Source organism: Streptomyces sp. CC224B (assembly GCF_030010595.1).
GTDB lineage: Bacteria > Actinomycetota > Actinomycetes > Streptomycetales > Streptomycetaceae > Streptomyces > Streptomyces longispororuber.
Genome location: NZ_JASCXL010000070.1, coordinates 1 through 50,574 on the forward strand (window position 1 = coordinate 1; position 50,574 = coordinate 50,574).

The window sequence follows — 50,574 nt, forward strand, 5'->3', positions numbered from 1 at the left end:
CGCCCGCGCCGGCGGCGGCGCGGGCGGCGAGGACGGCGGGGACGGCGGGGACGGCGTCACACCTGGCAGCGTAGGACCGTCCCCCCACCCCCGCGACCGGGGCCGGGGCGGGCCTACGGCACGTGGCGGACCTCGGGGAAGCGGGGCGACGGGCCGTCCAGGAGGTGGTCGTCCCGGTCGCGCAGCCAGCGGTCGAAGAACGACGCCACGTACGCGCGCCGGACGGCGGTGGCCCGTGCCGGGTCGACCGTGCCGATGTTCCTCTCCACGACGTCGCGCGGCTGCCCGGCCCGCGGCAGCACGGCGGTGAGGTCGGTGTACGTCTGGTGGCGCGAGCCGCGCAGCGTGAAGTCGGCCTTCCAGCCCGGCGTACGGGACCAGAAGGCGCCCCAGGACGGCTCGGTGGTGTGGTCGACGCCGTCGCGGCCCATGAGGAGCAGCGGCCGGTCCACGCCGTGCCGGGCGATGTCGGTGAGGTGGGTGCCCTTCGGCTCGCCGTTGTACTCCAGCGAGCCGTCCAGGTCGACGGCGGCCTTCACGCGCTTGTCCGCGTACATCGTCCCGGCGGCGGCGATGCCGCCCGCGGAGTGCCCGACCGCGCCGACACGGTTGCGGTCGACCACCCGGGACAGGCCGCCGGGCAGGTCACCGAGCCGGTCCAGGACGAACCGGTCGTCGGCGACCCGGACGTCCATGACCTTCTTCAGGAGACGGGAGAGCGACTCGTCGTCCGTGACCCCGGCGAGCGCGTCCTTGAGGGGCTTGTCGTCCGCGACCGAGCCGTCGGGGAACTGCACGCCCGGCGACTCGTAGGTGTGGTCGACGGTGACGACGACGTAGCCGCGGCTCGCCAGGTCCTCGACGAGCGAGGTGTTCCACGTCCGCGGGTCGTTGGCGCCCGCCGAGTACAGCAGCACCGGCCGCCGCCCGCCCCGGCCGTCGACGGGCGCGCCCTGCCGGGCGTGGACGCGCATGCCCGCCCAGTCGACGGCGCCCGCCGGGACGCCGTGCCGCGGCTCCGCGCCCCAGCGTTCGGCGGCGCCCGGCGCCATGTAGGGGGCGCGCCCGGACCCGCCGGTCTTCCGCGCCGGGTACCAGACGCTCACCATCAGCTCGCGGTACGGCCGCGAGGTGACCCAGGGGTCGTGGCGCGCGTGGTCGACGAGGCGGGCCGTCACCGTGCCCACCGGGTGCGGGCCGGTGGGGGCGGGCAGCTCCGGGCGCACGGGTGCGGCGGGCCGCTCGGGCGCGGTGTGCGCGGCGGCCGGGGCCGCGGCCCCGGCGCCCAGGGCTCCGGCGGCGAGCGCGAGAGCGGTCACGCCCCTGGTCAGACGGGTCGGGTGCGGGGTGCGAAGCGCGGCGGAAGTCATGCGTCCATGCTGGTCCGCGGCCCCGCCCGCGACCATGGGGCAAGCCGGAGAGTCCGTCCCGGGGGATAACCCCCAGGGCCCCTTCGGCCGTTACCGCTCCCGTCGCCGGATCTTGTTCCCCAGCCACACCAGCGGGTCGTACTTGCGGTCGACGGCCCGCTCCTTCAGGGGGATCAGCGCGTTGTCCGTGATGCGGATGTTCTCGGGGCACACCTCCGTGCAGCACTTGGTGATGTTGCAGTAGCCGAGGCCGTGCTCCTCCTGGGCGGCGGTCTTGCGGTCCAGGCCCGCGTCGGCCGCCGCGTCCAGCGGGTGCATGTCCAGCTCGGCGACGCGCATCAGGAAGCGCGGCCCCGCGAACGACGTCTTGTTCTCCTCGTGGTCCCGCACCACGTGACAGGTGTCCTGGCACAGGAAGCACTCGATGCACTTGCGGAACTCCTGGGGGCGGTCCACGTCCTCCTGCGCCATGCGGTACGCGCCCGGCTCCACGCCGGGCGGCGGCACGAACGCGGGCACCTCCCGCGCCTTGGCGTAGTTGTAGCCGACGTCGGTCACCAGGTCGCGGACCACGGGGAAGGCCCGCAGCGGGGTGACGGTGATCGTCTCGTCACGCGTGAACACCGACATGCGGGTCATGCACAGCAGCCGCGGCCGCCCGTTGATCTCCGCCGAGCAGGAGCCGCACTTGCCCGCCTTGCAGTTCCAGCGCACCGCGAGGTCCGGCGCCTGGGTCGCCTGGAGCCGGTGGATGATGTCGAGGACCACCTCGCCCTCGTTGACCTCGACCGTGAAGTCCTCCAGGCCACCGCCGCCGGTGTCGCCCCGCCACACCCGGAAGTGCGCGTCGTACGCCGTGGACGCCGCTGCTGTGCTCACTCGTAGAGCTCCTCTTCGGCCAGGTACTTGACCAGCTCCTCCTTGTCGAAGAGAGCGAGCAGGTCGGGACGGACGGGGTCGGTCGTGACGCGTTCGAGGTCGATCTGGCCGCGCACCGGGTCGGTGGCCGCGAGGCCGCCGGTCGGGTCGGCGAGCCGGCACAGCAGGTTCACGCGGCGCCAGGCGCGGTTCATACCGGGGTGGTCCTCGCGGGTGTGCCCGCCGCGGCTCTCCGTGCGCTCCAGGGCCGCCCGCGCCACGCACTCGCTGACCAGCAGCATGTTCCTGAGGTCGAGCGCCAGGTGCCAGCCCGGGTTGAACTGCCGGTGCCCCTCGACCCCGGCCCGCCGCGCCCGCGTCCGCAGCTCCGCGAGCTTGTCCAGGGCCCGCTCCATCTCGGCCTCGCGCCGGATGATGCCGACCAGGTCGTTCATGGTCTGCTGGAGCTCCTGGTGCAGCGTGTACGGGTTCTCGGGCGCCGCCCCGGCCTCGGGGCCCTCCGCGCTGAACGGGCGCAGCGCCTCGGCCGCCGCGGTGGCCACCTGCGGCTCGTCCACCACCGGCCGGACGGCGAGGTCGGCGGCGTACCGGGCCGCGTACAGACCGGCGCGGCGGCCGAACACCAGCAGGTCGGAGAGCGAGTTGCCGCCGAGCCGGTTCGAGCCGTGCATGCCGCCCGCGACCTCGCCGGCCGCGAACAGGCCGGGCACGCCGCGCGCCGCCGCCGTGTCGGAGTCGACCGCGACGCCGCCCATCACGTAGTGGCAGGTCGGCCCGACCTCCATGGGCTCGGCGGTGATGTCGACGTCGGCCAGCTCCTTGAACTGGTGGTACATGGACGGCAGCCGGCGCTTGACGACCTCGGCGGGCATCCGCGTCGACACGTCCAGGAAGACCCCGCCGTGCGGGGAGCCGCGCCCGGCCTTCACCTCGGCGTTGATGGCCCGCGCCACCTCGTCGCGGGGCAGCAGCTCGGGCGGGCGCCGGTGGTGGTCCGGGTCCTCGTACCAGCCGTCGCCCTCCTCCTCGGACTCCGCGTACTTCTCCTTGAAGACGTCGGGAATGTAGTCGAACATGAACCGCTTGCCGTCGGAGTTCCGCAGCACGCCCCCGTCACCGCGCACGGACTCGGTGACGAGAATGCCTTTCACGGACGGCGGCCAGACCATTCCCGTCGGGTGGAACTGCACGAATTCCATGTTGAGCAGCGGCGCCCCCGCGAGCAGCGCGAGCGCGTGGCCGTCGCCGGTGTACTCCCACGAATTCGACGTCACCTTGAAGGACTTGCCGATGCCGCCGGTGGCCAGGACGACACCGGGCGCCTCGATGACGAAGAACCGCCCGCTCTCCCGCTCGTAGCAGAAGGTCCCGCTGACCCGCCCGCCCTCTTTCAGGACCCGGGTCACGGTGCACTCCTGGAAGACCTTCAGGCGGGCCTCGTAGTCCCCGAACTCCTTCTTGTCCTCCTGCTGCAGCGCCACGATCTTCTGCTGCAGCGTGCGGATCAGCTCAAGGCCCGTACGGTCGCCGACGTGTGCGAGCCGGGGGTATTCGTGCCCGCCGAAGTTCCGCTGCGAGATCCGCCCGTCCTTCGTGCGGTCGAAGAGGGCTCCCCAGGTCTCCAGCTCCCACACCCGGTCGGGCGCCTCACGGGCGTGCAGCTCCGCCATCCGCCACTGGTTGAGGAACTTCCCGCCGCGCATGGTGTCGCGGAAGTGGACCTGCCAGTTGTCGCCGGAGTTCACGTTCGCCATGGCCGCGGCGATGCCGCCCTCGGCCATCACCGTGTGCGCCTTGCCGAAGAGCGACTTGCAGATCACGGCCGTACGGGCGCCCTGTTCCCGCGCCTCGATCGCGGCCCTGAGCCCGGCCCCGCCGGCGCCCACGACGACGACATCCCACTGCTGCCGCTCCACTTGAGCCATCAGAACAACCTCGGATCGTCGAACGCCCCGGAGGCGATCAGATACACGTAGAAGTCGGCGAGCGCGACGCTGACCAACGACGCCCAGGCGAGCAGCATGTGGCGGCCGTTCAGCCACCCCACCCACCGCCACATCCGATAGCGCACCGGGTGCTTGGAGAAGTGCTTGAGCTTTCCGCCGACGATGTGCCGGCAGGAGTGGCAGGAGAAGGTGTACGCCCAGATGAGGACGATGTTCACGAGGAACACCAGGGTGCCGAGCCCGGCGTGCCCCCACGCGTAGTGCTCGTCGCGGAAGGTGAGCACGGTGTCGTACGTGAGGATTCCGGCGACCGGCACCGCGGCGTAGAAGAAATACCGGTGGAGGTTCTGCAGGATCAGCGGGAAACGCGTCTCACCGGTGTACGTGGCGTGCGGTTCCGCCACCGCGCAGGCGGGCGGGGACGCCCAGAAACCGCGGTAGTAGGCCTTGCGGTAGTAGTAGCACGTGAGCCGGAACCCGAGCGGGAAGATGAGGACCAGCAGCGCGGGGGAGAGCCCCCACCAGCTCCCGAAGATCTCCCAGTTGGGCCCGTCCCGCATCGGCGCGCAGTTCTCGGCGAGGCACGGCGAGTAGAACGGCGAGACGTACGGCGCCTCGTAGTAGTCGGAGTCCGCGAACGCCCGCCACGTCGAGTACACGACGAAGGCGAGCAGCCCGGCGGCGGTCGCGGCGGGCTGCACCCACCAGCGGTCCGTCCGCAGATGGGCAGCGCCGATCGCGGCGCGCGTGCCGTGCCGTACGCCGCCGGGGTCCGTGCCCTTCTTCAGATGGGGTTCGGTGCCAGTGGCCAACGAGGCTCCACTCCTTCGTCGACGGGTGGGGGGAGGGGATGCGGCGGGGGGGGTGCGGCCGGGTCAGGGCGCGCGGCGGTCGCGGGCGCCCAGGCCCTCGTCGTCCGAGTCCGTCCACAGGGAACGGTCGTACGGGGTGTCCGGCACGGGGACCATCGGGGGCCGCGGCGGGGGCGGCGGCACCGCGGCGGCGGGACCGGCCGGGGGCGCGCCCGCCGGGTCCGGCGCGGCCGAGGTCGCGGCCCGCAGCAGCGCGAGGCTCTCGCGCAGGTGGTCGGTGTCCATGCGGACGCGGCGGAAGTCGACGCCCGCCAGTTCGGGACCGGTCCGCTGCCCGATCCGGTCCACGGCGTGCACCAGATCGTCGACACAGCGCTGAATGGCCGTCAAGTCGTCCTGCAGAGCCATGACTTGCCCTCACTTCACGGGTGCGGTGGCAACGCTCACGCAAACGCTCATGCGCCTGCGAGTGTCGCGCGTCACATCCCGGCTTGGGAAGGGATCCGCCCGGATTCACCCGGGCGCACCCGTCCCCGCCGAAGCACCCCACCCCGCCGAGCGCCCCCACCCGGCCCCGCACCCGCCCCGCGCCCCGGGCGGGCCCGCCCGCGCGGCCTGCCGGGTCCATTCGCTCGCGACGTCGTCGTCCTCGGCCTCGGCGATCCAGAGGCCACCGAGGTGTGCGTCGGCCGGGCCAGGCCCCGTTGCGCCACCCGAGTGGCATCCGCCACCGCCCCGCCGTGTCGGCTCCACCCTCCCCTCCCCGTCCCGTTCAGTGGGGGCGATACCGCAATACATGTGATCAACTCCATAATCCCGGCGAAGCGCCGCAAAGCCTCAGCGAACGCGCGCGAAGCCGCCCCACCCTCACCCGCGCCCGCCCGGGCACAGCCCCACCCGCACGGCAGCGCCCCAGCAAGGCGGCCGGACAGCACGCCCCGGAGGTACCCGTCATGCCCCACGACCGCGCCAGGCCGCGACCGGCCCGCCCGACGGCCACGGTCCGCTCCGCCGTGTTCCTCGTCGCCGGCGTCCTCGCGCTGCCCGCCCTCGCGGGGTGCGGCGCGGACGACGACGGGACGGGCGCCGCGGCGGCCGCGCAGGACATCGCGCCCGCCGCCCGCTCCCAGGTGGCCGACGGCGGCACCGTGAAGTGGGCGGTGGACGACCTGCCGGACACCTTCAACGCGTTCCAGGCGGACGCCGACGCCACCACCTCCCGCATCGCGAGCGCCGTACTGCCGTCGCTGTACCGGCTCGACCAGCGGGGCCGCGTCCAGCGCAACCCCGACTTCCTGGAGTCGGCGGAGGTCGTGGAGCGCGAGCCCCGGCAGGTCGTGCTCTACAAGCTCAACCAGCAGGCGGTGTGGAGCGACGGCCGCGAGGTCGGCGCCGACGACTTCGCCGCCCAGTGGCGCGCCCTGTCCGGCAAGGACAGCGCGTACTGGACGGCCCGCAACGCGGGCTACGAGCGCATCGAGAAGATCGAGCGCGGCGCCAACAACCTGGAGGTGCGCGTCACCTTCGCCCAGCCGTACGCCGACTGGCGCTCGCTGTTCTCACCGCTGTACCCGAAGCAGGTCATGGGCAGCCCCGACGCCTTCAACGACGGCGCGCGCGGCAGGCTGAAGGTCACCGCGGGCCCCTTCGCCTTCAAGAAGGTCGACCGCGACGCCGGCGAGGTCACGCTGCGGCGCAACCCGCGCTGGTGGGGCGACCCCACCAAGCTCGACAAGCTGGTCCTGCGCGAGGTGCCCCGCGAGCGCCGCGCCGCCGCCCTCGCCCGGGGCAGGGTCGACCTCGCCGAGGTCGACGCCGACGAGGCGGGCCGCATCGCCCTGGCCGCCCGCGAGAAGGGCCGGCAGGGCGCGCTCACGCACGGCCCCGCCGCCCGGCTGACGCCCGCCGGGGCCCTGCGCTCCTGGGCGGTCGCCCACGGCTCCGACGAGGAGGCCGCGGAGGCCGAGCTGGAGGCGCGCGAGCGGACCGACAGGGCCGTGCGGCGGTACGCCGGCGAGCAGGCGGGCCTGCGCCGCTACGTGGTCCGCAAGGCCCTCGAACCCGCCTACACCCAGCTCGCCCTCAACGGCTCCGAGGGCCCGCTCGCGGACGACCGGGTCCGCCGCGCCGTGGCCCGGGCGCTGGACCGCGAGGAGCTTGCGGAAACGGTTCTGAAGCCGCTCGGCCTGCCCGCGCGCCCGGTCGGCAGCCACCTGGCCCTCGCCGGACAGGACGCCTACGCCGACAACAGCGGCGCGCTCGGCGACCAGGACACCGCCGAGGCACGGGCCCTGCTCGCCGACGCGGGCTGGGTCCGCGGCGGCCCGCTCTCGGACAAGTACAAGGACCGGGCCGGCGGCAGGACCGGCGACGCGGGGGAGGAGAGGGGCAGCGAGGGCGCGGCGGGCAGCGACGCGGCCGACGACGACGGCACGTACATCGTCGGCGAGGACGACGAGAAGCCCGGTGACCCCGGCACCTCGGTCCTCGCCCCCGGCCCCGCCGCCGCCATCCAGCAGGCCGCCCTGGTGACCCGGCAGGCCCACGCCCTCGCCACGCGCCGGGAGGCCGACAAGGAGCAGCGCAAGGACCCGGGGGGCCCGGCCCGGCAGCACAAGGAGAAGCACGCGAAGGGCGGTGCCCCCGGCGCCTACGCCCCCAAGGGCACCGCCGCCCCCGAGGCGGGCAAGGGCGCGGCGGCCACGGGCCCCCTCGCCAAGGACGGCAAGCCGCTCACCCTCCGCTTCGTCCTGCCCTCCGGCGACGGCTCGCAGGCGCTGCGCTCGGTCGCGGACCGGATCACGCGGATGCTGGGGCGGATCGGGGTCCGCACGGAGATCTCGAAGGTCGCCGACGAGAGCTACTTCAAGGACCACGTGGCGTCCGGCCAGTACGACATGGCGCTGTACTCCTGGCCCGCGTCCGCCTTCCCCGCCACCGACGCCCGGCCGATCTTCGCCAAGCCCGTGCCCGCCGCGGACGGTTCGCTGAACGTCGAGCAGAACTACACGCGCGTCGGCACCGACCACATCGACCAGCTCTTCGACCAGGCCCTCGCCGAGCTCGACGAGGGCGAGAACCGCGAGCTGGTGCAGAAGGCGGACGCCCGCATCTGGGCCGCCGCGGGCTCCATCCCCCTCTATCAGCGCCCCCAGCTCGTGGCGGCCCGCCCCACCCTGGCCAACGCGGGCGCCTTCGGCTTCGAGACCCCGCGCTACGAGGACATGGGCTACCTCAAGCACGGCGTCCGGCCCGCCCAGGGCCCCTCCCGCCGCTGACGGCACGGCAGGCCGCGGGCCCCCGGGACGGGGGCCCGCCGAGCCGTACTCGGCGGCGGCACGTAGGATGGTGTAAGGCCGAGGCGTGTTTCCTGCCCGGCAGGGCCGCGTACCAGCAGAGAAAAGTACGCGCAGCCGTCCACTCACTTCCGGGAGAAGCCCAGCTCGTATGCCCACGCGCCACGACATCCGTAACGTAGCCATCGTCGCCCACGTCGACCACGGCAAGACGACCATCGTCGACGCCATGCTCAAGCAGGCCGGCGCCTTCGCCGCCCACCAGCTCGACTCCGTCGACGACCGCATGATGGACTCGAACGACCTGGAGCGTGAGAAGGGCATCACGATCCTGGCGAAGAACACCGCCGTCAAGTACCACCCGAAGGACGGCGGCGACCCGATCACGATCAACATCATCGACACCCCCGGCCACGCCGACTTCGGCGGCGAGGTCGAGCGCGGTCTGTCGATGGTGGACGCGGTCGTCCTGCTCGTCGACGCCTCCGAGGGTCCGCTGCCGCAGACCCGCTTCGTGCTGCGCAAGGCCCTCCAGCAGCGCCTGCCCGTCATCCTGTGCATCAACAAGACGGACCGGCCGGACTCGCGCATCGACGAGGTCGTCAACGAGACCTACGACCTCTTCCTCGACCTGGACGCCGACGAGGACCAGATCGAGTTCCCGATCGTGTACGCCTGCGGCCGCGACGGCATCGCCTCGCTGACCAAGCCGGAGGACGGCACGGTCCCGCAGGACAGCGACAGCCTGGAGCCGTTCTTCACCACGCTCCTCCAGCACGTCCCGGCGCCGGAGTACGACGAGGACGCCCCGCTCCAGGCCCACGTCACCAACCTGGACGCCGACAACTTCCTCGGCCGCATCGCGCTGCTCCGCGTCGAGCAGGGCGAGCTGAAGAAGGGCCAGACCGTCGCGTGGATCAAGCGCGACGGCTCCATCGCCAACGTCCGCATCACCGAGCTGATGATGACGGAGGCCCTGACCCGCAAGCCCGCCGAGAAGGCCGGCCCCGGTGACATCTGCGCCGTCGCGGGCATCCCCGACATCATGATCGGCGAGACCCTCGCCGACCCGGAGAACCCGGTCGCGCTGCCGCTGATCACGGTCGACGAGCCCGCGATCTCCATGACGATCGGTACGAACACCTCGCCGCTGGTCGGCCGGGGCGGCACCGGCAAGGGCGCCGACGCCAAGGCCGCCGTCAAGGACCGCAAGGTCACCGCCCGGCAGGTCAAGGACCGGCTCGACCGCGAGCTGATCGGCAACGTCTCCCTGCGTGTCCTGGAGACAGGACGCCCGGACGCCTGGGAAGTCCAGGGCCGCGGCGAGCTCGCCCTGGCGATCCTCGTCGAGACCATGCGCCGCGAGGGCTACGAGATGACCGTCGGCAAGCCCCAGGTGGTCACCAAGGAGGTCGACGGCAAGACGTACGAGCCCGTCGAGCGCATGACCATCGACGTGCCCGAGGAGCACATGGGCGCCGTCACGCAGCTCATGGGCATCCGCAAGGGCCGCATGGACAACATGTCCAACCACGGCTCCGGCTGGGTGCGCATGGAGTTCGTCGTCCCGTCCCGCGGCCTCATCGGCTTCCGTACGGAGTTCCTGACGAACACCCGTGGCACGGGCATCGCCCACTCCATCCACGAGGGCCACGAGCCCTGGTTCGGCACGCTCCAGACGCGCAACAACGGCTCGCTGGTGGCCGACCGCTCCGGCACGGTCACGGCGTTCGCGATGACGAACCTCCAGGAGCGCGGCGTGCTCTTCGTGGAGCCCGGCACCGAGGTGTACGAGGGCATGATCGTCGGTGAGAACTCGCGCTCCGACGACATGGACGTGAACATCACCAAGGAGAAGAAGCTCACGAACATGCGGTCGTCGACCGCTGACGTGACCGAGTCCATCGTGCCGCCGCGCAAGCTCTCGCTCGAGCAGTCGCTGGAGTTCTGCCGCGACGACGAGTGCGTCGAGGTGACCCCGGAGGCCGTTCGCATCCGCAAGGTGAACCTGGACGCGCGCGAGCGCGCCCGCGCGGCGTCGCGCGCCAAGCACGGCTGAGCCGCCCGGTTCGGTACCGAGGCCGGTTTCCCCCACACCGGTGGTGTGGGGGAAACCGGCCTCGGCCGTATCCGCGGGGCGGTAGCGTGACGCAGCGGTACAGGCACCCCTCGGGCCGGCCGACGCCCCTCCGGCAACCGATTTTCGTCTCAGAGGTGTCCGCTATGCGGACTGCTCTGACCGTTAGATGGGTAACACGTCCGTTTCGCAACCATCTATCTAGGATCGGTTTGTCCGGATTTTGGAAGTTGTACGGCGCAGGTGTGATTGAACCGAGACCAAAAGGGTGTGGTCGGGCCGTATCTCATGGCTAATAGTTGACCGCGTATAGCTCGGGTCAATGGGTCACGCGCTGTGGGGAGCGCCGACTCACGAGCACACTGGGGTACTCGATCCACGTCGGCAGGGGTGTCGACGCTGCTTCTCGTACCCCCTCTTGTAGTGAACAAGTGGACTCATGAGGAGGAACCCCATGCGTGGTGCCAAGAGCGCCAAGTGGGTCGCGATAGCCGGTGTTGTGGCCCTGACCGCCACTGCCTGTGGCGGTGGCGACGACAAGGAGAACAGCGGCAAGGTCGACCCCAAGGGGATCGTCAGCTACGCCAACGGTGAGCCGCAGAACCTGCTGCAGCCCTCGAACACCATGGAGGCGTACGGCAGCGTCGTCATCGACGCCCTCTTCACCGGGCTTGTTCACTACGACAAGCAGGGCAACATCACCTACGAGAACGCCGAGTCGGTGAAGCCGTCCCAGGGCAACAAGCTCTGGACGGTCAAGCTGAAGCCGGGCTGGAAGTTCCACAACGGTGAGCCCGTCACGGCGAAGTCCTACGTGGACGCCTGGAACTGGGCCGCCGACCCGGCCAACGGCCAGCAGAACAGCGCCTGGTACCGCGACATCGTCGGCTACGACGAGGTCCACCCGGCCAAGGGCAAGGCCAAGAAGAAGGCCATGTCCGGCCTGAAGGTCGTCGACGAGAACACCTTCACCATCACGCTGAAGAACGGCATCCCGTACTACGCGTACAAGCTGGTCTACAAGCCCTTCTTCCCGCTGCCCTCGGCCGCCCTGAAGGACCCGAAGAAGTACGGCGAGGCCCCCGTCGGCAACGGCCCGTACAAGTTCCAGAAGTGGGACCGCAAGAAGCTGATCTCGGTCCGCGCCTGGGACGGCTACAAGGGTGCCGACAAGCCGAAGAACGGCGGCATCGACTTCAAGGCGTACACCAAGGACACCGCGGCCTACGCCGACCTGAAGTCCGACAACGTCGACACGATGCCGATCGTCCCGAACAGCGAGCTCGCGAACTTCAAGCGGGACTTCGGCGACCGCGCCATCGAGATGGACTTCTCGGCGCTCAACACGGTCAACTTCGCCTTCTACAAGCCGCAGTGGAAGGACATCGACGTCAAGGTCCTCCAGGGCCTGTCGATGGCCATCGACCGCGACACCATCGCCAAGACGGTGTTCTACGGCACCCGCGAGTCGGCCACCGGCTGGGTCGCCAAGGGCGTGAAGGGCTACCAGGACGACGCCTGCGGCAAGTTCTGCAAGTACGACCCGAAGGCCGCCAAGGACGCCATCAAGGCCGGCGGCGGTGTCCCTGGCAACAAGATCTCCATCCAGTACAACGCCGACCAGCCCCACAAGGACTGGGTCGTCGCGGTCTGCAACTCCATCACCAAGGCGACCGGTGTGAAGTGCACCGGCGACGCGGTGACGGACTTCGCGGCCGACACGGAGATCCGTGACCAGAAGAAGGTCAAGTCGATGTACCGCTCCGGCTGGGTGCTCGACTACCCGTTCAACGGCAACTTCCTCGCCGACCTCTACGGCACCGGCGTCGACGGCAACAAGGGCGGCTTCTCGGACAAGAAGTTCGACGACCTGACCGCCAGGGCCGACAAGGCGAAGACCATCGACGAGTCCGCCGAGCTGTACCAGCAGGCCGAGAAGGAGCTGGTCAACAGCTTCCCGGGCATCCCGCTCTGGTACAACAAGACGCTCTCCGCCTACTCGAACAACGTCAAGAAGATCGAGTTCGACCAGGCCGGTGACCCGATCCTCCACGAGGTCGAGGTCTTCGAGAAGTAGCAGTCGTCGGAGTCCGCAGCCGCGAAGCGACGCCCGGTGATCCCGGGCGTCGCTTCCGGGCGGCTCCGCAATGGACGGAGGCACCACTATGGGGCGCTACGTCGCGAGGCGACTGCTCCAGATGATCCCGGTGTTCATCGGGACAACCCTGCTGATCTTCCTGATGGTCAACGCCCTTCCGGGCGACCCGGTCAAGGCGCTCTGGGGCGACAAGCCGCCGGACCCGGCGCAGGTCGCGCAGATCAAGCACGACCGCGGCCTCGACCTGCCCCTCTGGGAGCAGTACCTGCACTACATGAAGGGCCTGGTGCAGGGGGACTTCGGCAAGACCATCGCCGGCAACCGGCCCATCCTCGACGAGATCACCCAGGCGTTCCCGGTGTCCATGCGGCTCGCCGCCATGGCCTGGACGTTCGAACTCGTCGTCGGCATCACCCTGGGCGTGATCGCCGGTGTGCGGCGGGGCCGGATCATCGACACCACCGTGACGTTCTTCACGCTCCTCGTGATTTCCGTCCCGATCTTCGTGTTCGGCCTGGGCTTCCAGCTCATCTTCGGCAACGAACTCGGCTGGGTGAAGCCCACGGTGCAGGACTCGGAGGACTTCCAGCAGCTCATGCTGCCGGCGCTCGTCCTGGGCCTGGTCGGTCTCGCCTACGTGGCACGCCTGACCCGTACCTCCATCAAGGAGAACCGGTCGGCGGACTACATGCGCACCGCGGTCGCCAAGGGCCTGCCGCGCCGGCGCATCGTCACCCGCCACCTGCTGCGCAACTCCCTGATCCCCGTGGTCACCTACCTCGGCACGGACATCGGCGCCCTCATGGGCGGCGCGGTCATCACCGAGGGCATCTTCAACGTGACGGGCGTGGGCAACCTGCTCTTCCAGGGCATCGCCCGGCGTGAGGGCGCGATCATCGTCGGTGTCGTCACCGTCCTCGTCATCGTGTACCTCCTCGCCAGCCTGCTCGTCGACCTGCTCTACGCGGTCCTGGACCCGAGGATCCGTTATGCCTGACGTCACCAAGACCACGCCCGCCGAGGCGGCGGCCGAGACGCCGGTCGTCACCATGAAGCCGGCCGAGGGCCGCGAGGCGGGCGGCGCCCGCAGCCTGTGGAGCGACGCCTGGCGCGACCTGCGCCGCCGTCCGCTGTTCGTGATCTCCGCCCTGCTGATCCTGCTCGTTCTGCTGGTGTCGGCCTTCCCGGGCCTGTTCACCAGCACCGACCCCGGCAGCGGCGACCTGCAGAAGCACTTCCTCGGCTCGCCCAACCTCGGCCACTTCTTCCAGGAGGACTGGTTCGGCTACGACCGCCAGGGCCGCAGCATCTACGCCCGCGTGGTGTACGGCGCGCGCAACTCCGTGATGGTGGGCGTCGGCGTGACCCTCCTCGTCACCTTCTTCGGCGGCCTGGTCGGCATGCTCGCGGGCTACTTCGGCGGCTTCTGGGACAGCCTGCTGTCCCGGATCACCGACGTGTTCTTCGGCATCCCGTTCCTGCTCGGCGCGATGGTCGTGCTCAACGCCTTCACCGACCGCAACGTGTGGGTGATCACCGGCGCCCTGGCCTTCCTCGGCTGGACGCAGATCGCCCGCGTCATGCGCGGCGCGGTCATCACGACCAAGCACGCGGACTACGTGATGGCGGCGAAGGCGCTCGGCGCGGGCACCAAGCGGATCCTGTTCCGGCACGTCCTGCCGAACGCCGTCGCGCCGGTCATCGTCGTGGCGACCATCGCGCTCGGCACGTACATCGTCGCCGAGTCGACCCTGTCGTACCTGGGCCTCGGCTTCGGCAGCGACGCGGTCTCGTGGGGCGCCGACATCTCCGACGCGACGCAGGACATCCGCAACAACCCGCACACGCTGATCTTCCCCGCCGGGATGCTCAGCATCACCGTCCTGGCGTTCATCATGCTCGGCGACGCGGTACGCGAAGCCCTCGACCCCAAGCTGCGCTGAGGGAGGCGTACGTGACGATCACAGAGAAGACCGCGGACGTCCCCGCCCCCCGCTCGGGCGAGGAGAAGAGCGGCAGGCTGCTCGACGTGAAGGACCTGCACGTCGAGTTCCACACCCGCGACGGTGTGGTCAAGGCCGTCAACGGCGTCAACTACAGCGTGGACGCGGGCGAGACGCTCGCCGTGCTCGGCGAGTCCGGCTCCGGCAAGTCCGTGACGGCGCAGGCCATCATGGGCATCCTCGACATGCCGCCCGGGAAGATCCCGCAGGGCGAGATCCTCTTCCGCGGCCAGGACATGCTGAAGATGTCGGGCGAGGAGCGCCGGCAGATCCGCGGCCGCAAGATCGCGATGATCTTCCAGGACGCGCTCAGCTCCCTCAACCCGGTGCTCAGCGTGGGCTACCAGCTCGGCGAGATGTTCCGGGTGCACGAGGGCCTGGGCCGCAAGGAGGCCAAGGCCAAGGCGATCGAGCTCATGGACCGGGTGAAGATCCCCGCGGCCAAGGAGCGCGTGAGCGACTACCCGCACCAGTTCTCGGGCGGTATGCGCCAGCGCATCATGATCGCCATGGCGCTCGCCCTGGAGCCGGACCTGATCATCGCCGACGAGCCCACCACGGCGCTCGACGTGACGGTCCAGGCCCAGGTCATGGACCTGCTCGCGGAGCTCCAGCGCGAGTACAACATGGGCCTGATCCTGATCACCCACGACCTCGGCGTGGTCGCGGACGTGGCGGACAAGATCGCGGTGATGTACGCGGGCCGGATCGTGGAGACGGCCCCCGTCCACGAGCTGTACAAGCGCCCCGCGCACCCGTACACGCGGGGTCTGCTCGACTCGATCCCGCGGCTCGACCAGAAGGGCTCCGAGCTCTACGCGATCAAGGGCCTGCCGCCCAACCTGCTCAAGATCCCTTCGGGGTGCGCGTTCAACCCGCGCTGCCCGAAGGCGCAGGACATCTGCCGCACCGAGGTCCCGCCGCTCGTCCAGGTGACGGAGCGCGACGGCGCGGAGCTCGCGGGCCGCGGCAGCGCGTGCCACTTCTGGAAGGAGACGATCCATGGCTGACCTGAAGAAGGACGCCGAGGCGCCTGAGCCGGCGGATGTCACGCCGAACGTCTCCGAGGTGGAAACGGTCGACGCGGAGACGCCCGAGGAGGCGGTGGCCGCGATCGAGGCCCCCGTCGAGCGCGGCGAGCCGATCCTCCAGGTGCGCAACCTGGTGAAGCACTTCCCGCTCACGCAGGGCGTCATCGTCAAGCGCCAGGTCGGCGCGGTGAAGGCGGTCGACGGGATCTCCTTCGACCTCTACCAGGGCGAGACGCTCGGCATCGTGGGCGAGTCGGGCTGCGGCAAGTCGACGGTGGCCAAGCTGCTCATGACCCTGGAGCAGGCGACGGCCGGCGAGGTCTTCTACAAGGGCCAGGACATCACCAAGCTGTCCGGGCGCGCGCTGAAGGCGGTCCGCCGGAACATCCAGATGGTGTTCCAGGACCCCTACACCTCGCTCAACCCGCGTATGACGGTGGGCGACATCATCGGGGAGCCCTTCGAGATCCACCCCGAGGTGGCCCCGAAGGGCGACCGGCGCCGCAAGGTCCAGGAGCTCCTGGACGTGGTGGGCCTCAACCCCGAGTACATCAACCGCTACCCGCACCAGTTCTCGGGCGGTCAGCGCCAGCGCATCGGCATCGCCCGCGGCCTGGCCCTCAACCCCGAGATCATCATCTGCGACGAGCCGGTCTCGGCCTTGGACGTGTCCGTCCAGGCCCAGGTCATCAACCTGATGGAGAAGCTCCAGGACGAGTTCAACCTGTCCTACCTCTTCATCGCGCACGACCTGTCGATCGTCCGGCACATCTCGGACCGCGTGGGCGTGATGTACCTCGGCAAGATGGCCGAGATCGGCACGGACGAGCAGATCTACGACCACCCGACGCACCCGTACACGCAGGCGCTGCTGTCCGCGGTCCCCGTCCCGGACCCGGAGGCCCGCGAGGGCCGCGAGCGGATCATCCTCACCGGCGACGTCCCGTCCCCGGCGAACCCGCCGTCCGGCTGCCGCTTCCGCACCCGCTGCTGGAAGGCGCAGGACAAGTGCGCGCAGGAGGTCCCGCTGCTTGCGATCCCCGAGCGGTTCGCGGGCGAGGACACCCCGGCGGCCCACGAGTCGGCGTGCCACTTCGCCGAGGAGAAGGACGTCGTGCACGCGGCGTGACGCGCGCCGGGACACCGGTACGTCATCGGGGGCGCCCCGAGCCGTCGGTCGGCTCGGGGCGCCCCCGTTCCGCGTACCCGGCGTACGGCGCCGCGCCAGGGCCGCCTCAGACGGGCTCGGCCTCCACCAGGGCCGGGAAGCCGGGGGTGTCGATCACCCGGGTCAGGCGGAAGCCGCCGCGCTCGAAGAGCGACGCGAACTCGTCCCTGGTCCGCTCCCTGCCCTTGAGCACCGCCAGCATGGCGACGTCGAGGGTCTTGCTCAGGTCCGGGGCGTCGCCCTCGGGCATGACGGTGTCCACGGCGACGAGGCGGCCGTCCGGCGGGACGACGGCGCGCACGGCGCGCAGGATGCGCAGGCACTCCTCGTCGTCCCAGTCGTGGAGGATGTGCTTCAGGAAGTAGCGGTCGCCGCCGGCCGGCACGGCGGTGAAGAAGTCGCCGCTCTCCACCCGCCACCGGCCCGCCAGCTCCTCGCTGTCCAGCCGGTGCCCGGCCACGGTCCGCTCCTGGTCGAAGAGGACCCCGGTCAGCCCCGGGTGGCGCCGCAGCACGGCCGCGAGCAGGCTGCCCTGCCCGCCGCCCACGTCCACGACGGTGCCGCTGTCGGGGAACGGGTACGTGGCCGCGATGACGTCGTCGAGCGGCCCCGACAGGGACGCCATGCCGTTGTCGAACCGGGCCTGCGCGTCCGGATGCGCCGCCAGGTAGTCGAAGAACGGCGCGCCGTGCACCTCGTCGAAGGCCGGGCGGCCCGTCCGCACGGCCTCGTCCAGCCGCGCGCACGCGCGCACCATCATGTCGCTGGTGCCGAACAGGACCATGTCGCGCAGGGAGCCGGGCGCGTCCTGGAGCAGCGCCGCGGTCGCGGTGAGCGTGTAGACGCCGGGCTCGGTCTCGCGGAAGATGCCCCGGCTCGCGAGCAGCCGCAGCACCCGGCGCAGCGGGTCGGCCCGGACGCCCGCGCGCCGGGCCAGCTCGTCGACGGCCAGCGGGCCCCGCGTGAGGTGGTCCGGGATCCGGTGCACCGCGGCGGTGCGCAGCGCGGACGCGTACAGCGTCCCGAAGTGGAGGTCGAGGACGACGAGGGCGTCCTCGGGGGTGGGGTGGGGATCGGCGGTGTGCTCCGCGGCGGGGTCGTCCGTAGCGCTCAACGTGCGTCTCCCGTTCCTGTCCCGGCACCGACACGCATCTGCCCCGCCAGCGTGGCAGCACCCCCCACCCCTGTCACGCCCCGCCCCTCCCACCCCGACGAAGACCGGCCACCCCCGCTCACACCGGCCGGGACCGCGCGGCGCCCCCGCCAGGGGAGGCCTCCCTCGTACGGCCGGGCTCGATGTGCCGCTTGTCCCCTGTGGCGCGATATTGGGCGGTATCACGCGCACCAGGCGCGCCGAGCAGGTGAGGAGGCACCCCATGCGTGGAGCCACGCACGCCAGGTGGGCCGTGGGCGCGGTGGCTGTCGCTGTCGCGGCAGCGGGCTGCGGCGGGGGGAGCGGCGGCGGTGACGGCTCCGGGGTGGTGCGGTCCTCCTGGGGGGACCCGCAGAATCCGCTGGAGCCGGCCAACACCAACGAGGTGCAGGGCGGCAAGGTCCTCGACATGATCTTCCGGGGGCTGAAGCGGTACGACCCGAAGACCGGCGAGGCCAAGGACATGCTCGCGGAGTCGATCGAGTCGAAGGACTCGCGGAACTTCTCCGTGAAGATCAAGGACGGGTGGACGTTCGGCAACGGCGAGCCCGTCACCGCGAAGTCGTTCGTGGACGCGTGGAACTACGGGGCGCACCTCAGGAACAACCAGAAGAACGCCTACTTCTTCGCCTACATCGAGGGCTACGACAAGGTCCACCCGGAGCAGGGCGACGCCACCGCCGACACCCTGTCGGGGCTGAAGGTCGTCGACGCGCGGACCTTCACCGTCAGGCTCACGCAGAAGTTCTCCACCTGGCCCGAGACCCTCGGCTACCCGGCCTTCGCGCCGCTGCCCAAGGCCTTCTTCGACGACCGCGCGGGCTGGCTGGCCAAGCCCGTCGGCAACGGCCCGTACGCCGTGCGGTCGTACCGCAAGGGCTCCACGATGGAGCTGCGGAAGTGGGACGGGTACAAGGGGGAGGACAAGGCGCAGAACGGCGGCGTGGACCTGAACGTCTACACGGACAACAACACCGCCTACACCGACCTCATGGCCGGCAACCTCGACCTCGTCGACGACGTGCCCGCCGCCCAGCTCAAGAACGTCGAGAGCGACCTCGGCGACCGCTACATCAACACCCCCGCCGGCATCATCCAGACGCTCGCCTTCCCCTTCTACGACCGCGCGTGGACCAGGCCGGGCGCCGAGAAGGTCCGCCGGGGCCTCGCCATGGCCATCGACCGGGAGCAGATCACCAACACGATCTTCCGGAAGACGCGGACGCCCGCCAAGGACTGGACCTCGCCCGTGCTCGGCGAGGACGGCGGCTACAGCGACAGCGTCTGCGGCGACGCCTGCGGCTACGACCCGCAGCAGGCCAGGAAGCTCGTCCGGGAGGGCGGCGGCATCCCCGGGGGCACCCTGAAGATCTCGTACAACGCCGACACCGGCTCCCACAAGGAGTGGGTGGACGCCGTCTGCAACTCCATCAACCGGGCCCTCGGCAACGACCGGTCCTGCACCGGCAACCCCATCGGCACCTTCGCCGACTTCCGCAGCCGGGCCTCCCAGCAGAAGCTGGACGGCCCCTGGCGCGCGGGCTGGCAGATGGACTACCCGCTGATCCAGAACTTCCTGGAGCCGAACTACTTCACCGACGCCCCGTCCAACGACGGCAAGTACTCCGACGAGCGGTTCGACAGGCTCGTCAACGAGGCCAACGGCGAGACGGACACCGCGAAGGCCGTCCGGAAGTTCCAGGACGCCGAGAAGATCCTCGCCGAGGACATGCCCGCCATCCCGCTCTGGTACCAGAACGGCAGCGCCGGCTACTCGGACCGGGTCTCGGACGTCGCGCTCAACCAGTTCAGCGTGCCCGTCTACGAGCAGATCAAGGTCAACTGAGCCACGCGGGGCGGCCCCCGGCCCGGACGAGCGCCCGGGCGGCCGCTTCCCTACCCTCCGGAGCCAGCCCATGGGGCGTTATGTGATCCGGCGTCTGCTGCAGATGATCCCGGTCTTCTTCGGCGCCACGCTGCTGATCTTCCTGATGGTGCACGTGATGGGCGACCCCGTCGCGGGCCTGTGCGGCGACCGCAGGTGCGACCCCGCGACGGCTGCCCGCCTGAAGCGGGAGTTCGGCCTCGACAAGCCCGTGTGGCAGCAGTACGCGACGTACATGGGGAACGTCTTCACCGGCGACTTCGGGACGGCGTTCAACGGGCAGAAGGTCACCGAGCTGATGGCGAGCGCGTTCCCCGTCACCATCCGGCTCACGCTCGTCGCCGTCGCCTTCGAGATCGTCATCGGGATCACCCTCGGCGTGCTGACGGGCCTGCGCCGCGGCAGGCCCGTCGACACGACGGTGCTGCTGCTCACCCTCGTCGTCATCTCCGTCCCGACGTTCGTCACCGGCCTGCTGCTCCAACTGCTGCTCGGCGTCGAGTGGAACGTCATCAAGCCCTCCGTCTCCCCGCGGGCCACCGTGGACGAGCTGATCGTGCCCGGGCTCGTGCTCGCCTCCGTCTCCCTCGCCTACGTCACCCGGCTCACCCGCACCTCCATCGCCGAGAACCGCCGCGCCGACTACGTCCGCACCGCCGTCGCCAAGGGCCTGCCCCGGCGCCGCGTGATCACCCGGCACCTGCTGCGCAACTCCCTCATCCCCGTCGTCACCTTCATCGGCACCGACGTGGGCGCGCTCATGGGCGGGGCGATCGTCACCGAGCGGATCTTCAACATCCACGGCGTCGGCTACCAGCTCTACCAGGGCATCCTGCGCCAGAGCACCCAGACCGTCGTCGGCTTCGTGACCGTGCTCGTCCTGGTCTTCCTGGCCGCCAATCTCGTCGTCGACCTCCTGTACGCCGTACTCGACCCGAGGATCCGCTATGCCTGACCCGCACGAGCAGGACGGGGCCGTCGCCGGGACCGGCGCGGGCGGGGCGATGGACCTCGCCGCCGACGAGGCGGCCGCGGTCACCGCCGGCGGCCCCGCCGGCCCGGACGGCTCCGCCGCGCCCGCCCGCAGCCTGTGGTCCGACGCCTGGCACGACCTGCGCCGCAACCCGGTCTTCATCGTCTCGGCGCTGATCATCCTCTTCCTGGTCGTCATCTCCCTGTGGCCCTCCGCGATCGCCACCGGCGACCCGCACGACTGCGACCTCGCCCGCGCCCAGGACGGCTCCTCGCCCGGCCACCCCTTCGGCTTCGACGGCCAGGGCTGCGACGTCTACACCCGCACCGTGTACGGCGCCCGCGCCTCCGTCACCGTCGGGGTCTGCGCCACCCTCGGCGTCGGCGTCCTCGGCAGCGTCCTCGGCGGGCTCGCCGGGTTCTTCGGCGGCGCCTGGGACGCGATCCTGTCCCGGGTCACGGACGTCTTCTTCGCCATCCCGGTCGTCCTCGGCGGCCTGGTGCTCCTGTCCGTCGTCACGTCCGACACCGTCTGGCCCGTCATCGGCTTCATGGTGCTGCTCGGCTGGCCGCAGATCTCCCGGATCGCCCGCGGCTCGGTCATCACGGCCAAGCAGAACGACTACGTCCAGGCGGCCCGCGCGCTCGGCGCGTCCTCCCCGCGGATCCTGCTGCGCCACATCGCGCCCAACGCCGTCGCGCCCGTCATCGTCGTCGCCACCATCGCGCTCGGCACGTACATCGCCCTGGAGGCCACGCTGTCCTACCTCGGCGTCGGGCTGAAGCCGCCCACCGTGAGCTGGGGCATCGACCTGTCCGCCGCGTCCCCGTACATCCGCAACGCCCCGCACATGCTGCTGTGGCCCGCGGGGGCCCTCGCGGTCACCGTGCTCGCGTTCATCATGCTCGGCGACGCGGTGCGCGACGCCCTCGACCCCAAGCTGAGGTAGGCGCCATGGCAACCCCGCTGTCCCCGGCATCCCCGGCCCCGGCGCCCGCCCCGGCGGCCCCGCTGCTCGACGTGCGCGACCTGCACGTGGAGTTCCGCACCCGGGACGGCGTCGCCCGGGCCGTCAACGGCGTCGACTACAGCGTCACGGCGGGCGAGACGCTCGCCGTGCTCGGCGAGTCGGGCTCCGGCAAGTCGGTCACCGCCCAGGCGATCATGGGCATCCTGGAGACGCCGCCGGGCCGCGTCACCCGCGGCGAGATCCTCTTCCAGGGCCGGGACCTGCTGAAGCTCAAGGAGGAGGAGCGGCGCAAGGTCCGCGGCGCGGGCCTCGCCATGATCTTCCAGGACGCGCTCAGCTCGCTGAACCCGGTGCTCAGCGTCGGCGACCAGCTCGGCGAGATGTTCGTCGTGCACCGGGGCATGTCGCGCAAGGACGCCCGCGCCCGGGCCGTGGAGCTGATGGACCGGGTCCGCATCCCCGCCGCCCGGGAGCGCGCCGGGCAGTACCCGCACCAGTTCAGCGGCGGGATGCGCCAGCGCATCATGATCGCGATGGCGATGGCGCTGGAACCGGCGCTGATCATCGCGGACGAGCCGACGACCGCGCTCGACGTCACCGTCCAGGCCCAGGTCATGGAGCTGCTCGCCGAACTGCAGCGGGAACTGCGGATGGGCCTGATCCTCATCACCCACGACCTCGGCGTCGTCGCGGACGTCGCCGACACCATCGCCGTCATGTACGCGGGCCGCATCGTGGAGAAGGCCCCCGTCCACGAGCTGTACCGGGCCCCCGCCCACCCCTACACCCGCGGCCTCCTCGCCTCCATCCCGCGGCTCGACCAGAGGGGCAAGGACCTGTACGCCATCAAGGGCCTGCCGCCCAGCCTCCTGCGCGTCCCGCCCGGCTGCGCCTTCCACCCGCGCTGCCCGATGGCCCGCGACGTGTGCCGCACGGAGGTGCCGCCGCTCGACCGCGTCACGTACGAGGGGCTCGCGGGGGAGCGGCGCAGCGCCTGCCACTTCTGGAAGGAGTGCCTCCGTGGCTGAGCCCATCCTGGAGGTGCGGGGCCTCGTCAAGCACTACCCGCTCACGCGGGGCGTCGTGCTGAAGAAGCAGGTCGGTGCCGTCAGGGCCGTCGACGGCGTGGACTTCGACCTCGGCCGCGGCGAGACCCTCGGCATCGTCGGGGAGTCCGGCTGCGGCAAGTCCACCGTCGCCAAGCTCCTGGTGAACCTGGAGCGGCCCACGGCGGGCGTGATCCGCTTCAAGGGCGAGGACGTCACGAAGCTGTCCGGCCGCGCCCTGCGGGCGGTCCGCCGCAACATCCAGATGGTCTTCCAGGACCCGTACACGTCCCTCAACCCCCGGATGACCGTCGGCGACATCGTCGGCGAGCCCTACGAGATCCACCCCGAGGTCGCGCCGAAGGGCTCCCGGCGCCAGAAGGTCCAGGAGCTCCTCGACGTGGTCGGCCTGAACCCCGAGTACGTCAACCGCTACCCGCACCAGTTCTCCGGCGGGCAGCGGCAGCGCATCGGCATCGCCCGCGGGCTCGCGCTGCGGCCGGAGGTCATCGTCGCCGACGAACCCGTCTCGGCCCTCGACGTCTCCGTCCAGGCGCAGGTCGTGAACCTCCTGGAGCGGCTGCAGAGCGAGTTCGACCTGTCGTACGTGTTCATCGCCCACGACCTGTCGATCGTGCGGCACATCTCCGACCGGGTCGGGGTCATGTACCTCGGCCGGATCGTCGAGACCGGCACGGAGGAGGAGATCTACGAGCACCCCACGCACCCCTACACCCAGGCCCTGCTCTCCGCCGTGCCCGTGCCGGACCCCGGGGCGCGGGAGCGCCGGGAGCGCATCGTCCTCAGCGGGGACGTGCCCTCTCCGGCGAACCCGCCCTCGGGGTGCCGGTTCCGTACGCGGTGCTGGAAGGCTCGGGAGCGGTGTGCGCTGGAGGTGCCCGCGCTGGCCGTTCCGGCGGAGTTCCGGCTGATGTCGGGGCCGGTGGCGCATGACTCGGCCTGCCACTTCGCCGAGGAGCGACACGTGGTGCCTTGACCCGCGCGGGTCAAGGCACCGGCTGCACCGGGGGCCGGGCGTCCCCGGGCCCCACCCGTCTCGTCTGGGGCTCCGCCCCTTTCCCCCGTATCGGCGCTCCGCGCCTCGTCCTCAATCGCCGGACGGGCTGATACCTCTCTTCTCGCCGTCGTCGGGTGCCCGCCAGCCGACGACGGCGCGCGGCGGACGCTTCCAGCCCGTCCGGCGTTTGAGGACGAGGCCGCAAGGCCGATGGAAGGGCGGGTGGGTGGGGAACGCACCGATAGGTGACGACGGCGGGACGTGGGACGCATCCAGCCCGTCCGGCGATTGAGGACGAGGCCGGAGGCCGATTGAGGGTGGGTGGGGGGCGGGGTTACAGGTTCAGGGCGCGGTTGAGGAAGTCGACCTGGAGCAGGAGGAGGTTTTCCGCCACCTGTTCCTGAGGGGTCATGTGGGTGACGCCGGAGAGGGGCAGCACCTCGTGCGGGCGGCCCGCCGCGAGGAGGGCGGAGGACAGGCGCAGGGAGTGCGCGACGACCACGTTGTCGTCGGCGAGGCCGTGGATGACGAGCATCGGCCGGTGCGGCTCGGCCGGGTCGACGAGCCCGTCGTCGGCGACGAGGGAGCTGGTGCGGTAGGCCTCGGGCGCGGTGCGCGGGTCGCCCAGGTACCGCTCCTGGTAGTGGGTGTCGTACAGCCGCAGGTCCGTCACCGGCGCCCCGACCACCGCCGCGTGGAACACGTCGGGGCGGCGCAGCACCGCCATCGCCGAGAGGTAGCCGCCGAACGACCAGCCGCGGATGGCCACGCGGTCCAGGTCGAGCGGGAAGCGCTCGGCGAGGGCGCCCAGCGCCTCCACCTGGTCGTCGAGGGTCCGCGTCAGATCGCCCTTGATCGCCTTCTCCCAGGCGGGGGAGCGGCCCGGCGTGCCGCGCCCGTCGGCGACGACGACCGCGAAGCCCTGGTCGGCGAACCACTGGGAGGTGAGGAAGGCGTTCCGCGAGGCGAGGACGCGCTGGGCGTGCGGGCCGCCGTACGGGTCGAGGAGGACGGGGAGGCGAACCCCGGAGGCCGGGTCGTACCCGGTGGGAAGCAGCACGGCGCACGGGATGCGCCGTGCGCCCCCTTCGGTGAGCGTCACGCGCGGGGTGAGCCCCGGCTGCTCGGCGTGGGAGGCGACGGTCGCCGTCTGCTTGCCGTCGCGCAGGACCCGGACACGGGAACCGGCGCGGTCGAGCGTGGCCGAAACCAGCACCGTCACCTCACCGGCCCGCACCGCCGAGTGCACCCCAGGCTCCTGCGACACCCGTTCCACGCCGAGCTCGTTGACGCGGTAGACGTGCACCTCGCCCAGCGCCGGGTCGGCGGCCTCCGCGCCCGCGGACGCCGAGATCAGGACCGAGTCGTCGGTCACGTCGAGCACGGCCCGGACGTGCAGGTGCGGCCCCGTGAGCGGGCGTTCGCCGACCGCGAGGACCCGCGCGCCGCCCTCGTCCGCGATCCGCACGAGCTGTCCGCTGGGCGACCAGCACGGCACACCGGGGAACAGTTCCAGCCAGTCCTCGTCCTCGTCGGCGTGCACCATCCGGGTCGTGCCGGCGTCCGGGTCCACGGCCAGGTACAGCGCGCCGCGCTGGTCCCGGGACTGCACGAGCAGCAGCGGCGCCCCGCTCGCCGTCCAGTGCACACGGGCCAGGTACGGGTAGCGCTCGCGGTCCCAGACGACCTCGGTGCGCGTCCCGTCCAGGCCGAGGACGAAGAGCCGCACCTCCGCGTTGGGCGTGCCCGCCGCCGGGTACGCGACCTGCTCCGGCTCCCGCTCCGGGTGCGCGGGGTCGGCGATCCACCAGCGCCGCACGGGCGCGTCGTCGACCCGCGCCACCAGCAGGCGGTCGGACTCCGGCGACCACCAGAAGCCCCGGGAGCGGGACATCTCCTCGGCCGCGATGAACTCCGCGAGCCCGTACGTCACGGTCCCCGCCTCGGGCTCGGCCAGGGCCCGGTCGCCCTCGCCCTCGGCCCCCACGACGCGCAGCGCGCCCCCGGAGACGTACGCGATGTGGCGGCCGTCCGGCGACGGGCGCGGGTCGATCACCGGCGCGGGCACCGGCAGCTCACGGGCCGTGCCCGCGCGCAGCTCCGCGGCGAACAGCCGGCCCGAGAGCGCGAAGGCCGCCAGCTCCACCGCCGCGTCGGTGGCGTAGCCGACGACCCCGGCGCCGCCCTCGCGGCTGCGCTCGCGCCGGGCCCGCTCGGCGGCGGAGAGCCGCTCCTCGCCCTCGCCCAGCAGCGCCCGCGGGTCGGCGGCGACGCGCTCCACGGCTGTCCCGTCCGCCGGGATGTCGAGGACCCACAACTGGTGCGTACGGTCCGTACCGGACGCGGAGCGGACGAAGACGACACGGGAGCCGTCGGGCGCGACGGTGAACGCGCGCGGCGTGCCCAGGGTGAAGCGCTGCGTACGGGCGTGGAGGCGGGGGAAGGACGGCCGCCGCGCCGCGCCGTCCGAGGGGTCCGCGGGGGCCGGCTGCTCGCCGTTGCCGGTGATTTCGGTGGTCATCCTTTGAGCCTAGGCGGGATGCGCCCCCTGTGTTTCGGTGCTTCGACTCATGCCATTCCACGGATAGTTATGATCCGTAGCGCGTGGTGGGTATGACCTTGGCGGCACGGGTGGGTAGGACACCGCCGGCAAGGCATGGGGTGCGGCTCGGAAGTGGGAGGTGAACCGGCGTGGTGCTCTCGGTCTCGGTGGTGCTGCTGCTGGCCATCATCGTGGTCATGCTGGTGCGGAAGCAGGGGCTCAAGACGATCCACGCGATCGTCTGCGTCCTGCTCGGGTTCTACCTGGCCGGCTCGTCGATGGCTCCGACCATCGACGAGTTGTCGACGAACCTGGCGGGAGTCATCGAGGACATCAGGTTCTAGGCGCCCCGCTGCCCGCCCCCGTGCCACCGGCCCCGGCCGGCGCCACGGGGGCGGGCGCGCGGTACGCGCGCGGAGCGGGTGCGCCGGGCTCGTAGGCTGTTCCCATGACGGAACCGCCCGCCCGGCGCCTGCTGCTCGTGCACGCGCACCCCGACGACGAGTCGATCAACAACGGCGCCACCATGGCCGCGTACGCGGCCGACGGCGCCGCCGTCACGCTGGTGACCTGCACGCTCGGCGAGGAGGGCGAGGTCATCCCGGCGGAGCTCGCGCACCTCGCCGCCGACCGCGAGGACGCGCTCGGCGCGCACCGCATCGGCGAACTGGCCGCCGCCATGAAGGAGCTGGGCGTCGCCGACCACCGCTTCCTGGGCGGCACCGGGCGCTACCGCGACTCCGGGATGATGGGCGCCGAGCAGAACCACCGGCCCGGCGCCTTCTGGGCCGCCGACGTGGACGGCGCCGCCGCGCACCTCGTCGAGGTGATCCGCGAGGTGCGCCCGCAGGTGCTCGTCACCTACGACCCCGACGGCGGCTACGGCCACCCCGACCACATCCAGGCCCACCGCGTCGCCATGCGCGCCGTCGACCTCGCCGGCGAAGCCGCCTTCCGCGCCGACCTGGGCGAGCCGCACGCGGTCGCCAAGGTCTACTGGAACCGCGTGCCGCGCTCGGTCGCCGAGGAGCGCTTCCGCGACCTCGCCGGCGCCCTGCCCGGCTCGCCGTGGACGGCGACCGCGACCGTGGCCGACGTACCGGGCGTCGTCGACGACGCGCGCGTCACCACGGAGATCGACGGGCGCGCCCGCGCGGGCGCCAAGGCCGCGGCCATGCGGGCCCACGCCACCCAGATCGAGGTGCGCGAGCCGCTGTTCGCGCTGTCCAACGGGCTGGCCCAGCCGATCCTCGACGTCGAGTACTACGAGCTGGTGCGCGGCGCGTCGGGCGCCGCGCCCGGAGCGCGCGAGACCGACCTGTTCGCGGGCCTCGGCCTGGAAGGGACGCACCAGTGAGCACGCGATCCAGAGCCTCGTCGTCCGCGGAGTCCCCCGAGCCCGCGAAGGCCGCGAAGGCCGAGAAGTCCGCGGGGTCTTCGAAGTCTGCGGGGTCCCCGAAGGCTGCGAAGTCGCCGAAGGCCGCCGCGTCGGCCACGTCCGCGAAGGCCGCGACGTCCGCGTCGCCCGCCGCCTCGGCGAAGGGGGCCGGTTCCGCCAAGGCCGCCGCCGGCGCCGCCGTGCCCGGGGGCTGGCTCGCGCAGCCGTTCCGCCCCGGCCGCCTGGTGGCGTACGTCGGGCTGTTCCTGGTCGGCGCGGTCGTCGGCGTCGCGGGCGCCCTCGTCCAGGGCGGCTGGTTCCCGGGCGGCCTGCTGCTCGCCCTGGCCGGGGCGGCCGGTGCCTTCCACGGCGGTTCCAGAGCCACCGGCAACCGGGCCGGGGCCGTCGCGCCCGCCGCCGGATGGCTCGTCGCCGTCATGCTGCTGACGGCGACCCGCCCGGAGGGCGACTTCGTGTTCGGGGCCGGACTCGGCTCGTACGCCTACCTGCTCGGTGGTATGGGCGTGGCTGTGATGTGTGCCACGCTCTGGCAGCAGTCGCAACCAGGTGGGTACAACGCCCGACTTGGCAAGTGACGTACCACTTGGGCCCGTGTCCCGCCGGGGTTTGACACCGGTCAGGGGATACCCGCCGACGGCGGCCAGTATGGTGGTGCGCGCCGCCGAGCCGCCCGAGTGGTCGAGACGGGCGGCGGAGCCAACCAGGAGAACCTGCCTTGAGTCGTGAAACTGACAGTTCGTCCTCCGGTCCTCACGGGCGCGCGGGAGCCGCGTACCCGTCGGGGACGCCGCCGTACGGTTCGCCCGCGCAGGGCGCCGGTCCCGGCGGAGCGGACGGCGCCGGGCTCGGGTCCGGCGACCGACGGCCCGACGAACCGAAGACCGAGACCACGCTGACCACCCGTATCCGGATCAACATCCCCGGATCGCGGCCCATCCCGCCCGTCGTGATGCGCACGCCGGTCGGGGACGGCGACGGGGACAGAGGCACGGAACCGCAGGGGCAGGACGACACGGGGGCCGGTACGGGCGGCCTCCTGGGCAAGGCCTCGCCCCTGCCCACGCGCACGCCCTCGGCCCCGGCCCCCGGCGCCCCGACGGCCGGTGGGTCCGCGCCCGCCGACGGGCCGCGCGCGGCGGCGAACGGCGCCCAGGGCCCGGCCTCCGGCGACGACGGCAAGGAGCCGGCGAGCGACTGGTTCGCGCCGCGCAGGAGCCCGGCCAAGGGCCCGTCCACTCCTTCCGCCCCGGCTCCCTCTTCGGGCACCGGTTCGGGCGACTCCGGTTCGGGCGCCTTCGACGTGTCCGCCGCCGTGGCCTCCGGGCCGCTCGGCTCCGGCGACGAGCCGCGCCACGACGACCTGCCGTACTACGGCCAGGGCGGCGACCAGCCCGCCGGGCCCACCGGCGGTCCGGTGACCGGCGACGGGCCGATGATGACGCCCGCACCGCAGGACGGGCCCGGCCCGTTCGCGGGTGGCCCCGGCGGTCCCGGCGGCGCGGGCGCCCCCGGCGGATTCGGTGGCCCGGGCGGCCCGGGTGGCCCCGGTGATCCGGCGGGTCCCGGCGGTCCCGGTGGCCCCGGGCGTCTCAGCGACGACACCGCCATCCTCACGCCGCAGAACCGCCCCGGCCCCGGCGGCACCCGCCCGCCCGCCCCCGGCGGTCCCGGCGGCCCCGGTGCCAACGTCTCGGGTGACACCCTGACCAGCGGCATCCCGGTCGTGCCGCCCGCGCAGAACACCCCGTTCGCGCCGGGTGCCTCCCGGGACGAGCCGGCGGCGCCCAAGCCGCCCGAGCCCGCGAAGCCGGCCGCCAAGCCGGCCCCGGCGCCCAAGAAGAAGGGCCGCAACAAGCTGGTCCTGCTCGCCGGCGTGGCCGTGGTCCTCGGCTGCGGCGCGTACGGCGCGGGCCTGCTGATGAACCACGCCGACGTACCGAAGGGCACCACCGTCCTCGGCGTCGACATCGGCGGCGGCACCCGCGACGAGGCCGTCAAGAAGCTCGACGCGGCGCTCGGCGAGCGCGTCAACAAGCCGCTCAAGCTCACGGTCGGCGGTGACACGGTCACCCTCAAGCCGGACCAGGCGGGCCTCACCCTGGACAGCCAGGCCACGGTCCGCGCCGCCGCGGGCAGCGACTACAACCCCGTGTCGGTGATCGGCGGCCTGTTCGGCGGCGAACGCGTCGTCGAGCCGGAGATGCCCGTCGACGAGGAGAAGCTGGCGGCCGCCCTGGAGCGCGCCGCGGGCGGCTCCGGCTCGGCCAAGGAGGGCTCGGTCAAGTTCGTGCCCGGCAAGGCCGTCCCCGTGTACGGCAGGGCGGGCAAGGGCATCGACGCCGAGAAGGCCACGGACGCGGTCGCGAAGGCGTACGAGAAGCAGGTCGAGACCGGCAGCGCGGGCAGCGTCGCCGTGCCCGTCACGAACCGCAGCCCGAAGGTCTCCAACGCCGAGGTCGACCGGTTCATGAAGGAGTTCGCCAAGCCCGCCATGTCCGCCAACGTCGTCGTCAAGGCGGGCGGCCGGTCGATCCCGCTCGGCCCGGCCAGGTCGCTGCCGCAGATCCTCGGCGTGAAGGTCGTCAGCGGCGGCAAGCTCGTCGAGACGTACGACCTCGAAGCGCTCAAGCAGCTCTACGGCAACATCTTCGACGGCGTCCTGATCCAGCGCGGCAACGGCGACAAGACGCCGGTCCAGCCGACGGACGTGGCCCAGGCCATGGGCAAGGCGCTGCGCGGCAAGACGACCGCCGAGCGCACCGCCGTGATCGAGACGAACGCCGACTGACGCGGTCCGTCCCCGGCACGGGCGCCGGGCGGTTCCGGGATCACCCGGACCCGCCCGGCGCCTTCGTCCGCGCCCCGGCGGTGCCGCCGAGGCCGTCCCCGGGTGGTCCGTCACCCCGCCGCCATGACATCTGTCATGCGGATGTCACCACACCCGACACTGTCGTCACACCGCCCTGACCAGCAACGATGGTGCACATGACGACGACAGAGACCACCACGGCGGACGCCGTGCGGTTCGACGCGGTGACCAAGGCCTACGGGAACGTACGGGCCGTCGACGGCCTCAGCCTGACCCTGCGGCCCGGTGAGACGGTGGCCCTGCTCGGCCCGAACGGCGCGGGCAAGTCGACCACCCTCGACCTGCTGCTCGGCCTCAAGCGACCCGACAGCGGCACGGTCGGCGTGTTCGGCGCGAGCCCGCGCGAGGCGATCGCCGCGGGCCGCGTCGGGGCGATGCTGCAGAGCGGCGGCCTCATGGACGAGGTCTCCGTACGCGAACTGGTGCGCCTGGCCTGCGCGCTGCACCCGCGCCCGTACCGCGTGCACGACGTCCTCGCCCACGCGGGCATCACGCAGCTCGCCGACCGCCGGGTCAACAAGCTCTCCGGCGGCCAGGAGCAGCGCGTCCGGTTCGCGCTCGCCACCGCCGGGGCCAACGACCTCATCGTCCTGGACGAGCCCACGACCGGCATGGACGTCAGCGCCCGCCAGGCCTTCTGGGCGACCATGCGGGAGCAGGCGGACCAGGGCCGCGCGGTGCTGTTCGCTACGCACTACCTGGAGGAGGCCGACGCGATCGCCGACCGCGTCCTGGTGCTGCACCGCGGCCGCCTCCTCGCCGACGGCACCGCCGCCGAGATCAAGGCCCGGGCGGGCGCCCGCAAGGTCAGCTTCGACCTGGACCACCTGCGGACCGGGGACGAAGTCGTCGCCGGGCTGCGCCGGCTGCCGTGCGTCACCGCGCTGGACGTGTCCGGCCACACCGTCCGGCTCCAGTCCACCGACGCCGACGCCACCGTCCACGCGCTGTACGGGCTCGGCCTCTACCCCCGCAACCTGGAGGTCGCGGGCCTCGGCCTGGAGCAGGCCTTCGTCGCGATCACCGCGGCCGAGGAGGCGAAGGCGGCATGACCACCACCCCCGCCCACGAAGACACGACCGGGATCACGGCCACGACGACGATGACGAGGCACACGAGCATGACGCCGCACACGAGCATGACGCCGCAGACGGACACGATGCCGCACACGACCACGACCACAGTGCCGGGCGCGCGGCCCGCCGGGCGGGGCGCCGCGGCGGGCCTGCCCTCCCTCGCCCTCGTCACGCTGGAGATCAGGCGCACCCTGCGCAACCGGAAGTTCCTGTTCTTCTCGGTGCTGTTCCCGGCGCTGCTGTTCCTGATCACCGCGGGCGGGGAGGGCAACGACGTCACGGTGCCGGGCAGCGGTCTGAGCGTGCCCGCGTTCATGATGGTGTCGATGGCGTCGTTCGGCGCGCTCACCGCCGTCCTGATGGGCAACAGCGAGCGCATCGCCAAGGAGCGCGAGAGCGGCTGGGTCCGCCAGCTCCGCCTGACCAGCCTGCCGGGCCGCGGCTACGTCCTCGCCAAGACGGCGAGCGCGGCCGTGATCAGCCTGCCGTCGATCCTCGTGGTCCTCGCCATCGGCGGCCTCGTCAAGGGCGTCCGCCTCGACGCCTGGCAGTGGCTCGCGCTGACCGGCGCGATCTGGGCCGGCAGCCTGTGCTTCGCCGCGCTCGGCGTGGCCGTCGGCTACCTCGCGAACGGCGACACGGCCCGGCCCCTCGCGATGATCCTGTACTTCACCCTGTCGGTCCTGGGCGGCCTGTGGATGCCCGCCACGACCTTCCCGCACTGGCTCCAGACCCTCGGCGAGTGGCTGCCCACCCACGCCTACGCCGGGCTCGGCCGCGCCATCGAGCTCGGCGGCGCCCCGCACACCAAGGACGTCGTGCTGCTCGTCGCGTACTTCGCGCTCTTCGCCGCGGGCGCCGCCTGGCTGTACCGGAAGGACACACTGAAGGCGTGAACGATCCTCTGGACTCCGGCCGCCACCCCCTGCACACCTTCGGCAACCCGGTCATGACCCGCCGTCAGGCCCGGGTGAAGATGGGCTGGATCGGCATCTGGCTGGTCTTCATGGCCGCGCCCGTGCGGGACCTGCTCGGCGGGGGCCGGTCCGGGGTCGCGACCGCGCTCGGCTGGCTGGGCCTGGCCGCCTTCGTCGGCTGCTACCTGACGCTGGTCTTCCGGTACACGGCGCGGGTGCTGCACTGGCCCCGGGTGCACGCCACGCTCGGCGCGCTTGTGGCCCTCGCGACGGCCCTGTCCGTCGGCATGGACCCCGCCTGGCTCGGCCTGTGGGTGTACGTGTCGGTGTCCGCGGGCGCCGTCCTGCCGATGCGGCAGGCGGTCTGGGTGCTCCCCGCCGTCACCGCGCTGATGCTCGCGATCGGCGTCGGCGTCCAGGGTGCGGACCTCCTGGGCCTGGCCGGCGGCCTCGGCGTGACCACCTTCCTGATCGGCTTCGCCATGACCGGCGTACGCCACCTCGTCCGCACCACGATCCAGCTCGGCCAGGCCCGCGCGACGGTCGCCCAGCTCGCCGCCAACGAGGAGCGGCTGCGCCTCGCCCGGGACCTGCACGACCTGCTCGGCCACTCGCTCTCGCTCATCACCCTGAAGAGCGAGCTCGCCGGGCGGATGCTGCCCGACCACCCGGACCGGGCCGCCCAGCAGGTCGCCGACATCGAGCGGGTCAGCCGCCAGGCCATGGTCGACGTCCGGGCGGCCGTCACCGGCTACCGCAGGCTCACCCTGCCCGGGCAGCTCGCGGGCGCCCGCACCGCGCTGACCGCCGCGGGCATCGAGGCCACCGTCCCCCTGGAGGTGCCCGAGGGCGCGGCGCCGGACGAGGAGCGGGAGGCCGCGCTCGCCTGGGCGCTGCGCGAGGCCGTCACGAACGTCGTACGGCACAGCGGGGCGGACCACTGCGCGGTGACGCTCCACCGCCGCCAGACCCTCGCCGGGCCCGTGCTCGAACTGGCCGTGGAGGACGACGGCGTGGGCCCCGCCCCCGGCTTCGGCCACGGCAACGGCCTCACCGGGCTCACCGAGCGCCTGGAGGCCGTCGGCGGGGTCCTGGAGGTGGCCTCCGGCCGCCGCGCCGCCGGCCGCGCCCGCGCCGGCGGGGGCGGCGGCGGCTTCCGGCTCACCGCGCGCGTCCCGCTCGGCCCCGAGCCCGCCCGGGAGCGGGGCACCGCCTCGCCCGCTCTAGGATCACCCGCATGACCACCGGCGCTCCAGGAACCCCCGCATGACCGGCGACACGCCCGGCCCCGGCCGTCCCGTGCGCGTGCTGCTCGCCGAGGACCAGTCCATGGTCCGCGAGGCGCTCGCGGCGCTGCTCGGCCTGGAGCCGGACATCGAGGTCGTCGCCCAGGCCGCGCGCGGCGACGAGGTCCTCGCCGCCGCCCGCGCCCACGCCGTGGACGTGGCGCTCCTGGACATCGAGATGCCCGGCTGCACGGGCATCGAGGCGGCGGCGGAGCTGCGCGCCGAGCTGCCCGGCGTGAAGGTCGTCGTGCTCACCACCTTCGGCCGCCCCGGCTACCTGCGCAGCGCCATGGAGGCCGGGGCCGTCGCCTTCCTGGTGAAGGACGCGCCCGCCGCCGAACTCGCCGACGCCGTACGCCGGGTCCTGGCGGGCGAGCGCGTCATCGACCCCACGCTCGCGGCGGCCGCCCTCGCCGAGGGTGCGAACCCGCTGACCGGCCGCGAGCGCGAGATCCTGCGCGCCGCGGCCGACGGCGCCACCAACGCCGAGCTGGCCGCCGCCCTGCACCTGTCCCAGGGCACCGTCCGCAACTACCTCTCCACGGCCATCCAGAAGCTCGCGGCCCGCAACCGGGCCGAGGCCGTCAAGGTGGCCCGCGACAAGGGCTGGCTGTAGGGCCGGAGCGCTCAGTTGAGCCGCGCCCGGGCCGCCCGCGCCTGGAGCCGCACCCGCTCCGCGCCCGCCTCGTCGCTGGCGGCCAGCGCGTCGGCGTAGGCGTCGAGGTCGGCGGCGCCGGCGCGGAAGTCCCCGCGCTCGACCAGGAGCCGGGCCCGGTCGTAGCGCAGCCGGTCCGCGGGCGCGGGCAGCAGCAGCGCGAGGTCGACCGCCCACAGGGCCACGTCCGTGCGCTCGGGCCGGGCGGCGGCCCAGGCCCGGATGCTGTTCAGGACCCGCAGGACGATGTCGCACGGACCGGCGGGCCGCAGCATCGCCGGTTCCAGTGGTGCCCCGGTGGCGCCCGCGACGAGCATCCGCGCGTCCGTACAGCTCAGTAGGCGCCCTCCGGCGAACGGATCGGCCAGGACCGCCTCCTCGCACGCCCGCGGGGCGCCGCAGGTGTCGTACGGGCCGCACCCCCGGCCCGCGTACGCGTCCGGGCTGCCGAAGCCGACGACGAAGTGGCCGGGCAGGGCGACGCCGTAGACGGGGGCGCCCGCCCGCCGGGCCACCTCGATCCACACCACCGACAGCAGGATCGGCAGGCCCCGTCCCCGCCGCACCACCCGGTGCAGCAGGGCCGACTCCAGGCGGTCGTAGTCACCGGGGCGGCCGGCGAACCCGCACCGCCCGCCGAGCAGGTCACCGAGTTCCGCGGCCCACGCGCGCGGGCCGCCCGGGCTGCGGGGCAGGTGCCGCGCGAGTAGGTCGAGCCGGCGCCGCACCGCCGCCATCCCGCGCTCGTCGAGCGCGGGGTCCGCCTCCGTGCCGATCAGCAGGCACAGCAGCGCGAGGTCCGGCCGCTCGGCCCTGGCCTCGTCCGCGAAGGCCCGGCGCCAGCGGGTGTGCCGGGCGGGTCGGGGATGCATACGACGGTGTTGCCCGCCCGGAGGCTCCCCAAGCCCGCGCCCGTGCGGCCGGGCGGAACGCCCCCGGGGGGCTCAGTTGAGCTTGGCCCGGGCCGCCCGCGCCTGGAGCCGGACCCGCTCCGCGGTCGTGGGCTCGATGGACTCGACGACGTCCGCGTACTCGTCGAGCCCGCGCGCCCCCTCCAGGAAGTCCCCGCGCTCGACGAGCAGCTGGGCCCGCTCGTAGCGCAGCCGCGCCGGGTGCGCCGGCAGCAGCAGCGACAGCTCCAGGGCCCACAGCGCCACATGGGAGCGCTCGGAGCGGGCGGCGGCCCAGGCGCGGATGTTGTTCAGGATGCGGAGCATGATGTTCAGCGGGTCGGCGGCCGCCAGCAGGGACGGGTTGAGCTTGCCGCCCGAGGTCTGCGCCACGAGCTGCGCGGCGTCCTCGCCGCTGAGCAGCCGCCCGCCGTTGAACGGGTCGGCGAGCACCTGCTCCGCCGTGCCGTACGCCTCCGGGTCGCCGAAGCCGACGACGAAGTGCCCGGGCAGGGCGACGCCGTGGACGGGGGCGCCCGCCCGCCGGGCCACCTCGATCCACACCACCGACAGCAGGATCGGCAGGCCGCGCCGGCGCCGCAGCACCTCGTGCAGCAGCGAGGACTCCAGGCGCTGGTAGTCGGTGGCCGTGCCGTGGAAGCCGTGCCGCCCGCCGAGCAGCTCGGACACCGCGGCCGCCCACTGCGCGGGCCCGCCGGGCCGGTAGGGGAGCTGCCCGGCCAGCGTGTCCAGCTCGATCTGCGCCGCGTCGATGCCCGCCTCGTCGAGCTGCGGGTCCGCCTCCCCGCTCAGCAGCAGGCACAGCAAGGACAGGTCGGGCCGCTCGGACCTGGCCTCGTCGGCGAACCTGCGCCGCCATTCACTGGACTTCGCGGGCTGTGCGCGCATCCGTGCCTCTGTCGTTTCTGTGTGGGCCCGGCCGGGCCGAGGGGTGGTGCCGGGGTGCTGGTTCCCGTGCTGTCTTCGTCGTACGCGTCGACGCCGCCGGATGCGGACGCCACCGGGCGCCCGTGCCCGGCGGCGTCCGCCCGCTCAGGCGTCCGGTCGGTGAGGCTCCCTGTAGTGGTGATAACGGTGGTGGACGGTGAATCCCATCCCCGTGTACAGCGCCCGCGCCGCGTCGTTGTCCTCCTCCACCTGGAGCCACGCCGCCGACGCGCCCTCGTCGAGCGCGCGCCGCGCGAGCGCCGCCATCACGGCCGTGGCCAGGCCTCGCCGCCGGGCGTCCGGGTCCACCTCCACCGCCATGAACCCGGCCCAGCGGCCGTCGACCACGCACCGCCCGACGGCGGCGGGCACGCCCCCGTCGCCGGGCACGGCAGCGAACCACACCGAGGGCCCGCCCGTCAGCACCCGCACCACGTGCGGGCCCGGCTCCCCGGTGCGCCCGTAGCGGCGCAGCCACGCCTCGTCGACGTCCCGGGACAGCGCCACGCGCCCGGTGTCCGCCGCCAGGTCGCCGACCGGGGCGAGCGCGCCGATCCGCAGCTCGGCCGTCACCTCCCGCACCCAGCCGCGCTCTTCCAGGTCCGCGCACAGACGTTCCTGCGTGCCCTCGGCGCCGGTCGCGGTCTGCACGTACGCGGGCAGGCCGCGCTCCGCGTACCAACGGCGCGCGTACGTCAGCGCGTCGTCCAGCGGCCGTCCGGGATCGCCCAGCGGCAGCACGGAGTTGGCGCGCCGCGTGAAGCCCGCCCGCCGCCCGGCGGCGTCCTGGCCCGCAGCCGCCGCGGGCGCCACCGGCCCGGCGGCGGACCGCAGTTCCCAGTCGCCGAGCGGCTCGCGCTCCACCGGCGGCCAGGCGCGCGCGGCGGCCCGCGTCAGCTCCGCGAACGTCGCCGCGGGCCCCCGCCGGCGCGCGGGGGCCGCCGGTACGACCTTGCCCGCGACGAGGGTGTGCTCCGCGATGCGGACGCTCCGCCCGTCCCGGCGTGTGATCACCACCACACCGTCGTTCCACGATGTGAGAACGCCCACCGTGTCGGTGAACGCGCCGCGGGACGCTCCACCCTCGCTCAGGCGTCGGACGGAGACGCGTTTCCCCACGTCAGCAGGGGTGATGCGGACCTCAAGCCGTCCGCCCGCGGTGAATTCCACAGCTCTCTACGCCCCTCCTGTTCGGATCATGCCCGGGAACGGAGATACTAGGTGCGGGCATCGACGACGCCGCGCTCCCGCGCGCCAGGCGAGCGGAGCCTGAGGACGGCCCGCCAACGCCCGTATCGAGGAGGAACGACAGCGTGACCTACGTCATCGCGCAGCCTTGTGTCGACGTCAAGGACAAGGCGTGCATCGAGGAGTGCCCGGTCGACTGCATTTACGAGGGCAACCGGTCCTTGTACATCCACCCGGACGAATGCGTCGACTGCGGAGCCTGCGAACCGGTCTGCCCGGTCGAGGCGATCTTCTACGAGGACGACACTCCGGAGGAGTGGAAGGACTACTACAAGGCGAACGTCGAGTTCTTCGACGAGCTCGGGTCGCCCGGTGGCGCCAGCAAGCTCGGCCTGATCGAGCGCGACCACCCCTTCGTCGCAGCGCTGCCGCCGCAGAACCAGTAAGCGGCCCCGCCGGCGCCGCCCCGGTCCCGTACGGCCATGGCCGCTGTACGGGGCCGGGGCTTTTGTACACGTACGACTCACTGCCTGGAGCCATCCCGTGCCAGCCGTCCCGGGCCGTCCGCCCGCCGCCCACCGCCCCGCCGACGCGACGCTGCGCGGCCGCCTGCCCGACTTCCCCTGGGACAGGCTCGCACCGTACAAGGCGACGGCGGCCGCCCACCCCGACGGCATCGTCGACCTCTCCGTCGGGACCCCGGTCGACCCCGTGCCCGAAGAGGTGCAGAAGGCGCTGATCGCGGCCGCCGACTCGCCCGGCTACCCGACGGTGTGGGGCACCTCCGAGCTGCGCGACGCGATCACCGGCTGGTGCGGGCGCCGCCTGGGCGCCCGCGGCCTCACCCACCACCACGTCCTGCCGGTCGTCGGCTCCAAGGAGCTCGTCGCCTGGCTGCCCACCCAGCTCGGCCTCGGCCCCGGCGACGTGGTGGCGTACCCGCGCCTGGCCTACCCGACGTACGAGGTCGGCGCCCGCCTGGCCGGCGCCGGTCACGTCACCTACGAGGACCCGCTGGACCTCGACCCCACGCACCTGAAGCTCCTGTGGCTCAACTCGCCCTCCAACCCCACGGGCCGTGTCCTGTCAAAGGACACCCTGACCCGGGTCGTGGCGTGGGCCCGCGAGCACGGCGTCCTGCTCGCCAGCGACGAGTGCTACCTGGAGCTGGGCTGGGAGGCCGACCCGGTGTCGGTCCTGCACCCGGACGTGTGCGGCGGCTCGTACGAGGGCGTCGTGGCGGTGCACTCCCTCTCCAAGCGCTCGAACCTCGCGGGCTACCGCGCGGCCTTCCTCGCCGGTGACGCCGCCGTCCTCGGCGACCTCCTCCAGATCCGCAAGCACGGCGGCATGATGACCTCCGCCCCGACGCAGGCGGCCGTGGTCGCGGCCCTCGGCGACGACGCCCACGTGCACGCCCAGCGCGAGCGCTACGCCGCCCGCCGCGCCGCCCTCCGCGAGGCCCTGCTGCGGCACGGCTTCCGCATCGAGCACAGCGAGGCGAGCCTGTACCTGTGGGCCACCCGCGACGAGTCCTGCTGGGACACGGTCGCGCACCTGGCCTCGCTCGGCATCCTCGTGGCCCCGGGCGACTTCTACGGCGAGGCCGGCGAGCGGTTCGTCCGCGTGGCGATGACGGCGACGGACGAGCGGGTGGCGGCGGCGGTGGCCCGCCTGGGCTGAGCGCGGGTCCGCCCGCCCGGGCCGGGGGGTCCGTTCGCCCGGGCCGGGGCGCCACAGCGCGAAGGGGTGCCGGGAGCCGTGTGGCTCCCCGCACCCCTTCGCGCGTACCCGGCCCGGAGGCTCAGGTCAGCGGCAGCGACTTCACCGGGAGCTGCTGCGTCGGCAGGTCCTTGCCCGTCGCCTCGCCCAGGACCTCGCCGGCCCCCTCGGTCACGTCGTCGGCGGCGCCCTTCGCGGCGGGGGCCATGGTCTTCGCGCTCTTGCCGACCGTCTTCCCGGCCGTGGGCACGCCCTTCTTGACGGCCTTGCTGCCGGTGTCCGCGGCCGCGCCGCTGGCCTTCTGCGCCGCGCCGTCGACCGTGTTGCCCAGGCTGCCCGGGTCGACGGCGGAGAGCCCGCCCAGCTTGGACGCGTCCGGCAGGTCGGCGGCGTTCGCGGAGCCGGCCGCACCGACCACGGGTGCCGCTCCCGCCGCAACCAGCAGCGCGGCACGGGCGATCCGACGGGTCAGGGGGAGGGACATGATGCTCCTTAGCGGGAGTGAAAGGTGATGTGTGCCGGCCGGAGGACGTCCGGCCTTCAGACGCAGTGACTACCGCTCGAAGTCCCTGAAAGTTGCGGTGGGACAACGTAAAGAGTTGGTAATGCGTCGCATTATCGGCTGCGGATAAATTCGGGCAAACACTCTGGGGGGAAAGGCGCCCTCGGGGTATCAACCCCCGTTCCCCGCAGGGGAATTGAAGCTCCCGTCCGGTGCGCCCGCGACCCCCCGCGGCACGTCAGGCGGCGGGGTCGGCCGTCCCTCGTTCGAGGGGTCGCCCGCACTACTGCCCAGCGACGATTCGGACGTCGCGCACACCCGCCCGGGTCCCCGCCGCCCCGGAGTCCCCCGTGTGCCACGCGTCCCCCGCGTCCCCGGCACGCCACTCCCGGCCCGCGTACGCCACCCGCGCGATGCCCAGCTCCGAGGCGTTGGCCACCGCCCAGTGCGCCAGCTCCCAGCCGCGGTGCGGGGCGCCGCCGCCGGGCGGGCCGGCGGTGGCCCGCGCGACCGGGACGCGGACCGTGCGTCCGCGCGCGGGGGCGTCCTCGGGCAGGACCTCCCGCCCGAAGTCCCGCACCAGCGCCCGCCGCACCCGCTCCGGGCCGCCCGCCGCGGCGCCCGGACCCCCCTCGCAGGTCAGCGTCGCCGAGGTGCGCCCGGTGAGCGCCGCGGCGAGCAGCACCGCGTCCGGCTCGTGCTTCGCGTACGCCTGCGGGAAGCCGCTGCGCTGCACGCGCTGGGCGGCGACCGTCAAAGGCAGCCGCGAATAGCCCGGCACCTTGCCGAGGCGGTCGTAGAACCGCACCGAGGCGTACACCGGGTCCATGATCTGCCGCGCGGTGCCCCAGCCCTGCGAGGGGCGCTGCTGGAACAGGCCGAGCGAGTCGCGGTCGCCGTGGCGGATGTTGCGCAGCCCCGACTCCTGGAGCGCGGTCGCGAGGGCGATGGCCACCGCGCGCTCCGGCATGCCGCGCCGGGTGCCCACGGCGGCGACCGTGGCGGCGTTGGCGGCCTGCTCCGCGGCCATCTCGTAGCGCGCGCCGTCGCCGTTGCCCGACACCACCGCGCACCGGGCCGCGGAGCGGCTGCCGGAGACGTACTGCACCACCACGTAGGCCACGACGGCGAGCAGGACGGCGAGGGCCGCCCCGGCGCGCGGGAGGCGGCCGCGCCGTACGAAAGGGGACGGCTCGGGCACGCGCACCAAGGTACTGGAGCGCACCGACCGTGCCGGCGCGAATACGGAAGGAGACAGTCCGCCCGTCCGTCCACCGGTCCGTCCACCGGTCCGGCCATCGGTCCGTCCGCCGGTCCGTCCGGCGGCCCGACCACGGCAGCGGGCGCCCGCGGGCGGAGAGTTAGGGTCGAAGCCATGGACCGAACCACAGCCCCCGCCCCGCTGGACCTCACGGCCGACGCCGCCGCGCTGACCGCCGCGCTCGTCGACATCCCGTCGCCCAGCGGCGAGGAGAAGGCCCTCGCGGACGCCATCGAGGCCGCGCTGCGCGCCCTGCCGCACCTGACGGTCGACCGGCACGGGAACAACGTGGTCGCGCGCACCGACCTGGGCCGCGCCGAGCGCGTCGTCCTGGCCGGCCACATCGACACCGTGCCGATCGCCGGGAACGTGCCCTCGCGTCTGGACGAGGACGGCGTGCTGTGGGGCTGCGGCACCTGCGACATGAAGGCGGGCGTCGCGGTCCAGCTCCGCATCGCGCAGACCGTGCGCGAGCCCAACCGCGACCTCACCTTCGTGTTCTACGACAACGAGGAGGTCGCCGCCCACCTCAACGGCCTGGGGCACCTCGCCGAGGCGCACCCGGAGTGGCTGGCGGCCGACTTCGCGGTGCTGCTCGAACCCACCGACGGCCAGGTCGAGGGCGGCTGCCAGGGCACCCTGCGCGTCCACCTGAAGACCACGGGGGAGCGGGCGCACTCCGCGCGCGCGTGGATGGGCTCCAACGCGATCCACGCGGCCGCCCCGATCCTCGCGAGGCTGGCCGCGTACGAGCCGCGCAAGCCCGTCGTCGACGGCCTGGAGTACCACGAGGGCCTCAACGCCGTCGGCATCGAGGGCGGCGTCGCCACCAACGTCATCCCCGACTCCTGCACGGTGGTCGTCAACTTCCGCTACGCCCCGGACCGCACGCCCGAGGAGGCGGAGGCCTTCGTCCGGGAGTACTTCGCCGACTGCGGCGTCGACGAGTTCGTCGTGGACGACCACTCGGGCGGCGCGCGCCCCGGCCTCGACCACCCCGTGGCGGCGGCCTTCATGGCGGCCGTCGGCGGCGAGGCCCGGCCCAAGTTCGGCTGGACCGACGTGTCCCGCTTCAGCGCCCTCGGGGTGCCCGCGGTGAACTACAGCCCCGGGAACCCGCTGCTCGCCCACAAGGTCGACGAGCGCGTCCAGGCCTCGCTGATCCCCGAGGCGGAGGCCCGGCTGCGCGCCTGGCTCACGTCCTGACCCCTTGCCCGGCCCCTGCCGCCTCCGGGAATTACGCCGCTCGTAACGCCCGTAGACCTACGCTGAAGTGGCACAACGAGTGAGCCGGACCCGGACCGGGCAACCGGTCCGGGTCCGGCCGTCAGCGGAAGGGGATGTTCATGGGCAATCCGGAAGCGCAGGGTCCGCCGGAGGAGCAGCGCCTGGGGCCGGTGGTGCGGCGCCGTGAACAGATCACGCCCGGGACCACCGACCAGCGGCTCCTCGACACCGAGGGCGGTGACACGGAGTGGGTGCACACCGATCCCTGGCGCGTCATGCGCATCCAGTCCGAGTTCGTCGAGGGCTTCGGCGCCCTCGCCGAACTCCCCAGCGCCATCAGCGTCTTCGGCTCGGCCCGCACCCGCCCCGGCACGCCCGAGTACGAGGCGGGCGTGCGCATCGGCAGGGCGCTCGTGGAGGCGGGCTTCGCGGTGATCACCGGCGGCGGGCCCGGCGCGATGGAGGCCGCCAACAAGGGCGCCCGCGAAGCCCAGGGCGTCTCCGTCGGGCTCGGCATCGAGCTGCCCTTCGAGCAGGGGCTCAACCCGCACGTCGACATCGGCGTCAACTTCCGCTACTTCTTCGTCCGCAAGACCATGTTCGTGAAGTACGCGCAGGGTTTCGTGGTACTGCCCGGCGGTCTCGGCACCCTCGACGAGCTCTTCGAGGCGCTCACCCTCGTCCAGACCCGCAAGGTCACCCGCTTCCCCATCGTCCTCTTCGGCTCCGCCTACTGGGGCGGCCTGGTCGACTGGCTCCGCGACACGGTGGTGGCCCAGGGCAAGGCCTCCGAGCACGACCTGATGCTGTTCCACGTGACGGACGAGGTGGAGGAGGCGGTCAGCCTGGTCACCAAGGAGGTGAGCGGGTAGCCCCCCCCCCCGCGGCGACGGGACGCCGGACGGAAGCCCTCCGGCCCGTCCGGCGTTCGGTGCCGCGGACAGGGGATTCCAGCCCGTCCGGCGGAGGATTCCAGCCCGTCCGGCGTTTGAGGACGAGGCGCGGAGCGCCGATCACGGAGCCAGGGCCGAAGCGCTGGTCACAGGGCCCAGGGGCCGAAGCCCCGGTCGCGGGGTCCAGGGGCGGGGCCCCGGGGCTAGGCCAGCCCGCGCCGGGCCACCGCAGGAGGCCGAAGGCCGGCGATGGCGGCGACCATGTCCACCACCTGCCGCGTCTCCGCGACCTCGTGCACGCGGTACACCTGCGCCCCCAGCCACGCCGACACCGCCGTCGTGGCCAGTGTCCCGATCACGCGCTCCTTGACGGGCCGGTCCAGCGTCTCCCCGACGAAGTCCTTGTTGGACAGGGACACGAGCACGGGCCACCCCGTGTCCACCAGCTCACCGAGCCGCCGCGTCGCCTCCAGCGAGTGCCGCGTGTTCTTGCCGAAGTCGTGCCCCGGGTCGATCAGGACGGACTCCCGGGGCACACCGAGGGCCACGGCCCGCTCGGCGAGCCCGACGGTCACCCGCAGGATGTCGGCCACGACGTCCTCGTACTCCACGCGGTGCGGCCGCGTCCGCGGCCGCGCCCCGCCGGCGTGGGTGCACACGAGCCCCACCCCGTACCGCGCGGCGACCTCCGCGAGCTTCGGGTCGACCCCGCCCCAGGCGTCGTTGAGCAGGTCGGCCCCGGCCTCGCACACGGCCTCGCCGACCTCGTGCCGCCAGGTGTCGACGCTGATGACGACGTCGGGGAAGCGCCGCCGCACCTCGGCGACGAACCCGACCGTCCTGCGGGCCTCCTCCGCGGCGGTGACCTCCTCGCCGGGACCGGCCTTGACGCCGCCGATGTCGATGACGGCGGCGCCCTCGGCCACCGCCTGCTCCACGCGCGCGAGGGCGGGCTCGTCGCGGAACGTGGCGCCCTGGTCGTAGAAGGAGTCCGGGGTCCGGTTCACGATCGCCATGATCACCGGCTCGTGCGCCTCGAACACGCGCCTGCCCAGCCTGAGCATCCCCTGTGCGCCTCCTGTCGTCCCTGTGGTCACCGGCGGCCCCGTCGTCACCGATCGCGTCGCGGACCTTGACGGCCCCCGCCGCCTGCGACCTTAACTGTCACAGCCGCATGGCACGATCGGAGCCAGACAGTAAGCCAGACAGTTCCGTGCCGACCGGCCGCGGTCGGCATCCGAGCGTGGGGACCCGCACAGATGGTCATGTTCCTGTTCCTGGTCATCGCCCTCGTGGTAGTGGTCGCCGCGGTGACGCTGGCCGTCCTGGGCGGCTCCGGCGGCGGCGTGCTGCCGGAGGCGGAGCCGGAGCGGTTCGCCGACCCGCTGCCGCCGGACCGGCCGCTGCGCCGGGCCGACGTGGAGGCGGTGCGCTTCCCGACGACGGTCCGCGGCTACCGCATGGTGGACGTGGACGAGGCACTCGACCGCCTGGGCGCCGAACTGGCCGAGCGGGACGCCCGGATCGCCGAGCTGGAGACCGCCCTCGCGGGCGCCCAGGCCACGGCGGTCGGCGGCCCGGGCCTCTTCCAGCGGTACGGCTCGGGGGAGTACGCCGCCCAGGAGCCCGGCCCCGGCCCCGTCCCCGAGGACCGTCCGGCCGACCGCCCGGCCGAGCGCCCGGAGGAGGACCGGTGAGCGGCGCCGTCGCGGGCCCGGACGGCGCCCTGCGCTGCCCCTGGGGCCTGTCCACCGAGGACTACGTGGCGTACCACGACGAGGAGTGGGGCCGCCCGGTCCACGGCGACGACGCGCTCTTCGAGCGGCTGTGCCTGGAGGCCTTCCAGTCGGGCCTGTCGTGGATCACGATCCTGCGCCGCCGCGAGGGCTTCCGCGCCGCCTTCTCCGGCTTCGAGATCGCCGCGGTGGCGGAGTTCACGGACGCCGACCGGGAGCGGCTCCTGGCCGACGAGGGCATCATCCGCAACCGCGCGAAGGTCGACGCGACGCTCGCCAACGCGCGCGTGCTCGCCGACTGGCCCGAGGGCGAACTCGACCGCCTCATCTGGTCGTTCGCGCCGGACGCGGCCGTCCGCCCGGTGCCGCGGACCCTGGCCGAGGTGCCCGCGGTGACGGACGAGTCCACGGCCCTGGCCAAGGCCCTCAAGCAGCGCGGCCTGCGCTTCGTCGGCCCCACCACGGCGTACGCCCTGATGCAGGCCTGCGGCCTGGTCGACGACCACCTCGCGGACTGCGTGGCCCGCGGCGCCTGACACGCGCCGCGCCCGGGGGCGTCAGCGGCCCAGGTACCGGGGCTGGGCCTTGTCGAGGAAGGCCTGCACGGCGATGGCGTGGTCCTCGGACGCGCCCGCCTTCGTCTGCAGCTCGTCCTCCTTGTCCAGGGCCTCGTCCAGGGAGTGCCCGGCCGCGTACGCGAGGGACTCCTTGAGCGCCGCGTAGGCGAGGGTCGGCCCGTCGGCCAGCGCGCGGGCCACCGCGCGCGCCTCGTCGGCCAGGGCGTCCGCGGGCACCACCTTGTTGACGATCCCCAGGTCGTACGCCTCCTGGGCCTTGAGGCCGCGCGGGAAGAGCAGCAGGTCGGCGGCGCGGCTCTGGCCGATCAGCCGGGACAGCGTCCAGGACACCCCGGAGTCGGCGGTCAGGGCCACCCCGGCGAACGAGGTGTTGAACGACGCCGTGTCCGCGGCCACGCGGTAGTCGGCCGCGAGGGCGAAGCCGAAGCCCGCGCCGGCCGCCACGCCGTTGACGCCCGCCACCACCGGCTTGGGCATGCCGGTCAGCGCGCGCACGATCGGGTTGTAGTGCTCCCGCACCGTGCTCATCGTCTGCCCCGAGCCCGACGCGCGCGCCTCCTGGAGCACGCCGATGTGCTCCTTGAGGTCCTGGCCCACGCAGAAGGCCCGGCCGGTCGCGGTGAGCAGCACCGCACGCACCGCGGGGTCGGCCCCGGCCTCGCGCGCGGCCTCGCGCAGGGCCACCTTCGCCTCGGTGTTCAGCGCGTTCATCGCGTCGGGGCGGTTCAGCGTGATCGTCGCGAGCCCGTCGCTCACGTCGTAGAGCACGGTGTCGGCCATGGTGGGGTCCCCTCCGCTGGTCCTGTGTGGCTTGCCCTGTGGGCGCACGCCCCCGGGGCGGCGTGTCCCGGGGCTCCGGTGCGCCCAGCATGACCTAGATCATCGGCCACCGGTATGCGGCCGGGGATGTGACCTGCGTCAAAGAATGTGAGGCGCGAGAAGCGCCTGGGGCGCCGAAGTATTGCAGCCACATCGCCGAATTGAGTGGTTTTGCGGGCGCGCGTTGCGCAAGCGATGCCGACCGATGTTGGTCATCGGGTCCCGCGATGCGGGATAATGACCTGGAAGCAATGTGTTCGATGCCGGTGACACCTGGGTTGTCGGCTGCGACAAGCTGGTTTCAGGAAGGGGAACGAGCATGGCGGCCATGAAGCCGCGGACGGGCGACGGCCCGCTCGAGGTGACCAAGGAGGGGCGGGGCATCGTCATGCGCGTTCCGCTCGAAGGCGGCGGTCGACTTGTCGTCGAACTGACCCCGGACGAGGCCGACGCACTCGGCGACGCCCTGAAGAAGGTCGTCGGCTGACGCGCAGGCGCCCATACTTTTCCACTGCCCCGGCATCGTACGAGATGCCGGGGCAGTGCTATGAACCCCCTCCGAAAGCCCCCGAAGGACCACACCGAACTGCCCCGCAGGGCAATCCCGGGCCGAGCGGCAGCGCCCCGAAAGGGGCGCGGGGAACGGCGCGCCCAGCCCCAACCGACCGTCAGTGAAGACACGAGGGATCGGGCCCCGCAGGGCAAACCCGGGCCGGGCGGCAGCGCCCCGAAAGGGGCGCGGGGAACTGCGCGCCCAGCCACGACCGACGGGCAGTGAAGATCCGGCGGATCGGGCCCCGCAGGGCAGACCCGGGCCGAGCGGGAGCGCCCCAAAGGGGGCGCGGGGAACGGCGCGCCCAGCCACGACCGACCGTCGGTGAAGACACGAGGGATCGGGCCCCGCAGGGCAATCCAGGGCCGCACAGGAGCGCCCCGAAGGGGGCGCGGGGAACTGCGCGCCCAGCCCCAACCGACCGTCAGTGAAGACACGGCGGATCGGGCCCCGCAGGGCAAACCCGGGCCGAGCGCGAGCACCCCGAAGGGGGCGCGGGGAACTGCGCGCTCAGCCACGTACAACCGGCAGTGAAGATCCGGCGGCCAGGCCCCGCAGGGCAGACCCGGGCCGGGCGGAAAGCGGCCCGGCAGGGGCGCGGGGAACCGCGCGCGGCGGGAGCGGCCCGCAGGCAAGGGCACCACGCTTCAGCGAAGCACTACCGCTTCACCGCACACAGCAACCCGTCCCCCACCGGCAACAACGACGGCACCAGCTCCTGACTCTCCCGCACCGCCCGCAACAGCTCCCGCAACCGCAGCACCTCCACGGGCTGCGGCCCGGAGTCGACGGTGCGGCCGTCGAAGAGGACGCCCTCGAAACAGACGAGCCCCCCGGGACGCAGCAGGCGCAACGATTCAGCGAGGTAGTCGAGGCACTCCATGCGGTCGCCGTCGCAGAACACCAGGTCGTAGCCCCCGTCGGCGAGACGCGGCAGGACGTCAAGGGCGCGGCCCGGGATGAAGCGGGCGCGGTTCCCGGCGAAGCCGGCGGCCCGGAAGGCCATGCGGGCGAGCTGCTGCCGCTCCGGCTCCGAGTCGACGGTGGTCAGGACCCCGTCGGGCCGCATGCCGTGCAGCAGGTGGATGCCGGACACCCCGGTGCCCGTACCGATCTCGGCGACGGCCTTCGCGTCCACCGTGGCGGCGAGCAGCCGCAGCGCGGCGCCGGCGCCGGGCGACACCGAGCGCACCCCGGCCTCCCGCGCGCGCTCGCGGGCCCAGAGCAGCGCCTCGTCCTCGGCGACAAAGGCGTCGGCGAACGCCCAGCTCGTCTGCCGGTTGGCGGTAATGGCCCTCTCCTGTCCCCGTGGTTGCCTGGCGGTGACTGTATCCGTTGGGCCCGGGAACCCGCAGATGGGACCGCGCGTTAAGGAGGGTGTGAGCGGACGGGGGAACGGATGGATCACGGCACGGACGGCCGGGCGGCACCGCAGGTCCAAGAGGCAAATCTAGGTAAAAACACTTATCCGGAGCTAACGGGCGAGGTGGTTATGGTAGGGGCTCCACTGGACACCACCAGAGCCGACAGGGGAGGTGCGGCCGCGTCCGCGGACAGAGGAGGATCGCTCCGGCGCCTCCTCAGGTTGGCGGGTAGGCCGAAATCCGTGACCGACACCGCTGCCGCCGACCACGCCGACTCCGCTCAGACCGCGACCTTTGCCGCTGACGCGGATGCCCAGACGTGGACTCCTCCCACCTGGGAAGAGATCGTCAGCACGCACAGCGGTCGCGTCTACCGCCTCGCCTACCGCCTGACGGGCAACCAGCACGACGCCGAGGACCTCACCCAGGAGGTCTTCGTCCGCGTCTTCCGCTCCCTGTCCACGTACACCCCCGGCACCTTCGAGGGCTGGCTGCACCGCATCACCACGAACCTCTTCCTGGACATGGTGCGCCGCAAGCAGCGCATCCGGTTCGACGCGCTCGGGGACGACGCCGCCGAGCGGCTGCCGAGCCGCGAGCCGTCACCCCAGCAGGTGTTCAACGACGCGCACTTCGACGCGGACGTCCAGCAGGCGCTCGACACCCTCGCGCCCGAGTTCCGCGCCGCCGTCGTCCTGTGCGACATCGAGGGCCTGTCGTACGAGGAGATCGCCGCCACCCTGGACGTCAAGCTCGGTACGGTCCGCAGCCGTATCCACCGTGGCCGCTCCCAGCTCCGCAAGGCCCTGCAGCACCGGTCGCCCGAGGCGCGTGCCGAGCGCCGGTCGCTCGCCGTCACCGGCGCCGTGGCGCTGGGAGGAGGGGGCGCGACCGCGTGAGTGGATCACGGTCGAATCCTGCCGAGCGGCACTGTGCCGAGCAGCATCTGGGAGACCGACTCGCCGCGCTGGTCGACGGTGAGCTCGGTCATGACGCGCGCGAGCGGGTGCTCGCGCATCTGGCCACCTGTCCCACCTGCAAGAGTGAGGCCGACGCCCAGCGCCGGCTCAAGAGCGTGTTCGCGCGGACCGCGGCGCCGCCGCCCAGCGAGAGCTTCCTCGCCCGGCTGCAGAACCTCCCGGGCATGAGCCTCGACGAGCTGGACGACCTCGACGGCCGGGGCGGTCCGCGCACCCCCGTGGACGACGACGGCTTCGCCACCGGCTCGTCCGACTCCGGGCTGCCCCCCGGCGGGGTCTTCTCCGTGCGCGGCGGCCGCGCCGGGCCCCTCGCCGGGTACGTGCCCCCGGGCGCCCACGCCGCGGTGCTGCCCAGCGAGCAGCGCGGCTTCCGCATCCATGCCGTCGGCAGGGCCGAGCCCGAGCGGCCCGGCTGGCGCGGGCGGCGGTTCGCCTTCGCGGCGGCCGGCGCGGTGTCGCTCGCCGCGATCGCCCTGGGCGGCGTCACGGTGAACGCCCCGCTCGGCTCCGGCGAGCAGCGCACGGGCGGCTCCGGGACGAACAGCAACGCCTCACCGCCCCGCGCCCAGACTCCCGTCGGCGGCGTCTCCGAGTCCACCCGCCGCCGGGGCACCAGCCCCTTCTCGGTCCAGGGCCAGCGCCCCCAGGCACCCGCGCCGACGACGACCGCCGTGCCGCTGCTCTCCGGCGCCCCCGGCCCGTCGTCGCGCACGCCCCAGCACCTCGCGGCTCCACTGCTCGCCGGGGCCGGGGTCATGTCGCCGCTGGTCCGCGCCGTCGCCCCGGAAGGCCCGGCCGGACCCGCCGCGGGGCTCACGCTCAACGCCACGGCGGACGCGACACCACCGCCCGGCCTCGCCCAGCGGCGCGGGACGGCGGAGATCCACTGACGTCCGCGCGCGGACCTGGTTGAATTCCCCGGTGTGCCCGAGGGGGCACGGAATCGGCGTCCGCCGCGGGGCAGTTGTTGGGGAGAGCATGGACGAGGTCGTAAACGCGGGCGGCGTGGGCACGGGGCCGGGCGGGGCAGCGGACAGCTCCCACGGCCCCGGGGCGACGGTCCCCGGGCCCTCGACGCCCGGCCGCCAGCCCACCACCCCGGAAGCCCCGCCCGCCCCGGGCACGGCCCCCGGCGGCCCGGCCGGGGAGCCCGGGACGGCCCCGGCGCCCGGGGCCCCCACGCGGCCCCACGGCGCGGACACGGCTCCGGCGTCCGGCGCCCCGGCGGAGAGCCCCGGCACGGCCCCGTCCTCCGGCACCCCCGCAGCGGGCCCCGCTGCGGCGTCCTCCGGCACTCCCTCGGTGGCCCCCGGTACGGCCCCCGCTCCCGGCGCCGCCCCCCGGGGCGCCCCCCCCCCCGCGCGCCGGGGCCCCGCGGGCGCCCGCCGGGCCGCGGCCCCCCCCCCCCCCCCCCCCCGCCGCGACGCCCCCAACACCGCCGGAC

44 protein-coding genes are annotated in these 50,574 nt (G+C 73.2%); 29 read left to right on the plus strand and 15 right to left on the minus strand.

What is annotated here, in order from left to right:
• Positions 1 to 113 precede the first annotated feature (113 nt).
• The 5 genes from QK440_RS25900 to QK440_RS25920 form a co-directional block, all read right to left on the minus strand.
• On the minus strand, positions 114 to 1,370 hold the full coding sequence (locus QK440_RS25900; RefSeq protein WP_282795618.1) for a hypothetical protein: 1,257 nt from the start codon (positions 1,368 to 1,370) through the stop codon (positions 114 to 116).
• A gap of 90 nt (positions 1,371 to 1,460) precedes the next feature.
• Entirely contained in the window at positions 1,461 to 2,249 is a 789-nt protein-coding gene (locus QK440_RS25905) for a succinate dehydrogenase/fumarate reductase iron-sulfur subunit (RefSeq protein WP_282795619.1), read from the minus strand.
• Positions 2,246 to 4,174 carry a fumarate reductase/succinate dehydrogenase flavoprotein subunit gene (locus QK440_RS25910; protein ID WP_282795620.1) on the minus strand — a complete coding sequence of 643 codons (1,929 nt, stop codon included), beginning with the start codon at positions 4,172 to 4,174 and terminating at the stop codon, positions 2,246 to 2,248. Before QK440_RS25910 ends, QK440_RS25905 begins: the two co-directional genes overlap by 4 nt.
• Complete coding sequence (locus QK440_RS25915; RefSeq protein ID WP_282795621.1) at positions 4,174 to 5,007, minus strand: hypothetical protein; 834 nt, start codon at positions 5,005 to 5,007, stop codon at positions 4,174 to 4,176. The genes QK440_RS25910 and QK440_RS25915 overlap by 1 nt, the downstream gene beginning before the upstream one ends.
• A gap of 63 nt (positions 5,008 to 5,070) precedes the next feature.
• A complete protein-coding gene (locus QK440_RS25920; RefSeq protein ID WP_282795622.1) occupies positions 5,071 to 5,415 on the minus strand; it encodes a hypothetical protein in 345 nt (114 codons plus the stop codon).
• Positions 5,416 to 5,960: 545 nt separating this feature from the next.
• Between QK440_RS25920 and QK440_RS25925 the strand changes: the two genes are divergently transcribed.
• The 7 genes from QK440_RS25925 (at position 5,961) to QK440_RS25955 (ending at position 16,641) form a co-directional block, all read left to right on the plus strand.
• Complete coding sequence (locus tag QK440_RS25925) at positions 5,961 to 8,285, plus strand: ABC transporter family substrate-binding protein (protein ID WP_282795623.1); 2,325 nt, start codon at positions 5,961 to 5,963, stop codon at positions 8,283 to 8,285.
• A gap of 169 nt (positions 8,286 to 8,454) precedes the next feature.
• A complete protein-coding gene (gene typA, locus QK440_RS25930; protein ID WP_282795624.1) occupies positions 8,455 to 10,362 on the plus strand; it encodes a translational GTPase TypA in 1,908 nt (635 codons plus the stop codon).
• Between the two features lie 472 nt (positions 10,363 to 10,834).
• A complete protein-coding gene (locus QK440_RS25935; protein ID WP_282795625.1) occupies positions 10,835 to 12,457 on the plus strand; it encodes an ABC transporter substrate-binding protein in 1,623 nt (540 codons plus the stop codon).
• An 88-nt stretch (positions 12,458 to 12,545) separates the two neighbouring features.
• On the plus strand, positions 12,546 to 13,475 hold the full coding sequence (locus QK440_RS25940; RefSeq protein ID WP_282795626.1) for an ABC transporter permease: 930 nt from the start codon (positions 12,546 to 12,548) through the stop codon (positions 13,473 to 13,475).
• Positions 13,468 to 14,421 (plus strand): ABC transporter permease, encoded by a 954-nt coding sequence (locus tag QK440_RS25945; RefSeq protein ID WP_282795627.1) that lies wholly within the window; start codon positions 13,468 to 13,470, stop codon positions 14,419 to 14,421. The genes QK440_RS25940 and QK440_RS25945 overlap by 8 nt, the downstream gene beginning before the upstream one ends.
• A gap of 11 nt (positions 14,422 to 14,432) precedes the next feature.
• Positions 14,433 to 15,491, plus strand: coding sequence for an ABC transporter ATP-binding protein (locus tag QK440_RS25950; RefSeq protein ID WP_282795628.1), 1,059 nt, complete (start codon positions 14,433 to 14,435; stop codon positions 15,489 to 15,491).
• Positions 15,484 to 16,641, plus strand: a complete 1,158-nt coding sequence (locus QK440_RS25955; protein ID WP_282795629.1) for a dipeptide ABC transporter ATP-binding protein — start codon at positions 15,484 to 15,486, stop codon at positions 16,639 to 16,641. Before QK440_RS25950 ends, QK440_RS25955 begins: the two co-directional genes overlap by 8 nt.
• A 106-nt stretch (positions 16,642 to 16,747) precedes the next feature.
• Here the strand turns inward: QK440_RS25955 and QK440_RS25960 are convergent, their stop codons facing one another.
• Positions 16,748 to 17,794, minus strand: a complete 1,047-nt coding sequence (locus QK440_RS25960) for a methyltransferase (protein WP_282795630.1) — start codon at positions 17,792 to 17,794, stop codon at positions 16,748 to 16,750.
• A 262-nt stretch (positions 17,795 to 18,056) separates the two neighbouring features.
• Here QK440_RS25960 and QK440_RS25965 point away from each other — a divergent pair, with 262 nt between their 5' ends.
• From QK440_RS25965 to QK440_RS25985, 5 genes are all read left to right on the plus strand, one after another.
• On the plus strand, positions 18,057 to 19,679 hold the full coding sequence (locus tag QK440_RS25965; protein WP_282795631.1) for an ABC transporter substrate-binding protein: 1,623 nt from the start codon (positions 18,057 to 18,059) through the stop codon (positions 19,677 to 19,679).
• Between the two features lie 70 nt (positions 19,680 to 19,749).
• Positions 19,750 to 20,673 (plus strand): ABC transporter permease, encoded by a 924-nt coding sequence (locus QK440_RS25970; RefSeq protein WP_282795632.1) that lies wholly within the window; start codon positions 19,750 to 19,752, stop codon positions 20,671 to 20,673.
• Complete coding sequence (locus tag QK440_RS25975; RefSeq protein ID WP_282795633.1) at positions 20,666 to 21,640, plus strand: ABC transporter permease; 975 nt, start codon at positions 20,666 to 20,668, stop codon at positions 21,638 to 21,640. Before QK440_RS25970 ends, QK440_RS25975 begins: the two co-directional genes overlap by 8 nt.
• A gap of 5 nt (positions 21,641 to 21,645) precedes the next feature.
• Positions 21,646 to 22,689: an ABC transporter ATP-binding protein gene (locus tag QK440_RS25980; protein WP_282795634.1), complete on the plus strand. Its 1,044-nt coding sequence runs from the start codon at positions 21,646 to 21,648 to the stop codon at positions 22,687 to 22,689.
• Positions 22,682 to 23,704 (plus strand): dipeptide ABC transporter ATP-binding protein, encoded by a 1,023-nt coding sequence (locus QK440_RS25985; protein ID WP_282795635.1) that lies wholly within the window; start codon positions 22,682 to 22,684, stop codon positions 23,702 to 23,704. The genes QK440_RS25980 and QK440_RS25985 overlap by 8 nt, the downstream gene beginning before the upstream one ends.
• Before the next feature lie 355 nt (positions 23,705 to 24,059).
• On the opposite strand, the gene QK440_RS25990 is transcribed toward QK440_RS25985, so the two are convergent.
• Entirely contained in the window at positions 24,060 to 26,246 is a 2,187-nt protein-coding gene (locus QK440_RS25990) for a prolyl oligopeptidase family serine peptidase (RefSeq protein WP_282795636.1), read from the minus strand.
• A gap of 170 nt (positions 26,247 to 26,416) precedes the next feature.
• Here QK440_RS25990 and QK440_RS25995 point away from each other — a divergent pair, with 170 nt between their 5' ends.
• The 8 genes from QK440_RS25995 to QK440_RS26030 all read left to right on the plus strand — a co-directional run bounded on the left by QK440_RS25995 (position 26,417) and on the right by QK440_RS26030 (position 34,430).
• Positions 26,417 to 26,611: a hypothetical protein gene (locus QK440_RS25995; RefSeq protein ID WP_282795637.1), complete on the plus strand. Its 195-nt coding sequence runs from the start codon at positions 26,417 to 26,419 to the stop codon at positions 26,609 to 26,611.
• Positions 26,612 to 26,715: 104 nt separating this feature from the next.
• Complete coding sequence (mshB, locus tag QK440_RS26000; RefSeq protein ID WP_282795638.1) at positions 26,716 to 27,624, plus strand: N-acetyl-1-D-myo-inositol-2-amino-2-deoxy-alpha-D-glucopyranoside deacetylase; 909 nt, start codon at positions 26,716 to 26,718, stop codon at positions 27,622 to 27,624.
• A 221-nt stretch (positions 27,625 to 27,845) separates the two neighbouring features.
• Entirely contained in the window at positions 27,846 to 28,241 is a 396-nt protein-coding gene (locus QK440_RS26005) for a DUF6113 family protein (protein WP_282795656.1), read from the plus strand.
• Between the two features lie 140 nt (positions 28,242 to 28,381).
• Entirely contained in the window at positions 28,382 to 30,454 is a 2,073-nt protein-coding gene (locus QK440_RS26010; protein WP_282795639.1) for a hypothetical protein, read from the plus strand.
• 197 nt (positions 30,455 to 30,651) lie between these two features.
• Positions 30,652 to 31,587 carry an ABC transporter ATP-binding protein gene (locus tag QK440_RS26015; protein ID WP_282795640.1) on the plus strand — a complete coding sequence of 312 codons (936 nt, stop codon included), beginning with the start codon at positions 30,652 to 30,654 and terminating at the stop codon, positions 31,585 to 31,587.
• Positions 31,584 to 32,507, plus strand: coding sequence for an ABC transporter permease (locus QK440_RS26020; RefSeq protein ID WP_282795641.1), 924 nt, complete (start codon positions 31,584 to 31,586; stop codon positions 32,505 to 32,507). The genes QK440_RS26015 and QK440_RS26020 overlap by 4 nt, the downstream gene beginning before the upstream one ends.
• 53 nt (positions 32,508 to 32,560) lie before the next feature.
• Positions 32,561 to 33,769, plus strand: a complete 1,209-nt coding sequence (locus QK440_RS26025; protein ID WP_282795657.1) for a sensor histidine kinase — start codon at positions 32,561 to 32,563, stop codon at positions 33,767 to 33,769.
• Positions 33,770 to 33,794: 25 nt separating this feature from the next.
• Positions 33,795 to 34,430: a response regulator transcription factor gene (locus QK440_RS26030; RefSeq protein ID WP_282795642.1), complete on the plus strand. Its 636-nt coding sequence runs from the start codon at positions 33,795 to 33,797 to the stop codon at positions 34,428 to 34,430.
• A gap of 11 nt (positions 34,431 to 34,441) precedes the next feature.
• On the opposite strand, the gene QK440_RS26035 is transcribed toward QK440_RS26030, so the two are convergent.
• The 3 genes from QK440_RS26035 to QK440_RS26045 form a co-directional block, all read right to left on the minus strand.
• Positions 34,442 to 35,341, minus strand: a complete 900-nt coding sequence (locus QK440_RS26035; RefSeq protein WP_282795643.1) for a transglutaminase-like domain-containing protein — start codon at positions 35,339 to 35,341, stop codon at positions 34,442 to 34,444.
• 72 nt (positions 35,342 to 35,413) lie between these two features.
• Positions 35,414 to 36,268 carry a transglutaminase-like domain-containing protein gene (locus QK440_RS26040; protein WP_282795644.1) on the minus strand — a complete coding sequence of 285 codons (855 nt, stop codon included), beginning with the start codon at positions 36,266 to 36,268 and terminating at the stop codon, positions 35,414 to 35,416.
• 144 nt (positions 36,269 to 36,412) lie between these two features.
• Positions 36,413 to 37,477: a GNAT family N-acetyltransferase gene (locus tag QK440_RS26045; protein WP_282795645.1), complete on the minus strand. Its 1,065-nt coding sequence runs from the start codon at positions 37,475 to 37,477 to the stop codon at positions 36,413 to 36,415.
• A gap of 143 nt (positions 37,478 to 37,620) precedes the next feature.
• Between QK440_RS26045 and fdxA the strand changes: the two genes are divergently transcribed.
• Complete coding sequence (fdxA, locus tag QK440_RS26050; RefSeq protein WP_030686520.1) at positions 37,621 to 37,941, plus strand: ferredoxin; 321 nt, start codon at positions 37,621 to 37,623, stop codon at positions 37,939 to 37,941.
• A 151-nt stretch (positions 37,942 to 38,092) separates the two neighbouring features.
• On the plus strand, positions 38,093 to 39,178 hold the full coding sequence (locus QK440_RS26055; RefSeq protein ID WP_282795658.1) for a bifunctional succinyldiaminopimelate transaminase/glutamate-prephenate aminotransferase: 1,086 nt from the start codon (positions 38,093 to 38,095) through the stop codon (positions 39,176 to 39,178).
• Positions 39,179 to 39,299: 121 nt separating this feature from the next.
• Here the strand turns inward: QK440_RS26055 and QK440_RS26060 are convergent, their stop codons facing one another.
• Both QK440_RS26060 and QK440_RS26065 read right to left on the minus strand, forming a co-directional pair.
• Positions 39,300 to 39,701: an ATP-binding protein gene (locus tag QK440_RS26060; RefSeq protein ID WP_282795646.1), complete on the minus strand. Its 402-nt coding sequence runs from the start codon at positions 39,699 to 39,701 to the stop codon at positions 39,300 to 39,302.
• 301 nt (positions 39,702 to 40,002) lie between these two features.
• Positions 40,003 to 40,920, minus strand: a complete 918-nt coding sequence (locus QK440_RS26065; RefSeq protein ID WP_282795647.1) for a heavy metal transporter — start codon at positions 40,918 to 40,920, stop codon at positions 40,003 to 40,005.
• Positions 40,921 to 41,094: 174 nt separating this feature from the next.
• Here QK440_RS26065 and dapE point away from each other — a divergent pair, with 174 nt between their 5' ends.
• Positions 41,095 to 42,186 (plus strand): succinyl-diaminopimelate desuccinylase, encoded by a 1,092-nt coding sequence (dapE, locus tag QK440_RS26070; RefSeq protein ID WP_282795648.1) that lies wholly within the window; start codon positions 41,095 to 41,097, stop codon positions 42,184 to 42,186.
• A 140-nt stretch (positions 42,187 to 42,326) separates the two neighbouring features.
• The gene (locus tag QK440_RS26075; protein ID WP_282795649.1) at positions 42,327 to 43,079 is read left to right on the plus strand and encodes a TIGR00730 family Rossman fold protein; all 753 of its coding nucleotides are present in this window, start codon (positions 42,327 to 42,329) and stop codon (positions 43,077 to 43,079) included.
• A gap of 224 nt (positions 43,080 to 43,303) precedes the next feature.
• On the opposite strand, the gene folP is transcribed toward QK440_RS26075, so the two are convergent.
• Positions 43,304 to 44,164, minus strand: coding sequence for a dihydropteroate synthase (folP, locus tag QK440_RS26080; RefSeq protein WP_282795650.1), 861 nt, complete (start codon positions 44,162 to 44,164; stop codon positions 43,304 to 43,306).
• A 195-nt stretch (positions 44,165 to 44,359) separates the two neighbouring features.
• Here folP and QK440_RS26085 point away from each other — a divergent pair, with 195 nt between their 5' ends.
• Positions 44,360 to 44,797 (plus strand): DivIVA domain-containing protein, encoded by a 438-nt coding sequence (locus QK440_RS26085; RefSeq protein ID WP_282795651.1) that lies wholly within the window; start codon positions 44,360 to 44,362, stop codon positions 44,795 to 44,797.
• Positions 44,794 to 45,372: a DNA-3-methyladenine glycosylase I gene (locus QK440_RS26090; protein ID WP_282795652.1), complete on the plus strand. Its 579-nt coding sequence runs from the start codon at positions 44,794 to 44,796 to the stop codon at positions 45,370 to 45,372. The genes QK440_RS26085 and QK440_RS26090 overlap by 4 nt, the downstream gene beginning before the upstream one ends.
• A gap of 21 nt (positions 45,373 to 45,393) precedes the next feature.
• On the opposite strand, the gene QK440_RS26095 is transcribed toward QK440_RS26090, so the two are convergent.
• Entirely contained in the window at positions 45,394 to 46,194 is an 801-nt protein-coding gene (locus tag QK440_RS26095) for an enoyl-CoA hydratase-related protein (protein WP_282795653.1), read from the minus strand.
• Positions 46,195 to 46,552: 358 nt separating this feature from the next.
• Here QK440_RS26095 and QK440_RS26100 point away from each other — a divergent pair, with 358 nt between their 5' ends.
• Entirely contained in the window at positions 46,553 to 46,720 is a 168-nt protein-coding gene (locus QK440_RS26100; RefSeq protein WP_003966491.1) for a DUF3117 domain-containing protein, read from the plus strand.
• A 724-nt stretch (positions 46,721 to 47,444) separates the two neighbouring features.
• Here the strand turns inward: QK440_RS26100 and QK440_RS26105 are convergent.
• Entirely contained in the window at positions 47,445 to 48,143 is a 699-nt protein-coding gene (locus tag QK440_RS26105) for an O-methyltransferase (RefSeq protein ID WP_282795659.1), read from the minus strand.
• 135 nt (positions 48,144 to 48,278) lie between these two features.
• Here QK440_RS26105 and sigE point away from each other — a divergent pair, with 135 nt between their 5' ends.
• Both sigE and QK440_RS26115 read left to right on the plus strand, forming a co-directional pair.
• The gene (gene sigE / locus QK440_RS26110) at positions 48,279 to 49,049 is read left to right on the plus strand and encodes an RNA polymerase sigma factor SigE (RefSeq protein ID WP_282795654.1); all 771 of its coding nucleotides are present in this window, start codon (positions 48,279 to 48,281) and stop codon (positions 49,047 to 49,049) included.
• A complete protein-coding gene (locus QK440_RS26115; RefSeq protein WP_282795655.1) occupies positions 49,046 to 50,020 on the plus strand; it encodes a zf-HC2 domain-containing protein in 975 nt (324 codons plus the stop codon). Before sigE ends, QK440_RS26115 begins: the two co-directional genes overlap by 4 nt.
• Positions 50,021 to 50,574: the final 554 nt, after the last annotated feature.

Bases quoted from the DNA above. Each gene is read 5' to 3' on its own strand.
- QK440_RS25900 (WP_282795618.1), bottom strand. From the start codon at position 1,370: ATGACTTCCGCCGCGCTTCGCACCCCGCACCCGACCCGTCTGACCAGG.
- QK440_RS25910 (WP_282795620.1), bottom strand. From the start codon at position 4,174: ATGGCTCAAGTGGAGCGGCAGCAGTGGGATGTCGTCGTCGTGGGCGCC.
- QK440_RS25920 (WP_282795622.1), bottom strand. From the start codon at position 5,415: ATGGCTCTGCAGGACGACTTGACGGCCATTCAGCGCTGTGTCGACGAT.
- QK440_RS25925 (WP_282795623.1), top strand. From the start codon at position 5,961: ATGCCCCACGACCGCGCCAGGCCGCGACCGGCCCGCCCGACGGCCACG.
- typA (WP_282795624.1), top strand. From the start codon at position 8,455: ATGCCCACGCGCCACGACATCCGTAACGTAGCCATCGTCGCCCACGTC.
- QK440_RS25935 (WP_282795625.1), top strand. From the start codon at position 10,835: ATGCGTGGTGCCAAGAGCGCCAAGTGGGTCGCGATAGCCGGTGTTGTG.
- QK440_RS25940 (WP_282795626.1), top strand. From the start codon at position 12,546: ATGGGGCGCTACGTCGCGAGGCGACTGCTCCAGATGATCCCGGTGTTC.
- QK440_RS25945 (WP_282795627.1), top strand. From the start codon at position 13,468: ATGCCTGACGTCACCAAGACCACGCCCGCCGAGGCGGCGGCCGAGACG.
- QK440_RS25955 (WP_282795629.1), top strand. From the start codon at position 15,484: ATGGCTGACCTGAAGAAGGACGCCGAGGCGCCTGAGCCGGCGGATGTC.
- QK440_RS25965 (WP_282795631.1), top strand. From the start codon at position 18,057: ATGCGTGGAGCCACGCACGCCAGGTGGGCCGTGGGCGCGGTGGCTGTC.
- QK440_RS25970 (WP_282795632.1), top strand. From the start codon at position 19,750: ATGGGGCGTTATGTGATCCGGCGTCTGCTGCAGATGATCCCGGTCTTC.
- QK440_RS25975 (WP_282795633.1), top strand. From the start codon at position 20,666: ATGCCTGACCCGCACGAGCAGGACGGGGCCGTCGCCGGGACCGGCGCG.
- QK440_RS25980 (WP_282795634.1), top strand. From the start codon at position 21,646: ATGGCAACCCCGCTGTCCCCGGCATCCCCGGCCCCGGCGCCCGCCCCG.
- QK440_RS25990 (WP_282795636.1), bottom strand. From the start codon at position 26,246: ATGACCACCGAAATCACCGGCAACGGCGAGCAGCCGGCCCCCGCGGAC.
- mshB (WP_282795638.1), top strand. From the start codon at position 26,716: ATGACGGAACCGCCCGCCCGGCGCCTGCTGCTCGTGCACGCGCACCCC.
- QK440_RS26015 (WP_282795640.1), top strand. From the start codon at position 30,652: ATGACGACGACAGAGACCACCACGGCGGACGCCGTGCGGTTCGACGCG.
- QK440_RS26020 (WP_282795641.1), top strand. From the start codon at position 31,584: ATGACCACCACCCCCGCCCACGAAGACACGACCGGGATCACGGCCACG.
- QK440_RS26025 (WP_282795657.1), top strand. From the start codon at position 32,561: ATGACCCGCCGTCAGGCCCGGGTGAAGATGGGCTGGATCGGCATCTGG.
- QK440_RS26030 (WP_282795642.1), top strand. From the start codon at position 33,795: ATGACCGGCGACACGCCCGGCCCCGGCCGTCCCGTGCGCGTGCTGCTC.
- QK440_RS26035 (WP_282795643.1), bottom strand. From the start codon at position 35,341: ATGCATCCCCGACCCGCCCGGCACACCCGCTGGCGCCGGGCCTTCGCG.
- QK440_RS26040 (WP_282795644.1), bottom strand. From the start codon at position 36,268: ATGCGCGCACAGCCCGCGAAGTCCAGTGAATGGCGGCGCAGGTTCGCC.
- QK440_RS26060 (WP_282795646.1), bottom strand. From the start codon at position 39,701: ATGTCCCTCCCCCTGACCCGTCGGATCGCCCGTGCCGCGCTGCTGGTT.
- dapE (WP_282795648.1), top strand. From the start codon at position 41,095: ATGGACCGAACCACAGCCCCCGCCCCGCTGGACCTCACGGCCGACGCC.
- QK440_RS26075 (WP_282795649.1), top strand. From the start codon at position 42,327: ATGGGCAATCCGGAAGCGCAGGGTCCGCCGGAGGAGCAGCGCCTGGGG.
- folP (WP_282795650.1), bottom strand. From the start codon at position 44,164: ATGCTCAGGCTGGGCAGGCGCGTGTTCGAGGCGCACGAGCCGGTGATC.
- QK440_RS26085 (WP_282795651.1), top strand. From the start codon at position 44,360: ATGGTCATGTTCCTGTTCCTGGTCATCGCCCTCGTGGTAGTGGTCGCC.
- QK440_RS26095 (WP_282795653.1), bottom strand. From the start codon at position 46,194: ATGGCCGACACCGTGCTCTACGACGTGAGCGACGGGCTCGCGACGATC.
- QK440_RS26100 (WP_003966491.1), top strand. From the start codon at position 46,553: ATGGCGGCCATGAAGCCGCGGACGGGCGACGGCCCGCTCGAGGTGACC.
- sigE (WP_282795654.1), top strand. From the start codon at position 48,279: ATGGTAGGGGCTCCACTGGACACCACCAGAGCCGACAGGGGAGGTGCG.